Source organism: Mycolicibacter sinensis, assembly GCF_001673565.1.
Classification (GTDB): Bacteria; Actinomycetota; Actinomycetes; order Mycobacteriales; family Mycobacteriaceae; genus Mycobacterium; species Mycobacterium sinense_C.
This window is the reverse complement of the sequence record NZ_LZMF01000073.1, coordinates 57,018-110,802: the sequence shown is the minus strand read 5'-3', so window position 1 is coordinate 110,802 and position 53,785 is coordinate 57,018. Positions and strand designations below refer to the sequence as shown.

Annotated in this window: 41 protein-coding genes (1 of these 41 running past the window's edge); 14 read left to right on the top strand and 27 right to left on the bottom strand. The window is 66.3% G+C overall.

The window, feature by feature from the left end:
* On the top strand, nt 1-260 hold a 260-nt coding region (locus tag A5648_RS24225), incomplete at its 5' end, for a hypothetical protein (RefSeq protein ID WP_082966450.1).
* Between the two features lie 179 nt (nt 261-439).
* Nucleotides 440-973 carry a hypothetical protein gene (locus tag A5648_RS12080; RefSeq protein ID WP_065024774.1) on the top strand — a complete coding sequence of 178 codons (534 nt, stop codon included), beginning with the start codon at nt 440-442 and terminating at the stop codon, nt 971-973.
* A gap of 777 nt (nt 974-1,750) precedes the next feature.
* On the opposite strand, the gene A5648_RS12075 is transcribed toward A5648_RS12080, so the two are convergent.
* The 5 genes from A5648_RS12075 to A5648_RS12055 all read right to left on the bottom strand — a co-directional run bounded on the left by A5648_RS12075 (nt 1,751) and on the right by A5648_RS12055 (nt 8,971).
* Nucleotides 1,751-3,706, bottom strand: a complete 1,956-nt coding sequence (locus A5648_RS12075) for a hypothetical protein (RefSeq protein WP_131810560.1) — start codon at nt 3,704-3,706, stop codon at nt 1,751-1,753.
* A 142-nt stretch (nt 3,707-3,848) separates the two neighbouring features.
* Nucleotides 3,849-5,273, bottom strand: coding sequence for an aldehyde dehydrogenase family protein (locus tag A5648_RS12070; protein ID WP_428844331.1), 1,425 nt, complete (start codon nt 5,271-5,273; stop codon nt 3,849-3,851).
* Between the two features lie 49 nt (nt 5,274-5,322).
* A complete protein-coding gene (locus A5648_RS12065) occupies nt 5,323-6,225 on the bottom strand; it encodes a cytochrome c oxidase assembly protein (RefSeq protein ID WP_065024764.1) in 903 nt (300 codons plus the stop codon).
* Nucleotides 6,222-7,004: an SDR family NAD(P)-dependent oxidoreductase gene (locus A5648_RS12060; protein ID WP_065024763.1), complete on the bottom strand. Its 783-nt coding sequence runs from the start codon at nt 7,002-7,004 to the stop codon at nt 6,222-6,224. Before A5648_RS12060 ends, A5648_RS12065 begins: the two co-directional genes overlap by 4 nt.
* A 47-nt stretch (nt 7,005-7,051) precedes the next feature.
* The gene (locus A5648_RS12055; protein WP_131810559.1) at nt 7,052-8,971 is read right to left on the bottom strand and encodes a hypothetical protein; all 1,920 of its coding nucleotides are present in this window, start codon (nt 8,969-8,971) and stop codon (nt 7,052-7,054) included.
* Between the two features lie 341 nt (nt 8,972-9,312).
* Here A5648_RS12055 and A5648_RS23790 point away from each other — a divergent pair, with 341 nt between their 5' ends.
* On the top strand, nt 9,313-9,954 hold the full coding sequence (locus A5648_RS23790) for a TetR/AcrR family transcriptional regulator (RefSeq protein WP_065024761.1): 642 nt from the start codon (nt 9,313-9,315) through the stop codon (nt 9,952-9,954).
* Nucleotides 9,955-10,157: 203 nt separating this feature from the next.
* Here A5648_RS23790 and A5648_RS12045 read toward each other — a convergent pair whose 3' ends face one another.
* From A5648_RS12045 to hsaA, 10 genes are all read right to left on the bottom strand, one after another.
* Complete coding sequence (locus A5648_RS12045; RefSeq protein ID WP_065024760.1) at nt 10,158-10,988, bottom strand: alpha/beta hydrolase; 831 nt, start codon at nt 10,986-10,988, stop codon at nt 10,158-10,160.
* A gap of 339 nt (nt 10,989-11,327) precedes the next feature.
* A complete protein-coding gene (locus A5648_RS12040; RefSeq protein WP_065024759.1) occupies nt 11,328-13,745 on the bottom strand; it encodes a CaiB/BaiF CoA transferase family protein in 2,418 nt (805 codons plus the stop codon).
* Nucleotides 13,746-13,769: 24 nt separating this feature from the next.
* Nucleotides 13,770-15,866, bottom strand: a complete 2,097-nt coding sequence (locus A5648_RS12035) for an acyl-CoA dehydrogenase family protein (RefSeq protein WP_065024758.1) — start codon at nt 15,864-15,866, stop codon at nt 13,770-13,772.
* Nucleotides 15,863-18,244, bottom strand: coding sequence for an acetyl-CoA acetyltransferase (locus tag A5648_RS12030; RefSeq protein ID WP_065024757.1), 2,382 nt, complete (start codon nt 18,242-18,244; stop codon nt 15,863-15,865). The genes A5648_RS12035 and A5648_RS12030 overlap by 4 nt, the downstream gene beginning before the upstream one ends.
* Before the next feature lies 1 nt (nt 18,245).
* A complete protein-coding gene (locus A5648_RS12025) occupies nt 18,246-19,382 on the bottom strand; it encodes a nitronate monooxygenase (RefSeq protein ID WP_065024756.1) in 1,137 nt (378 codons plus the stop codon).
* A gap of 379 nt (nt 19,383-19,761) precedes the next feature.
* On the bottom strand, nt 19,762-19,935 hold the full coding sequence (locus tag A5648_RS24040) for a hypothetical protein (protein ID WP_165607337.1): 174 nt from the start codon (nt 19,933-19,935) through the stop codon (nt 19,762-19,764).
* Nucleotides 19,936-20,194: 259 nt separating this feature from the next.
* On the bottom strand, nt 20,195-20,977 hold the full coding sequence (locus tag A5648_RS12020; RefSeq protein WP_234787403.1) for a FadR/GntR family transcriptional regulator: 783 nt from the start codon (nt 20,975-20,977) through the stop codon (nt 20,195-20,197).
* Nucleotides 20,978-21,150: 173 nt separating this feature from the next.
* The gene (gene hsaB, locus A5648_RS12015) at nt 21,151-21,702 is read right to left on the bottom strand and encodes a 3-hydroxy-9,10-secoandrosta-1,3,5(10)-triene-9,17-dione monooxygenase reductase subunit (RefSeq protein ID WP_207511680.1); all 552 of its coding nucleotides are present in this window, start codon (nt 21,700-21,702) and stop codon (nt 21,151-21,153) included.
* A gap of 35 nt (nt 21,703-21,737) precedes the next feature.
* A complete protein-coding gene (gene hsaC, locus A5648_RS12010) occupies nt 21,738-22,640 on the bottom strand; it encodes an iron-dependent extradiol dioxygenase HsaC (RefSeq protein ID WP_065024753.1) in 903 nt (300 codons plus the stop codon).
* Between the two features lie 16 nt (nt 22,641-22,656).
* Nucleotides 22,657-23,847, bottom strand: a complete 1,191-nt coding sequence (gene hsaA / locus A5648_RS12005; RefSeq protein ID WP_065024752.1) for a 3-hydroxy-9,10-secoandrosta-1,3,5(10)-triene-9,17-dione monooxygenase oxygenase subunit — start codon at nt 23,845-23,847, stop codon at nt 22,657-22,659.
* 172 nt (nt 23,848-24,019) lie between these two features.
* Between hsaA and A5648_RS12000 the strand changes: the two genes are divergently transcribed.
* The 3 genes from A5648_RS12000 (at nt 24,020) to A5648_RS11990 (ending at nt 26,026) form a co-directional block, all read left to right on the top strand.
* Entirely contained in the window at nt 24,020-25,111 is a 1,092-nt protein-coding gene (locus A5648_RS12000) for a ferredoxin--NADP reductase (RefSeq protein WP_109470777.1), read from the top strand.
* 23 nt (nt 25,112-25,134) lie between these two features.
* Nucleotides 25,135-25,692, top strand: a complete 558-nt coding sequence (locus tag A5648_RS11995) for a hypothetical protein (RefSeq protein WP_065024750.1) — start codon at nt 25,135-25,137, stop codon at nt 25,690-25,692.
* A 118-nt stretch (nt 25,693-25,810) separates the two neighbouring features.
* Nucleotides 25,811-26,026 carry a hypothetical protein gene (locus A5648_RS11990; protein ID WP_065024749.1) on the top strand — a complete coding sequence of 72 codons (216 nt, stop codon included), beginning with the start codon at nt 25,811-25,813 and terminating at the stop codon, nt 26,024-26,026.
* 14 nt (nt 26,027-26,040) lie between these two features.
* Here A5648_RS11990 and treZ read toward each other — a convergent pair whose 3' ends face one another.
* The 3 genes from treZ to glgX are packed head-to-tail and all read right to left on the bottom strand — an operon-like array spanning nt 26,041 to nt 32,264.
* Nucleotides 26,041-27,762 carry a malto-oligosyltrehalose trehalohydrolase gene (gene treZ / locus A5648_RS11985; protein WP_065024748.1) on the bottom strand — a complete coding sequence of 574 codons (1,722 nt, stop codon included), beginning with the start codon at nt 27,760-27,762 and terminating at the stop codon, nt 26,041-26,043.
* Nucleotides 27,755-30,052 (bottom strand): malto-oligosyltrehalose synthase, encoded by a 2,298-nt coding sequence (gene treY, locus A5648_RS11980; RefSeq protein WP_065024747.1) that lies wholly within the window; start codon nt 30,050-30,052, stop codon nt 27,755-27,757. The genes treZ and treY overlap by 8 nt, the downstream gene beginning before the upstream one ends.
* A gap of 4 nt (nt 30,053-30,056) precedes the next feature.
* Entirely contained in the window at nt 30,057-32,264 is a 2,208-nt protein-coding gene (gene glgX / locus A5648_RS11975; protein ID WP_065024746.1) for a glycogen debranching protein GlgX, read from the bottom strand.
* 171 nt (nt 32,265-32,435) lie between these two features.
* On the opposite strand from glgX, the gene malQ reads away from it, so the two are divergent.
* The 3 genes from malQ to A5648_RS11960 are packed head-to-tail and all read left to right on the top strand — an operon-like array spanning nt 32,436 to nt 37,618.
* Nucleotides 32,436-34,430, top strand: a complete 1,995-nt coding sequence (gene malQ, locus A5648_RS11970) for a 4-alpha-glucanotransferase (RefSeq protein WP_065024745.1) — start codon at nt 32,436-32,438, stop codon at nt 34,428-34,430.
* A 30-nt stretch (nt 34,431-34,460) separates the two neighbouring features.
* Nucleotides 34,461-36,260, top strand: a complete 1,800-nt coding sequence (gene treS / locus A5648_RS11965) for a maltose alpha-D-glucosyltransferase (protein ID WP_065024744.1) — start codon at nt 34,461-34,463, stop codon at nt 36,258-36,260.
* A complete protein-coding gene (locus A5648_RS11960; protein ID WP_065024743.1) occupies nt 36,257-37,618 on the top strand; it encodes a maltokinase N-terminal cap-like domain-containing protein in 1,362 nt (453 codons plus the stop codon). Before treS ends, A5648_RS11960 begins: the two co-directional genes overlap by 4 nt.
* On the opposite strand, the gene glgB is transcribed toward A5648_RS11960, so the two are convergent.
* From glgB to A5648_RS11945, 3 genes are read right to left on the bottom strand one after another with little or no spacing between them, the layout of a single operon-like run.
* Nucleotides 37,605-39,836 carry a 1,4-alpha-glucan branching protein GlgB gene (glgB, locus tag A5648_RS11955; protein ID WP_065024742.1) on the bottom strand — a complete coding sequence of 744 codons (2,232 nt, stop codon included), beginning with the start codon at nt 39,834-39,836 and terminating at the stop codon, nt 37,605-37,607. The two genes, A5648_RS11960 and glgB, sit on opposite strands and share 14 nt — an antisense overlap.
* Before the next feature lie 7 nt (nt 39,837-39,843).
* Nucleotides 39,844-42,018, bottom strand: coding sequence for an alpha-1,4-glucan--maltose-1-phosphate maltosyltransferase (locus A5648_RS11950; RefSeq protein WP_065024741.1), 2,175 nt, complete (start codon nt 42,016-42,018; stop codon nt 39,844-39,846).
* 57 nt (nt 42,019-42,075) lie between these two features.
* Nucleotides 42,076-44,187 (bottom strand): acyl-CoA dehydrogenase, encoded by a 2,112-nt coding sequence (locus A5648_RS11945; RefSeq protein ID WP_065024740.1) that lies wholly within the window; start codon nt 44,185-44,187, stop codon nt 42,076-42,078.
* A 217-nt stretch (nt 44,188-44,404) separates the two neighbouring features.
* Between A5648_RS11945 and kstR the strand changes: the two genes are divergently transcribed.
* From kstR to A5648_RS11930, 3 genes are read left to right on the top strand one after another with little or no spacing between them, the layout of a single operon-like run.
* Nucleotides 44,405-45,076, top strand: a complete 672-nt coding sequence (gene kstR, locus A5648_RS11940; RefSeq protein WP_064856083.1) for a cholesterol catabolism transcriptional regulator KstR — start codon at nt 44,405-44,407, stop codon at nt 45,074-45,076.
* Between the two features lie 12 nt (nt 45,077-45,088).
* A complete protein-coding gene (locus A5648_RS11935) occupies nt 45,089-46,009 on the top strand; it encodes an MBL fold metallo-hydrolase (RefSeq protein WP_065024739.1) in 921 nt (306 codons plus the stop codon).
* Nucleotides 46,006-47,250 carry an SLC13 family permease gene (locus tag A5648_RS11930; protein ID WP_065024773.1) on the top strand — a complete coding sequence of 415 codons (1,245 nt, stop codon included), beginning with the start codon at nt 46,006-46,008 and terminating at the stop codon, nt 47,248-47,250. Before A5648_RS11935 ends, A5648_RS11930 begins: the two co-directional genes overlap by 4 nt.
* Before the next feature lie 51 nt (nt 47,251-47,301).
* Here A5648_RS11930 and A5648_RS11925 read toward each other — a convergent pair whose 3' ends face one another.
* From A5648_RS11925 to cysS, 3 genes are read right to left on the bottom strand one after another with little or no spacing between them, the layout of a single operon-like run.
* On the bottom strand, nt 47,302-48,165 hold the full coding sequence (locus tag A5648_RS11925; RefSeq protein ID WP_109470776.1) for a glycerophosphodiester phosphodiesterase family protein: 864 nt from the start codon (nt 48,163-48,165) through the stop codon (nt 47,302-47,304).
* 29 nt (nt 48,166-48,194) lie between these two features.
* Nucleotides 48,195-49,136, bottom strand: a complete 942-nt coding sequence (gene rlmB / locus A5648_RS11920) for a 23S rRNA (guanosine(2251)-2'-O)-methyltransferase RlmB (RefSeq protein WP_065024737.1) — start codon at nt 49,134-49,136, stop codon at nt 48,195-48,197.
* Complete coding sequence (gene cysS / locus A5648_RS11915; protein ID WP_065024736.1) at nt 49,137-50,546, bottom strand: cysteine--tRNA ligase; 1,410 nt, start codon at nt 50,544-50,546, stop codon at nt 49,137-49,139. It lies immediately after the preceding gene.
* Between the two features lie 148 nt (nt 50,547-50,694).
* Here cysS and A5648_RS11910 point away from each other — a divergent pair, with 148 nt between their 5' ends.
* On the top strand, nt 50,695-51,537 hold the full coding sequence (locus A5648_RS11910; RefSeq protein WP_131810558.1) for a hypothetical protein: 843 nt from the start codon (nt 50,695-50,697) through the stop codon (nt 51,535-51,537).
* A gap of 14 nt (nt 51,538-51,551) precedes the next feature.
* Here the strand turns inward: A5648_RS11910 and ispF are convergent, their stop codons facing one another.
* The 3 genes from ispF to carD are packed head-to-tail and all read right to left on the bottom strand — an operon-like array spanning nt 51,552 to nt 53,195.
* A complete protein-coding gene (gene ispF, locus A5648_RS11905) occupies nt 51,552-52,028 on the bottom strand; it encodes a 2-C-methyl-D-erythritol 2,4-cyclodiphosphate synthase (protein WP_065024734.1) in 477 nt (158 codons plus the stop codon).
* Nucleotides 52,025-52,690 carry a 2-C-methyl-D-erythritol 4-phosphate cytidylyltransferase gene (gene ispD / locus A5648_RS11900; protein WP_065024733.1) on the bottom strand — a complete coding sequence of 222 codons (666 nt, stop codon included), beginning with the start codon at nt 52,688-52,690 and terminating at the stop codon, nt 52,025-52,027. The genes ispF and ispD overlap by 4 nt, the downstream gene beginning before the upstream one ends.
* 16 nt (nt 52,691-52,706) lie before the next feature.
* Entirely contained in the window at nt 52,707-53,195 is a 489-nt protein-coding gene (carD, locus tag A5648_RS11895) for an RNA polymerase-binding transcription factor CarD (protein ID WP_013830798.1), read from the bottom strand.
* Nucleotides 53,196-53,454: 259 nt separating this feature from the next.
* Between carD and A5648_RS11890 the strand changes: the two genes are divergently transcribed.
* On the top strand, nt 53,455-53,785 hold the 5' portion of the coding sequence (locus A5648_RS11890; RefSeq protein ID WP_065024732.1) for a hypothetical protein. The gene runs 206 nt beyond the window's last position; only the first 331 of its 537 coding nucleotides appear in the window; it begins with the start codon at nt 53,455-53,457; the stop codon falls past the right edge of the window.

Genomic DNA, 53,785 nt, shown 5'->3' with positions numbered 1-53,785 from the left:
GGACGGCACCGCTACGTTCCCCCGAAGGGCGGGTCTGGAAGGTCGAGCGAGACCTGCCGGACTGGCAGAAATGCCCCGACGGCACTACCTCCCCCGGACACCAGACATTCACGTTCTATCCCTCAGATGCCAATGGCGTCACCAAGATCGGATCACCATATCTTGAGGGTAGAGACAAGACGACCGGTGTCTCGGGTGCCTGCGGAAGATTCAAGTTCCTCACGGTCGTGATGCCGCTCAGATTAGACAGAATCGGTTGACCCGGCCCTCAACACCGTCCCCGATTGAGCCGACCAGGAATACCCGGAGGTTTCGGATGTCGAATTTAGGTTCGCCAGGATCCCAACGCGACGAATCGCACCGACGAGGGCTCGGCGCATGGGCTCGTCAGTCCTCGGCTGCGCTTGCCGGTCTCGCCGTTGTTGCGTCATGTGTGCTGATGCTGGACAGTACGGCCGCCGCCCGCCCGGATGATCCGCCCGTGCCTCCAATGCCGGATATTGCTGTCACCCCCACTAACTGGGCCCCAACGGTGCGCCATCCTTACGACAAGATCGCCAACCATGTCACGGCTGCCGACGTCACCGCGATGGGTGAAATGTGCCAGTGGTTTAACGCGCAGTACCGCGATCTAGTTCGCCAGATCGACCAGTTCGGCTTCAACTTGTTAGCGACCAGCAATGACTGGACTCAGGGCCAGATCCAGGCTCAGGCCGATGCGGTCGCGCGCAACATTGATCACGCCGAGGATTTCCTCGCACCTCGAGCGCAAGCTCTGACCCAAACACAGGACTTCGCCGGCGACCAATATTTTCCCGTTTACCAGGGCGAGGCTTTCTACCGACTCTGGCAACACCTCTCCAATGTCGGCGTCGGAATCAAAGCCCGCAATACGGCCTGGGTCAACGGTCCGGCCTCCGAACGAGTGAAGCACTGGGGAAGCAAGATTCATCGCTCCCACGCCTGCGACTGATCCCGCCGCGTATGAGTCAGTCCCCGTCGACATGGCCGATCAGCGCATCGTCGTCTGCCCACGGGATCAGCACTACCCGCGGTGCAGCGGCCGAGTAACGCGTTGACTTCCGTTATGAGTTACGGAGCAGGCAAGTTCGACCGATCCGATCGCCCCCCACATCCGACTGGATAGCCGGGCGATATCCGAATCGGAAGAAAACGGCAACGCTGCGGCGGCAGCGCCACCGGAGAACACCCGTGCGTTCCTCTACCTGATCGATGGGTCAATCAGGATCTTTGCGTGCTGCTCTGGATCGCCAAGGTCTCGAACCGCCTGCTCCACCCCGTCGAGCCCAACCCTGCCGGTGATCATCGGAGCCACCTGAAGCTCTTCGGCAGCAAGGTGATTCAGTGTCCGCCCAACGGATGAGGGCGCGTAGGCCCCATGAACGGCGCGACCACCCGCCAGCCCGCGGCGGTCGATTCCTGAGGTATCCGACGCCAGCTGAATGGAGTGTCGGGAAAGCCGTGCAGGCACAGCGCGACCGGTGCAGATTCCGGGCGGTTCGCAGGTTCCCAGCACAGCGCCTCCAGTGTCACGGCTGAGGTGGTCACCCGGATGCGGCGCGGTTCGAGGTTGCCCGCTTGGCCCGTCGGCAGCGCCATCCGCAACCTTCCTCCTTGTTCGTCCGACTCAGCTACGAGCGTGAACGCTTATCACTAAAACCTGGTTGCCCATTTTGCGCGCCGGCCGGATACGGGCCGATCCGAGATCGGCAGCCCGCAGACACACCACTCATCGGCAGGGTGCGATGGTTACCGTCGTTCTAGCACCGACGTGAACCGCGATGGTCGCGCTCCCGCCCCCGTCGCTGGTGAAGGTGATGCGTTCTCCCCCCGTCGACGCGGTGTATGCCGACAGCGGACGCAGTTGCGTCAGGCCCAATGTCACCTCAGCCTGGAGCGCACCGGAATTCCCGCACAACACCAGACGCAGATCTGCGCTGTCACTGACCGCATAAGCAACCATCGCCTGCTCGAATGCGACGTGCTGCAGAATCGGGCCCGTTCGCGCCGAGTCGGACGGGGGTTCGGTGATGAGCCGCGTCCAGTCACCCCTCCGGGTAAGCAGTCCGTGGGCGACAAGCGCATTGGCGAAAGTCGAGCCGTTGGCGTACCGGCGCATCCCGTCCTGCTCGACGGGCTCATTGCAGGCGTCAAGTGCGCGCTGCGCGGCGTCGGCGATGTACTGGTCACCGAACTCGCGCGCCGCCAGCAAAATGACACCGCGGGCATACATGCCAGTACTGCGGTAGTTGCCGGAGTCGAGCATGAACGGCTTGGCGAGGTACGCCTCGAGTCCGCCGTCGTGGATCTTCAGAACTTCACGGCAGGCGATTGCCCACAGCATCCGTGCGACTTCCGGGTAGACCGGCGCAAGCCACCCCGCCGCCTGGAAATACATGACGTCGCCGCCGAACGGAATCGAGACGCCGGTGTAGTCCGATCTGAACGGCACGATCTCGCCCCCGGGCGTCATTAGTTCTTCGCGCATTCCCCGCAGGAACGGCTCGCGCAGGCTCTCGAGATGGCGAGTACCGAACGCGGCGTCATAGGAGGCGACGCTGTTAAGGCCGTAGATGTTGCAGGCCGCGTAGGTCCAGTTGGGCTCGCAGGCGAACACCGTCTGCGGCGAACGGTCGAAGTTCCACATCAACGACTCATTGAACGAGTGGGCGTTGTGACGGTAGGTCTTCCTCGCGTTGCCCAACCCGAATTCGAGCGCCCCAGGTCCCACGAATCGGTCACTGCCGGTGTTGGCGCTGTAGGTGTTAAGACAGATGCCCGACCACCCGGTCAACATGATGTTCTCGAATCCGGCGGGATCGTAATGGGTGCTCAGTCGTCCCCACAGCCGTTCCAGCCGCCAATATTTCCAAACCTTCGGGATGGTCAGCTTCTCGATCAGCCGTTCCTGGGCTTCCGACAGGTAGCCACGGAAGTTCGGTGTGTAGTGCCGTTGCACCTGCGCCAGAGCGTATTGCACATGGTTGATCTGGTAGCGCAGCGCGGACGGCTGGAACTGCTCGATGATGTCGAATCCGTCGAACTGATCGACCGGTTGCAGGCCGAGCCTCAGCAACCATTTGACATGGGCGAGCTGCGTATCGTCGAGCTCGCGCGGCGTGGTGCCCTCGGGCACGATCCGCTGCTCTAGTGCTTCGAGATCGACGGGCAGGTAACCGGCGCGTGCTGCGCGGAGGCGCGCGCTGCGGCGCACTGCCAGCACTCGTCGGATGATCGCCAGCATCGCAATGGCACCGACAATCGTCAATGCCACGCTCATTGGAACGAAACGAGGTGCCGATTGAGGGTGACCACCCGCAACCCCAGCGGCAACCAATGCCGCACCCAGCCATGCGATGACCGGAGCGACCACATTGCCGGTGCCGAACCAGAGCATGAAGGCAATCGCGAACGCGAGCACCGTCACCGTGATGCCCAGCAGCGCCCACCATCCGAAGACGAGGAACCCCCCGCCGGGGAACAACAGTCCCAGCCCCGCGGCCCGCCACGGCGTCGGCAAGCCCAGAAGCGTTGGCAATAAACCGATCACAGCCACCATCAGGTACACGATCGAGCTGCGGAGCAGTCGCCGCGATGTCACCGGTCCGTTAAATTTCGAGCGGCGAGGCAAGTCGGTGGAATCGGTGCCCGATTCACGCGTTGCGTTATCTAGAAGTGTGCTCATGTGTGCCACCTTGTGCCGAAGTGATGGGGGAACTGGCGGTTGGGAACAACGCCGTGCGGCTGGCACCGACCACCCCGTGGCGGTGCAGCCTGTCGTTGATCCAGGCGAACAGGGCTGCGATCAGCAGACAACACGCCATCGGCTACCGGCGTCCCTTCGCACGTTGTGCAACGCGGCGATTGGCACCGCGCCGCTCCCAGGCCAGGTACGCCTTCAGGCAGCGAGTCAGCGCGCGGGGATACGGCGGGGTGATCAGCCGGGCGAAGCTGAACGGTAGCTTGCTGGTGGTCACGGTGCGCTGGTGGGTGAACGTGTCGAATCCGGTCTTGCCGTGGTAAGCGCCGGATCCGCTGTGGCCGACGCCGCCGAACGGGGCGGCCATCACCGCACAGTGCAGGGCGAAATCGTTGACCGACATGCCGCCGCTGAAGGTGCGCTCTCGGAACTGGTCGAGGCCCGGGCCTTGCGGGCCGAACCAGTAAGCCGCCAAGGGCGACGGCTGCGCCGCGATGTAATCGCACACTTGCGGCAGTTCGTCGTACGGCAAGACCGAGAGCACCGGTCCGAACACTTCCTCGTGGGCTAGGCGCATCTGATCAGTCACGCCGAGCACGATCGTCGGCGGAATGCGTCGACGCCGTCGGTCCAGTGGAGTCCCGGTATCGCGAACGGTCGCCCCGAGGTGTCGTGCATCGTCGATCAGTGCGGCGACCCGGTCGAAATTCTTGTCATCGACAATGCTGACCATGCCGGTCTCAACCTCGGTCGAGGCGGCCAGGCGACCCTGTTCGATGGCGGCGTCGACGAACTTGTCGACGTGGGCACGCGGTACGAACGCGTAATCGGGACATAGGCAGATCTGCCCACCGTTGGCTAGGCGGGCGGCCATCACCCGCCGGGCCATCTCGGCGATGTCCGCATCAGCGGCGATCACGGCTGGGTTCTTACCCCCCAGCTCAAGGGTTACCGGCACCAGGTTCTTGCCCGCCGCCGCGGCCACCAGCGCACCGACACCGGGCGATCCGGTGAAAAACAGATGATCGAAAGGCAAGGCACTGAACGCCGCTCCGACATCGGCGCCGCCGGTGACTACAGTCAATTCCGTCGGATCGAAGTACTCAGTCACTTTGGCAGCGAACAGTTCGGCGGTGCGCGAGGTCACCTCGGAGAATTTGATCATCACCCGGTTGCCGGCGGCGAATGCCGATGCGGCGGGCTGTACCACCAGACCGATCGGGAAATTCCACGGGCCGATGACCCCGACCACGCCGAGGGGCTTCTTCTCGACCACGGTCGGCATACCCATCAGTGCGCCGGCACGGATTCGCTCGGGCCGCATCCACTTCTGGACGTTGCGACGAGTCGCGCTGATATCGGGCAGGATTCCGGCCATCTCGGACAGCAGGTTGACCGCGTAGGGTCGGTTACCGAAGTCGGCGTTAAGCGCTTCGGCGAACTCATCCGCGTTCTCCGTCAGCAGCAAGATCAGTCGGTCGATCCGATCGCGCCGGGTAGCGGCCGGCGGTGTGCCCGCTGCGAGGAAGTCGGACCGCTGCGCATCCAGCAGGGACCGCAGCCGAACTGCGTGGCTGTCCGGGGCCAAATCGGACTTGCGGTCAACATCGTTGGACATGGTGCTCCATTCGAATTGCTTGTGGTAGCCCCGGTTTTGCCAGCCGTCTGGTCATAGGCAACGTGACTACGGCACAGGTGATAAGCATCAGCACGCCGCCGAGCCGTTGATCGGTGGCGGCGGACAGTCCCAGCGGATCGTCGTGGGGGGTCTGAGATATGGGCATGACTACCGCCGCCAAGCCCAGAACCGCCGCGACCTCCTGGCCGATGGTCAGGGCCGCGCGACGCAGATCTGGTGCGACCCTGCCGGCGGTGAGCATGATGGCCGACCAGTAGCCGAAGCCGATCACCACCGCCGAAGCGATCAGCCACGGTGGAACATCGGCCAGCGCCGCGGACCGCCCATGGATGCCGGGCAGGTGCAGGACGATCAGGAAAATCGAATTGGCCAGGACCGCGGCGACGACACCCACCATGCATGCCGTCGATCGCCCGTTCCGCGGACTGTTCGGTGTGTGTCCCCGCAGGGCCACCACGAGCAGCAGCGGACCGGCCACCATGACCACCTCCAAGGTCGCCATCCCCACCAGGTGTGACCGCAGCGAGAGGGTCCGGACCGGTTCGGATGCGACGACGGCAATCAGTCCCCCGGCAGCGGCGAAGGCCAACACTCGGGTACGAAAGATGGTCCAGCACAGAAGTAACGCTGCGGTGAGAGCCGCGATCGTGAAGAAACCTACCGTCCAGTGGACCTGCGTCGAACTGTGGTGCGCACCGGGCATGTGCTGTTGGTGATGGACCGGCATCACGGTTGCATTGCTGCGCAGCAGCACCGCACCCACCGCCACTGCAACGGCCAGTTCGGCGGCTGCCGCTACCCACAGGCCGGGCGACAGTCGGGCGCCACCCGGCACGATGGTTGTACGCTCGGCCATCGAGGTCATGGGTTCCGCACGAGTCTGGGCAGATGCTTCTGCGACACCACCCGGGACATCACCGCCGCCAACGTCGATCCCTTACCCACCAGGGCCTGGATCTTGCCCTTGGCCAGTGCGTCGTAGCCGCTGCGGGCCACCTCGGCGGGCGAGCCCGCCTTGTTCTTCTCGAACATGTTGTGCAGCAGGGATTTTCCGTTGAAGGTGTCGATACCGCCGGCCTGGGCGAACTTGGTCTGGGTGGCTCCCGGGGTCAGACACGTTACCGTGACGCCGAACGGCTTCAGCTCCGCGGCCAGCGCATAAGTGAAGGTATTGACGTAGGACTTGCTGCCGCCGTACGACGCCATCCGCACTGACGGAACCATTCCAGCCGTCGACCCCACGTTGAGGATGGCGCCGCTGCGGCGGGCCTTCATCTCGTGCCCGAACAGCATCGAGGTCATGGTCAACGTAATGACGTTGAGTTCCAGCATGTTCGCCACCCGCGCGGGCTCCAGGTCCACCGAGTCGCCGAAACAGGCGAAGCCGGCGTTGTTGATCAAGGTGTCGGGGAGCCAGTCGTTTTCGTGACACCATCGCAGCAATGCCTCGGCGGCATCCGGCTTGGCCAGGTCCATCTGCAGTGTCTCCAGCCGATCGGCGGCGAAGGCGAAGTCCTCGGAAAGCTGGTCGAGTTCGGATTGCACCAGGCTGACCGCCAGCACTCGCGAGCCGTCCTGCAGGAACAGCTTGGTGAACTCCTTGCCGATCCCCGATCCGGCGCCGGTCACGATAACCTTCTTCATTCCTTGGGTCCGTTCTTGTCGATGATTTGATTTGAAGCCGTTGCCGTTCAGGGCGCCGGAGTAAGGGAGACCGCGGTGCGATCGACCAGATCGACCGCAATATGGGCGCGACCCTGGTTGTCGGCGGTGACTTCGTCTTCGACAGCGCCGTACAGCCGGTACCGGCCGAGGGGCCGCAAGCTCCGCACGCCGATGGCCACCCGCGCCGCACCCGTTCCCGGCCGGAGCACCAGACGTAAATCGGCGCCGTCGGTGCGGGCCGAGGCGACCAGGACTTCGGGATAGACGATGTCGTCGAGCACCGGTCCGGTCAGAGTCGCCATACCGGGTCCATCGGAGATCAGGGCGCGCTGCCCGCCAGGCGGGTTGAACCGCGCCAGGGCGAGCATCGCGTTCATGTTGGTCGACAACGCTGTGTACCACCGGGCTCCGCCCCGTTCGCTGGCCGGCGCTTGACTGTCCAGCGAGGCCGCTAACTGGTCGAACAGTTCGGTGTCCCCCATCTCGGCCGCGGCCCACATCACCGGGGCGTAGGCGCCTAGCGGGGTCTTGCGGTAGTTGCCGGTGTCAATGGCGTCCCACCCGCGCAGCACGATGACCGGTTCGGCTCCGCTGGTGTCGATGAATTCGCGGCGGGCAATAGTCCAACATCGTTGCGCCAGTTCTGGATCAAAGGCGTGCAACATCGATGCGAGACCGCAGTCTGCCATGGTGGAGGTCAGCATGGGTATGGTCACGCCCAGACGTGACGAACGGATTGCAGTGACGCGGCCATCGGGAGTGATGAATTCGTCGTGGAGCTGCCGGCGGAAGTTCGCGCCGATCGATTCGATGAATCGGGTCCCGTGCATACGATCAGACATCAAGAGAGTGCTGATCGCTGGCATGTTGCACGCGCTGTAGATCCAGTTCGGCTCACACGGGAACAGCGTCATGCTCGAGCGCTGCATGTTGGCATGTACGGCCGCGCTTACCATATCGTGGGTATAGGGCCAGGTGCGCTTGCCAAGCCGGAAGGGTAGCGCGCCGCTGCGACGGTAGCGGTTGTCACCGGTATTGGATTCGTAGATACCGAGCATCATGCCGAGGTATCCCGAGAGCATGATGTTGTCCCGCTTCATCGGGTCCCAGTCCAGGCTGAGGTTGCCCCAGGTCTGTTCGAATGCCCAATAGCGCCACACCGGGGGCAGCGTGAGCTTATCGATCAGGTTGCGTTGTGCCGCTGACAGGTACCCGTGAAACGACGGGGTGTAATGGAGCTGAGCCGTCGCGAGGGCGTACTGCATGAAATTGAGCTGGTAGCGCATAGCCGAGGTTTGGAACTGGTCGATGCGGTCAAAGCCATTGAAGCGTTCCAGCGGCTGCAGCGCTCGATCGAGCAGCGAGCGGGCGACTGCGAGGTCGGTCTCCGACAATTCCTGTGCACCGGTGTCTTTCGGCTGTGGATCTAGACGCACCGCCGTTGCCAGGTACTCGGCGCGGGCACGGCCCCGGTCCTGCGCCGCCCGGAAAGCACGCCGCCTGGCCACGACGCCAGCCAAGGCAATTGCCACGAGCGCGACAGGAATCGCCAGTCGCGCACCGTTCCACATCCGCCTGCCTCCGACAGCCTGTTTGCGGGCATTCATCGCGGCGGCCAGCCACACCAGTATCGGCACGACGATATTGCCGCTGCCAAACCAGGCAACCAGGGATGCGAAGAAGCCCACGATCGTAGCTACGAACCGCAGCGGGCTGCGGGTGTAGAGATAGCCCGCACCGGGCGCCAGTACGCCGAGCGCCACTGCGCGCACTCCTGAGCGCTTGCTCACCGCGGCTGTTGCCGTTGCCGCGGCCGCGAGCGAAGCCATGATCAACCCCGCGCGCCGTAGCAATCTTCGAACCGCTGGGCCATTTGGTTGAGTTGGCACCTCGAAGGCATAGCCGACACCGGCGGCCTGATCAGTTTCCACAGTGGAACTGCTCATCTGTCACCTCTCCGTTGGAATGCTGGGCCGAGCCGACCAGGTGGCCACCGCAACAGGTGCGGGTGATCCCGGATTGCGCCGGAGCCGACGAAGCACGGCTCCGAAGACCGCGGCGACGAGCACACAACACGCCATCGACGACACCCATCCCGGTTTTTCTTCAGTCGAATTCGTCGTCATCGCACCGCCTGCCTCGCCGGGCAAGGCGCCGCGATGTACGCCGAAGCTTAATACCGTCGCCATCCGTCGGCAATAGGCAGATTGCGCGACGGTTTGCCGCGGCTCGACTTAGACTCGGGCGTGCGAAAGGATGTCGAGTGACAAAAGGCGGAGTCGGTCCGGTGACGCAGGCACAGCGCCGACCGCGCACACGCAAGCCCGGTGCGGGCCGGCGGCGCGACCCGGCCATCGATGAGAAGATCCGCCACTCGGCCCGCGCACTCTATGCCCGCGAGGGTTGGGCCGGATTCCATTTCGAGGGCGTGGCCCGGGCCGCCGGGGTCAGTAAGGACGCGGTGTACCGGCGCTTTCCGGATGCCAAAAGTTTGTTACTCGAAGCGCTCTCGGATCAGCCCGTCCCGCTGCTGTCCACCGAGCCGCCCATCGAAGATGCGCTGATCACCTTTGCCTGCGATGCGTTCGCCTATTTCGCCAGCGGTGATGGGCTGGCGAACCTTCGGGTGCACATCGACGGCATGAAGCATCCGGACATCCTGCAGGAATACCGAAGCCGAGTGGTGCAGCCGCAGATCGAGCACGCAGTCGCCGTACTCGAAGGCGCCCGCCGCGACGGGCAGCTGCACCCCGATGTCTCCCCCGCGGCGGTGATCGAGGCACTGGGCGGGGTGGTCATGGTGCACGCCCTGGCGACAACGCCCCAACTCACCACGGCCGGAACCCCCGATGAGGCCACGGCGGCGCAGATCACCGGGTTTGTTCAGCAGATCCTGCATGGCAGGATTGCCCAACAACCATCGCGCTAAGCTCACCGCATCAAGTGTCGACGCACGGCGTCCGGCGGTTCCCAGGAGTGGGGCTTCTTGGTGCGCAACTGACGACGGCTCCTGGTTCAGCTGCCGCCCCCAAAGCCGAGGTGACCCTGCCCGAGCCCACCGGCACACGAACTGGGCACGGTCGCGCGCGAACTGGGGCCCTCAGCACCAGTGAAGGTACTCGCGCGACGGTGTCAACCGAGCGCTGCGACGAACTCGAGGACGTGTTCAGCCGGTATCTGCCACTGCGGATCGAGCATCATGTCGTGACACAGGTCGTCTAGCACCAGTGCCGAGACTCCGTAGACACAAGCGGTGGTCTGCAGACTGCGCACCCCGAACAGCGCGTCATCGCGCGAGCCGATCACCAGCATCGCTGGAAGCTCTCGTGGCACTTCGGAAAAGCGCTTAACCAGATCCCACACCGCACGCAATGATTCGGGTCCCAACCGCTCCGCGTGGGCGTGCGCGTCAGCGGCACTCAACCGGCCGCTGAAGAACGGTGTGTTGTTGACCTGATCGGCCGTTCCTCCACGCCCCGATACGACACGCAAGGCGTTGACCACGGCTGCGGGACGGTTTCCCCGGATGAGGTCAAGGAATCTGCGACCGCCCAGGCCGCCCGCGGTCGCCGAGGCGAACAGCACTGCGGCACGCACCGTGTGGGCCCGCCTCGCCAGATAGCGCTGGACGACCGCCCCACCCATGGAGTGGCCGACCAGCACCGGCCTACGGCCTAACCCGTCGATCACGTCGGCGACATCGGCCGCGTAGTCGCCCAGCCCCATCCGCTGTAGTCGGTCACGGCCCGAACTGGCCCCATGCCCTCGCAGGCTCAGCGCGATGACGTGGTGGCCGTGTTGAGCGAAGAAGGAGACGTACCGCTGCCAGCACCATGCGTCGTGGCACACCCCGTGGACCAGAAGAATCGGCACCGCAGCGTCTTTCGGCCCGCTGCGGACGATCTCTAGCTGTTTGTCCACGAAGTGCCAGATCTCGGCGTCCGGCTGTGGCTCGGTGATCATCTAAGCGATTTCCATGAGCATCGCCACACCCATACCCCCGCCGGCACACACCGACAGCACATGCCGCTGCCGCTGCCGCGGCGCCGCAGTTCGTGGATGGCTGCGGTAGTAATGCGAGCGCCGGTGGCCGTTATCGATTGTCCGAGGCTGATCCCCGAGCCCTGGCCGATTACGATGCCTCGTCGAGGCCAAGTTGCGATCGCGTGAGCCGCAGTATTTCGTTGATCTCCAACAGAGCGATGTCTTGCGATGTGCGCCCGCGAGTTCGATCGCCCGATGGTCGGCGGGCCGGTCAAACACGATTCCATGGCTGTTCGTCCTAGTTGTTCCAGTGACCGGCTAGGTGAACTCGGCAGGCGCTTCAAGCACTCCCGCACCAATGAGTTCGTCGATCTCTGTGCTAGACAATCCGAGCAGCTTGCCGGCGAGTTCGCGGGTGTCGGCCGCCATCGCCGGTGCGGGACGAAGTTCCGGCTCGGGGATGTTCCCGAACAACGCAGGCCCCAGGAACGCCTCCAACGGCCCGTCATAGCCCGGCTGCGCCAGTTCACCCATCCGGTGCCGGGCCGTCATCTGTGGATCGGTGAGGAGATCCTTTACGTGCGCGGCCGCGCCGGCAGCTACCCCCGCGGCCTGAAGACGGTCCTGCGCTTCGCGTGGCGTCAGCACTGCGGTCCATTCCTGCACTGCCACGTCGAGTGTGACTCGATTCGCAATGCGGCCCATGGCGCTCGCGTAATCAGGGTTGTCGGCCAGATCGCTGCGCCCGATAGCGTTGGCGAGGTTGGCCCAGTCCTCGTCACCATCGACGGTCACCGCGCAATAGGAGTCTTCGCCTTTGCATGCGTAAATACCTGACGGCGAGTCGAATTCGCCGCTGTTGCCTTTGGCCACCAAAGCGCCCGGCTGCAGTGATTCCCGGGCATACTCGGTGGCTAACTGGCTGAAGACGGTCTCCATCTGGGCAAGGCTGATCCGACGTCCCACACCTGTGCGTTTCCGCTCGATCAACGCCGCGACCACCGCGGCGGTCCCGACCCGGGCGGCCGCGTGATCCGGGTAGACCGTCTGATCATCACCGAAGCCGTCAACCGCATCGGGGTGACGCCACAGCGCGGTCAGACCGACGGTGGCACGCACCAGCGGGCCGTATCCCATCCGCTTCGACCACGATCCGGTATGACCCAGTGCGCTACTCTCGACCACGATGATTCCCGGGTTGATCGCCTTGAGGTCGTCGTAGCCCAGTCCCAGCGATTCCAGCGTGCCCGGTTTGAAGTTGGTCAACACCACATCGGAGTCCACAACCAACCGCCTGAACAGCCCCTTGCCCGCCTCGCTGCGCAGGTTCAGCCCGAAGCTACGTTTGCCGCGGTTACCCAGCGAGAAGGAGTAGCTGACCTTAGCGGGTGCGTCGGCCTGTCGGGCACCGTCCATGAACGCGCGGTTCTCCACCTTGATGACTTCGGCGCCCTGATCTGCCAGTGCACGACCAGTTTCCGCGCCGACCACGATGACGCCCAAATCGAGCACCCGCACGCCCGCCAGCGGCCGGGCCGGCACCTCTTCGTGCGCGGTAGGTGCTCGCTCGGACACCTCGGTCATCACCTCGGTCGTGTGCTCACCGAGCTCGGGGGCCCGATGCCGGAATCCGGCGCGCAACTCGTCGAACTCCAGATACCCGTTCGGGATCGTCGCCTGCAGCCCTGGCGCGATCTCAGCTCGCACGAATGAATTACGTTCCCGCACATGATCACTGGTTAGAATTTCCGCGGCGGTGTTCAGTGGGCCCACTGCGATGCCGAGTTCTGATCCGCGCGAGACGATCTCAGCACGGGTCTTGTCGGCAAAAAACTCCACCAGCGCCGGCTGGATCTTGGACGTCCAGTTCATGAACCGGCCGAGCAAGTTCTCCATTGCCGGATCGGACAGCTCCTCGGGCTCACCCATCCAGGTGAACAACGCCCGCCACTGCTTAGCCGAGGCAACGAACATGCGGACATGTCCGTCCGCGCACGGCAGGATCGGGTACATCATCCGGACGTCCGGGCGCCCTGGCGGCATATTGATCATCGGCTGGCCCATAGTTGCCGTACCAGCCATACCGAACCCAGGATCGAGATCCTGCACCACCAGGTCGAACAGCGAAACATCCAGGTAGTCACCACCGGCACCGCGTTGGGCACGGAAGTAAGCGAGCAGCGCTGCATAGGCGGCGTCGACCGCTGCCGTCTGAGTCGCGAGTCGCCCCGGCGGCAGAAGAGGTTCACGCCCAGGCGCGCCCGATCGGGTCAGTAACGATGACATCGCCACGAACACCGCTTCACTCGATTTGTAATCGCGATACGGTCCCGTCTGCCCGAAATCGGTCACCGATGCCACGACAAGATCCGGGTTGCGCTGGCGCATGACGTTTTGCCCTACACCAAGCTCAGTGAGCCGACCGACGCGCTGGGATTCAAGAAAGATGTCGGCGCCGTCGGTGAGGGTCAGCAGTTGGGAACGCCCCGTATCAGTGCTGACATCGATAACCACGCCCCGCTTGTTGGCGTGTGCGGTGGCAAAATACAGTCCGTGGCCGTGGTGCTGGGGCTGGACCCGCCGACTGTTGGCGCCTTCCGGTGGTTCCACCAGAACAACATCCGCGCCGAGATCGGCCAGGAAGCGGCCGGTGAAACCGGCCGGGCCGTCGGTGAAGTCGATAACCCGAATTCCACTCAGTGGGAGTGAAACCTCAGGATGTGAAATACTCGGCATAGTCGCGCATCCTCTCCCAGCCCCTCAGCGGGGCAGTCCTAAGCCGCGTGCGATGAGACCGCGCTGAACATCGTTGGTACCACCGCCAACCACATACATGATCGACTGACGCAGCCCGTATTCGAATGCTCCACCGCCGGGAATCTCGCTTGTACCCTCACCGCTCAGCGCTGCGGCCGGACCGCAGATAGCCAACGTGGCCTCGCCGAAGTCCTCCGACAGATCACCGCCCATCACGCCTGCCATCGCAGCGTCAATCATTGCTCCGATGTCCGTCGAGCTGGCCTGAACCGCCGCGTTGACCAGGGAGCGGGTGGCTTGCACGCGCACTGCCAGATCCGTGATCATCGCTCTTTTTGCCGATCCGCGCGGACCAGCTAGCAGTTCAGGCTCCTTGCCGACGAAGTCGAGTAAATCATCGAGCTGACGGTGCATTGCTGCGGCGATGTTGCCCATCGTGATTCTTTCGCCGGCGAGAGCGTCCACAATGACCGCCCATCCCCCATTGACCTCACCAACGCGTGCCGTGTCCGGGACGCGGACCTCGTCGTAGAACACCGTGCACGACACCTCACCAGACAGCGCCGTGTGCTGCTGAATGGTGATGCCCGGTGTGTGGATCGAGAACAGGAACACCGTGATGCCCGCATGCCGGGGCTCGGCATCTGGATCGGTACGCGCGGCCAGCCACACCCAGTCCGACATCTGTGCGGTGGTGGTCCACAGCTTCTGGCCGTTGATCACCCAGCCGTCGCCGTCGCGCACCGCGCTGGTACGCAACGACGCCAGATCCGAACCGGCTTCGGGCTCGGAGTAGCCCAGGCAGAAATTCATCTCGCCGGCCCGGACGATAGGGAGGAACTGCTGCTTTTGTTCCTCTGTGCCGTGCCGCAGGATCGACGAACCGAGGAGCATGACCGATCCGAGTGCCTTGGCCGCGCCGACGCGGTTGTAGGTGGTCTCCTCGTTGAGCACCACCTGTTCGGCCAATGAGGCATTACGTCCGCCGTATTGCTCGGGCCAGCCGAAGCCGAACCAGCCGTTCCCAGCGATGGCACGCGTGATGTTCTCGTCGGTGTGCGTCTGCGTCGGTGCGCCGTCTCGGGCACCCTGCTCGGAGAGGAACTGCCGATACTCCGCACGGAACGCCTCGCCGACCTCGCCGAGGTCGGCAGCCGGTAGACGCGCTCCGGTATCGACCAATGCATCGCCTACGGTGCCGTGCGTGGGCTCAATCGTGGCGAGCAAGGTGATGTCACTGTGCACGCGGCGGAACAACCAGGGCGCGGGGTGTTCGTTGAAGTAGCCAATCGCGGCGAGGGTGTGGTGAGCGCCCAATTGCACCTTCGGTGCGATCGTCGCAATGTACCCGACCGCGATCTCGGCCGTCATTAGAGCATCAGCTCGGCCGTGTTCAAGTGCCGACACAGCTTCTGCCAGTAGTAGATTCGCAGACCTAATCTCAATGGCGCACTGCGCGGTGCGCTGCTGCACCGCACCGAAGCTGCCGATAGGCCTTCCGAACTGATGCCGGGTCTTCGCATGTTCGATTGCCATCTCCTGGGCATATTCGGCCGCTGCCAGCGCCCTTGCCGCTTTTCCCATTCGAGTCAGCACCAGAACCCGGTCAGCCTGGTTGCGGTTGATCTCTCGCTCCGCCAAGGTGTTTCCCAACGTGATGCGGCTCCACGACGGAATGGCGAGGCCAGCCAGCGGTTCCGCATTCTCGATGGCCGCCACCCGCGCGACGCCGCCGTTCTTCGGAACCACCAGCACGTGGCCGGCGGCGCCACCTTCGTCGACCGGCATCGAGTAGTCGCTGGTAACGACCACACGCACGTCACCGGAAGCGATCCCGATATCTGCGAACAACTCGGCGGTAGCGTAGCCATCCATCAGCGGAAGCGGACACGCTGCGCGGCCCAGCCGCCGGGATGCGACAACAGCCAGGCCGAGCGCCCCGGCGTCTGGCAGCTCGAACCAGCCCTGCTCGGCGGCGGCCGTCCAGAGTCTCCCGACATCGCCATGCTCGGCCGCCGTTGCACCACCCCATACCTTGGCGATCAGGCCCGCGACCGAATCATCGAAAGATGCTGATTCCGTGGCAGTTCGGCTGCTCACAGGTTCTTCCACTCCGCTGGGCGCTTCATCGCAAACGCCATCATGCCTTCGATGGCGTCCGCACTGGTCATGAGTTCATCGACAACGTCGTTGGGGGCGGTCACCGCGGCCGCGGTGTCCGGAATGCCCTGCGCCTGGGCCATCACTTTGAGTGATAGCCGCACCGATGTCGGCGACCCGTCGAGAATCTCGGCGGCCAATTCACGCGCGGCCGCCAATGCCTGGCCCTCGGGAGCGATCCGGTTGACCACGCCCAGCTCCCGAGCCTCCTCGGCACCGATGCGTCGACCCGTAAGGATCAGCTCATTAGCGACCTTCTGTGGGATTGCGCGCGGCAGCCGAACCAGACCGCCCGCACCGGCGAAGAGCCCAACCTTGACCTCGCTCAGCGCGAATTTGGCTGTCTCGTCAGCCACCACCAGGTGACATGCCAGCGCAATCTCGAACCCGCCGCCCATCGCGAATCCGTTCACCGCGGCAATGACCGGCTTGTGCATATCTCGCCGGCCGGTTAGTCCACCGAAGCCGCTGAGCGGTACGTACATCGGCTTGCCGCTCGCGCTGTGGACCAGATCGTTGCCGGCGCAGAACGCCTTGCTGCCCTCACCGGTGATGATGGCCACCCACAGGTCACGATCGGCGAAAAAGGCATCGAAGATACTCTCCAACTCTTCGTGTGCGGGCGGATGCAAACAGTTGCGCACATCTGGCCGGTTGATGCTGACTTCGAGCAGATGCCCGCCGCGATGGACCTTGACGAACTCGTACTTATCGCGCAACGCCGGAGCCTGCTTCGGGAAGAGCTGTGCGGCGACCTCGTCCGAAATGGTCACCCGATTGCCATAGCCGAAGGCGCTGACATAGATGCGATTACCGACCGGGTTGTCGGCACTCTCCAGCAGGGACATCAGATCTTCGTCACCGGGAGCCACCTGAGCCAGGAAACGCCCGCCACCGTCTTTGAGCCGCCCAATGACGATGCCGGTCTTATTGCCGCCACGGCCGTAGACGATCGTGTATGTCTCGACCGTGGCCCACCCGTTGGGGTGCTCGACGTGTTCCGGGCTGTCCAGAGCGTCGATCTTCTGCTGCAGTCCCGCACTGTCGTCCCGCTTGAGTTCAGTGGGCTGGGCGCTGTAGATACCGACCGACGTTTTTGACATCACCCCACCATTGGCCGAAACCAATGCAAAGCTGCCCGGTCGGGACCGAACGCGTTCCACCGCCTCGGCGATGGCGTGCATCGAGTAGTTGTTGCCCGCTCCGCCGAAGAAAGGCAGGCCGCCAGTGAGGGTCAAACCACGACGGTCATCTGGCGAAAGACCCAATGTGTCAGTAATATTCGAGACGGCGATCGGGAAGCACGAGTAGAAGTCGAAGAATTGAATCTCATCGATATCCAGTGCGGCAATGTCCAGCGCGTGCCGGACGGCAGTGACCGCTGAGGGTGCCGAGCCGAGATCTTGACGGTCCAACAAGTTTCGCTCCCGCAAATCCGCTTGGCCATGCAGGAACACCCATTTGCGTTCATCGATACCTAGCTTCTGCGCAACGCCCACTGACGCCAACAACACCGCAGCGCCCTGGTTGACTTGATCACGTGCCACCAGGAATCGCGGGTACGGTTCAGCGATCATCCGGTTGCGTTCGGTGACCGTGACCAATTCGTCGGCGCCATGTTCCTCCGAAGATGCCGAAAACTGGTTTTTCGCAGCCATTTTGGTAAATGGAGCAAACAACGCGCCCATCGCAGCCAGGTAGTCGTCCCTGCCTTCCGCGCGGGCGGCCCGCCGCGCATTCTCCAGCAGGGAGTACTGGACAGGTGCTGTAGTCAGACCGTGGGCAGCCTGTTCCATGGTGGTGAGGCCGAACAAACCGAATCCACGATCTTCGAAAGCGCCGTTCGGATCAGCGGGATCGTCAGAGAAATCTGGTCTACTGTCCTGCTTGGAGAGGTGGCGAATGGTCGAGATTGCCTCGGCCCCGGCCAATAGCACCACATCTGCGGAACCTGACTCGATCTCACACGCGAACTCCGTGGCCAGACGCTGAGGTGACTGCCCCCCGGCCACCTCCAGGATCGCCCGTTTCGGATTGGCACCGAGACGATTCGCAACCGAAAGCGGATACTTCGTCGATTTTCCCAAGGGTGCGGGAGCGCCCGGCGTCGAGTCTTCAAACTGCCGGGTACACGCAACGACGTCGATCGCAGCGGTGAGCGCCGACCTGTCGATGCCGGTATCGACCATCGCAGCACGGGCGGCCTTGACCGCCAAGTCGATGGGCGACAAACCTTCGAAATTAGCATCGTCGATCCGTTCGGCGGCTTGTCCGACACCGATGATAATCGGGGTGCGTGGATCTACCTTCTGCGCCATATCAGTTGCTTTCCAGGGACTTTGCGATGCTTTCAGCGGCGTCGATGTAGTCCTCGATCATTTCGCGGACCACTTCACGAGCCGGCTTGACCTTGTTCATCAGCCCGACGCCCTGCCCCACCCAATAGGTCGCCAGTTCTTGTGCGCCCTTGTTGCCGTTCTCGGCGAGCACATCGATACGGCGCAGCACGTTGTCGGACAGCACTGCCTGCAGCGGCATCGGAAGCGAACCCGGCCCGTCCGCGCCAGGCTCCCAGGCGTCGGTCCATGCAGACTTGAGCTGTCGTGAGTACTTTCCGGTGCGCCCCTTGGACCGGACGGTGGCACGCGAGTCCGCGGCCAGCATCTTCTGCACGGTATAGGGCGCAGTCTCGGCCTCTTCAGTGGTCAACCACACCGACCCGGTCCATGCCCCGGCAGCGCCCAGCGCGATGGAGGCCGCGACTTGCCGGCCGGTGACGATCCCACCTGCGGCGAGGACCGGCACATCTCGGATCGGTTTGATCGCCTCTTTGACCTCAGGCACCAGGACCATGGTGGTGACCTCGCCACAGTGCCCACCTGCCTCAGTGCCCTGGACGACCAAGACATCGACCCCGGCTTGCACCTGCTTGATCGCGTGCTCCTTGGCGCCGACCAACGCGGCCACCGGCACAGCCTCGGCCTTCGCTCGTTCGATCATGAACTCCGGCGGTACACCGAGCGCATTGGCGATCAACTTGATCGGGTGACGGAATGACACCTCCAGCAACTGTTCGCCGATAGAGTCCGACAGGGTCTGCAGCATCTGGAACGGGCGCTCGCCGATCTCATCCATGCTGACGCCATGTTTGCCCAGCACTTCGACGACGTAGTCGCGGTGGGCGTCCGGGACCATCTCCAGCAGTTGATCGGAGGTCAGTTCCAGTCCTTTGCCCTCGAACTTCTCCGGGCACACGATGTCCACACCGTAAGGTCTGCCCCCTACGTGCTCGTCGATCCACGAGAGCTCGTGCTCCAGTTGGTCGGGGCTGTGGGACGACGCTCCCAGGACGCCGAATCCCCCAGCATTGGTTACCGCGGCGACGACATCCCGGCAGTGACTGAACGCCAACACCGGGAATTCGATACCGAGCATCTCGCAGATCTGGGTCTTCACTGCCGTTCCCACTTCCGAGTCTATTACCGACGACAGCCGTCCGTTATGCTGACCTTAGGGGCTGCCGATTGATTTAGGCAAGCTCGCTACTGGTTGGGTGTTAACTCTCGTTGATCATCAACGAGGCTAGGGGGCAGACCTCCGCGCCCATGCGAACCGCACGCTCACTACCGGGAGGCACAACCTTGTCCGATTCAAACTCCCTCTAGGCAAAGGACTACCGCGCCCGCACGACAGAGTGAGCATCCAGGCGTCCGGCAGCGTCCACCCGCGGGGCGCTGTCACACCGGCCGCATGCCCCATGTCGCACACTGGATTCGAACGTTACCTACATCGGAAATGTACGCACCTGAATCGCATCGTGTCGACGGGTTTGTACTTAGTATCTATACTCTTGCGGGCACCTGGTGGTCCAGCTCGTCGCGCGATGGCTCGGCTGCAGCACAGCCAGACCCAGGCGCACCAGGATCGTCAGCGCCATCGGGAGCACCCTGATGCCGCCAGCAATCCATTCACCCGCCACGCCGCATTCGCGCTTGCGCTCGACCCGCACAATCCGTCCTTCTGAAAGAAGGCGTCTGGTCGGATTATGCGCCATTGACACGGCGCTCCGCGCCTCCAACCGGATGCGGCCCGGCGGGAGGGAAGCGGCGAGAACTCCCCATCGATGGCAGCGTGGTCTCGTGTGACCCATCGTTCGGCACCATCACGCCCGCTTCGGCCGACAAGGTCATGTATGCGCTCACGCACACTCAGGTCTTTCGAGATCGTCGGCGGCATAGCCCGGCTTACGGACATCGACGCATCGTTAGCTAATACAGCAAGTCGATGACGTGATCCTGCTTTTGCGTCTTTGCCACGTAGCGGCGCACGCTGTTCAAGTGCGCAAGCCAGGCCAACTCGGCGGCCTGACTGTCACGGGCCCGGACGAGTTCGGCCACGTTCTCGTAGCCACGAAGAGCGCGTCGATTCGCTCGGCGCACTCCGACGCTATCCGGCCCGATCTCAACAAGCGACTTCGCGAGTTCGCGCTCGATTATTACCGACAGCATCCCAATGACCGCAGTCAACGTGTGGTTTCCCGAGAGTTCAACCAATCTGACGTGGAAGCGCACGCCAGCCTTGCCGAACTCCCTGGGGTCATTGATCACCGACCTGAGTATCTCCAGTTCCGCATCGAGTTCGTTGATAACGCTCTTCGTGGCGGATTCCGCGAGCCGACGTACCGCGGGAGGTTCGATGGTCAGACGAGCATCCCACACATCTCCGATGGTCGTCCCCGACAGCATGAGAATCATTCCGAACAGGTCGGCTACCGCATCTGGCCCGGGCAGCGTCACGCGCGCGCCGCCAGGCGGACCCCGGCGGATGGTCACGAGCGAGTCGCCCTCGAGCAGGCGGAACGCCTCGCGGAGCGTGGGACGCGAAACACCAAACCTCTCAACGAGTTCCGCTTCCGTCGGGAGCCAATCTCCATCGACCAGCTCGCCACGGGCAATCATGCGGCGTATCTGCGCCGCGACCTGATCGGACATCTTCATCGGTCGAACACGCGCGTGGGTACCGGTCAGGCCGCCCAAACCCCGATCAGCCACGCAATCCTTCTCCTGTGTGGGGCCGGCCAATCATCGAGTGCACATATTACTTGAAGTATCTAGCCCAGCTAGGTTGGGCGAACCCGAAACGCGCCGGCGCGATCGCGCAAGTGACAGATTATGTCGCAAGTGCGGCTCCCACGCGGCGGCAAGCTGCGCTGTAGCGACGGTGACTACAGCCAGGTGTCGTCGGTGGTGGCGGTGAGGAACGCCTCCAGGTCGTCGCGCCACTGCGCCGGCGTGGTCTTCTCCGGCTCGATACCGGTGTAGTCACCGCGGTAGAACAGCAGCGGCCGGGGCTTCACCTCGGGGACATCGGAAAGCGATTGCACCGCACCGAAAACCACGAAGTGGTCGCCGCCGTCGTGCACCGAGGCCACCGTGCAGTCGATGTGAGCCAACGACCGGGCCAGGATCGGCGAGCCCAGCGGAGAGGGTTTCCAGTCCACCCCGGCGAATTTGTCCGGTTCACGGGAGCCGAATCGGGCGCAGACGTCCTTCTGTTCCTCGGCCAGGATGTTGACGCAGAACGTTCCGCTGGCCTCGATGGCCTGCCAGGACCGCGACATCTTGGTAGGGCAGAACAGCACCAGCGGCGGGTCCAGCGACAACGCGGCGAACGACTGGCAGGCGAACCCGATCGGCGCACCGTCGTGCACGGTGGTAATGATGGTGATCCCCGTACAGAACTGACCGAGTACGTTGCGGAACGCGCGCGGGTCGATCGGAAGGTCGTCTTTCGTCGATTCAGAGCTCACTGCTACGACTCGATGCCCACCGTGAAGTCATGCCCCCACAGGCTGACCGCGGTGCTCTCCCGGGCCACCCAGTCGTCGTCGTCGACTTCCAGCCCCTCGCAACCGAACTCGATCTGAAATCCGCTGGGCGACTTCATGTAGAACGACAGCATCTTGTCGTTGACGTGCCGGCCCAGGGTGGCGGCCATCGGCACCTTGCGGCGGTAGGCCCGGTCCAGGCAGAGCCCGACGTCGTCGGCCTCCCCCACCTCGACCATCAGGTGCACGATGCCGGTCGGCGTGGGCATCGGCAGGAACGCCAGGCTGTGGTGGCGCGGGTTGCAGCCGAAGAACCGCAGCCACGCCGGGTCGCCGTCGGCCGGGCGGCCCACCATCTGCGGGGGCAGCCGCATCGAGTCGCGCAGCCGGAAGCCCAGCACGTCGCGGTAGAAGTGCAGCGCCTCGGCGTCGTCCTTGGTCGACAGCACCACATGGCCCAGGCCCTGTTCCTCGGTGACGAAGCGGTGCCCGTAGGGGCTGACCACCCGGCGGTGCTGCAGCGCCACCCCATGGAAGGCCTCAAGCGTGTTGCCAGAGGGGTCGTCGAAGGTGATCATCTCGACGACGCTGCGCTCGGCCAGTTCGGCTGCGGTGCCCTCTTTGTACGGCGTGCCCTCGGCCTCCAGGCGCTGCCGGATCTCCTGCAGCCCCGCGGCGTTGGCGCACTCCCAGCCGGACGACAGCAGCCGGTCGGTGTCGCCGGGCACGACCACCAGCCGGGCGGGGAAGTCGTCCATCCGCAGGTACAGCGCACCCTCGGTCGTGCCCTGACCCTCGACCATGCCGAGAACCTTGAGGCCGAACTCTCGCCAGGCCGCCATGTCGGTGGCCTGGATCCGCAGATATCCCAACGAACGGATACTCATCGGTGCTCCCTCCAGATCAGACCATTGTGTCGCCGGGCGGCAACCCGAACTCGTGATTGCCGAAGATCATGTATGCCCGCTCCGGGTCGTTGGCCGCGTGCACCCGGCCGGCATGCGCGTCGCGCCAGAACCGCTGCACCGGAGCGTCGTTGGACAGCGCGGTCGCGCCGGCCGCCTCGAACAGCCGGTCGATGGAGGCGATCGCCCGACCGGTGGCGCGCACCTGGTCGCGCCGCGCCCGGGCCCGCAAGTCGAACGGCACCTCCTGACCGGCCGCCAGCAGGGCGTATTCGTCGGCGACGTTGCCGATCAGCTGCCGCCAGCCGGCGTCGATATCACTGGCCGCCTCGGCGATCCGGACCTTGGCGAACGGGTCGTCCTTGGCCTTCTCCCCGGCGAACGCCGCCCGGACCCGCTTGCCCTGGTGCTCGACATGCGCGGCGTAGGCGCCGTAGGCCATGCCCATGATCGGGGCCGAGATCGTGGTCGGGTGCATGGTGCCCCACGGCATCTTGTAGACCGGCGCGGTGTTGGTGGCGTAGCCGCCGGCGGTCTGGTCGTTCATCGCCTTGTAGGACAGGAAACGGTGCCGCGGCACGAAGACGTCCTTGACCACGACGGTGTTACTGCCGGTGCCGCGCAGCCCGACCACATGCCAGACGTCGTCGATGGTGTACTCGCTGCGCGGGATCAAGAAGCTGCCGAAGTCCACCGGCTTGCCGTCCTTGATGACCGGGCCGCCCAAAAACGCCCAGGTGGCGTGGTCGCAGCCCGACGACCAGTTCCAGGACCCGTTGACGATGTAGCCGTCGGCGTTCTCGGTCACCACACCGGCGCCCATCGGGGCATACGAGGACGACACCCGCACGTGGGGGTCCTCGCCCCACACCTCTTCCTGGGCCTTCTGGTCGAACAGCGCCAGGTGCCAGTTGTGCACGCCGATGATCGAGGCCACCCAGCCGGTGGAGCCACAGGCGCTGGCGATGCGGCGGACCGCCTCGTAGAACACCGCGGGGTCGCACTGCAGGCCGCCCCACTGCTCGGGCTGCAACAGCGTGAAGAAGCCGATCTCCTCGAGCGCCTTGATGTTGGCGTCGGGAATCTTGCGCAGGTCCTCGGTTTCCTGGGCGCGTTCGCGCAACTGCGGAAGCAGGTCGTCGATGGCGGTGAGCACCGACTGCGCGTCACGCTGTTGAATGGACGTCACTAGATTGCCTCCCAGGAGTGAGCAGGTTAGCGGCCCGTTTTTTCAACCAGCCTAGACTGAGATTAGAACACGTTCCGATTTGTGTCGAGCGGGGTGTTCCTGCGGCTGGTAGCGATCCCGGACCGGTTTTCTGTAACCTGTTCTAGTTATGACCGAAGATGAAGGGCGGGCTGTGGCGGAGACCATTCCGGACGAACCACTGGGTAGTCACGTCCTGGAATTGCAGATCACCGAAGTCGTCGCCGAAACCGACGACGCGTGTTCGCTGGTGTTCGGGGTGCCCGATGGGCCCGACGATCCGGAGATCCCCGCGACGCGGCTGAAGTACTCGCCGGGGCAGTTCCTGACGCTGCGGATCCCCAGCGAGCGCACCGGCTCGGTGGCCCGGTGCTACTCGTTGTGCAGTTCCCCGTTCACCGACGACTCGCTGACCGTGACCGTCAAACGGACCGCGGACGGCTACGCGTCGAACTGGCTGTGCGACCACGCGAAGCCCGGGATGCGGGTGCACGTGCTGGCGCCGTCGGGCACCTTCGTGCCCAAGTCGCTGGACACCGACTTCCTGCTGCTGGCCGCCGGCAGCGGCATCACCCCGATGATGGCGATCTGCAAATCAGCGCTGTCGCAGGGCAGCGGCAAGGTGACGCTGATCTACGCCAACCGCGATGAACGGTCGGTGATCTTCGGCGCCGTGCTGCGCGAGTTGGCCGTCAAGTACCCCGATCGGCTGACCGTCGTGCACTGGTTGGAGTCGCTGCAGGGCTTGCCCAGTCCCGCCGCACTGACCCAGCTGGCCGCCCCCTACACCGACCGCCAGGCCTTCATCTGCGGCCCGGGCCCGTTCATGCAGGCGTCGCGGGACGCCCTGGAGGCGTTGAAAGTCCCCGCCGAGCAGGTTCATCTCGAGGTGTTCAAGTCGCTGGACAGCGACCCGTTCGCCGCGGTGACGATCACTGACGCGCCCGAAGGGGACGCAGAAGCCGCCCCGCCGGCCACCGTCACCGTCGAGCTGGACGGCGAGACCCATGAGGTGGCCTGGCCGCGCCACGTCAAGCTGCTGGACCTGCTGCTCGACAAGGGCCTCGACGCCCCGTTCTCCTGCCGGGAGGGGCACTGCGGCGCCTGCGCCTGCGTCTTGAAGAACGGCAAGGTCAGCATGGAGGTCAACGATGTGCTCGAGCCCCAAGACCTCGCCGAGGGGCTGATCCTGGCCTGCCAGGCCCATCCCGAGACGGATTCGGTGGAAGTAACCTACGACGAGTGATCTCGGGTCTAGGTTGGTGCGACATGAAGCGGTTGCTGATGATGCCGGCGGCGTTGACGCTGCTGGCCGCGCTGATCCCGCCCGCGATCTCCTCGGCGGCAAGTGACACCAAGACCAGTCTGATGCCGGTCAACGAGTTCGATCAGCTGCAGACCCACAGTTGGGTCGACTGCGCCGCCCCGCCGCTGTGTCGTTTCACCGTCGGGGTGCGGCTGCAGACCCCGGAGGGGTTGGCCGGCTTCCCGCCCGACCTGTGGGCCCGTCAGAGCACCGAGATCCGCTCCTCGAAGCGCACGGCATACCTCGACGTGCACACCGACGGCGGTGAGGGCTGGTTCAAGGACCGCGGCGGGCCGGGAACCAAGGTGTTCAAGGACGGCACCGGTGCGGTGATCCAATCGATGTACTACGGCGAAGGCCCGCCGGAGAAATACCAGACCAACGGCAGCATCGACGTCCTGGAGTACTCCACCGGCCAGCCCAAGACCGACGCCAACGTGATCGTGTGCACCCACATCCAGGTGGTCTACAGCGGAGTCAACCTGACCACGCCGGCCACCTGCGCCCAGACGGTGTTTTAGCCGGGTTTACGCGGGTTCGCCCGGGGCTACCCGCCGAATGTGTACGCAGTGCGAGATTTTCGCGAAAAATTCGCGCTGGTTGCACGCTCGCCGAGAAACCGACGACGGGAGGAGCGCGATGACGGCCGGCGATGACTTCAAAGTAGGGGACGCCGTCTACTTCAACTACCGGTCGGCAAGCGACCTCGAAGGCCGCATCGTGGGCGTGGCGAAGCAGGCGAAGACCTCGGCCGCCACCAGCTACGAAGTGATGCCGTTCAAGAAGCACATCCACCCGGGCGAGAAGGTTCCGATCCACCGCACCGGAGCCCATCTACGGCACCGCAGCACCTGAGGCTGGACGGGCAGTCACGCCGTCTGCAGCACCGCGACCGAGTGTCCCGGCAGCCGGGTGGTGTCGCTCTCGAATGTCGGTACTCCCCAGGCCAGTAGCAGCTCTCCGCGCACCGGCACGACTACCGCATCCTCGTTCAGGTTGCCGACGACCGTGATTCGCCCGCGGCGCATGGCGATCCAATGCTGATCCTCGTCATAGTCGACCTCGAGGTGGCTCAGGCAGGGATCGGCCAGCTCGGCATGCCCGCGCAGCCTGATCAGTGCTTTGTAGAAGTCGAGCAGGTGCGCATGGCCTTGCCCGTCGACCTCGTCCCAGTCCAGCTTGGAGCGCTGGAAGGTTTCGGGGTCCTGCGGGTCCGGGATCTCCTCGGCGTCCCAGCCGTGCTCGGCGAACTCGGCTTTGCGGCCTTCGGCGGTGGCTTGCGCCACCTGCGGGTCCTCATGCGAGGTGAAAAACTGGAACGGGGTCAGGGCGCCCCATTCTTCGCCCATGAAAAGCATTGCGGTGTACGGGGAAAGGAGTGCGAGTGCGGCTTTGACCGCGAGCTGTCCGGCGGACAAGTTCTGCGACGGCCGGTCGCCCAGGGCCCGGTTGCCGATCTGATCATGGGTGCAGGTGTAGGCCAGCAGCCGGGTCGCCGGAATCTGCGAGTCCGGCAGCGGCCGACCGTGCCGCCGGCGGCGAAACGACGAATAGGTGCCCGCATGGAAAAACCCGTGCCGCAACGTGGTTGCCAGCGTGGCGAGGCTGCCGAAGTCGGCGTAGTAGCCTTGGCGCTCCCCGGAGACGGCGGTATGGATGGCGTGGTGGATATCGTCGTCCCATTGCGCGGTGATCCCGTAGCCGCCGTCTTCGCGACGGGAGATGGTCCGGGGATCGTTGCGGTCGCTTTCGGCGATCAGCGCCAGCGGACGGCCCAATTGGGCCGCCAGCGCGTCGGTTTCAGCGGCCAGCTCTTCGAGGATATGGATCGCGGTGGTGTCCACCAGCGCGTGCACGGCATCCAGTCGTAGCCCGTCGACGTGGAAGACCCGCATCCAACGCAGCGCGCAGTCGATGATGTAGCGGCGTACTTCGTCGGAGTCGGCGCCGTCGATGTTGATGGCGTCGCCCCACGGGTTGCGTGCCTCCGACAGGTACGGCCCGAAGCGGGGCAGGTAATTGCCGGACGGGCCGAAGTGGTTGAAAACGGCGTCGATCAGCACGCCCAGGCCGCGGCCGTGACAGGCATCGACCAAGCGCGCCAAGCCATCCGGGCCGCCGTAGGGCTCATGCACCGCGTACCACAGCACACCGTCGTATCCCCAGCCGTGTGTTCCGGAGAAGGCGTTGACCGGCATCAGTTCGACGAAGTCGACGCCGAGATCGACCAAATGATCCAGCTTCTCGATGGCGGAGTCGAAGGTGCCGGCCGCAGTGAAGGTGCCGATGTGCAACTCGTAGATCACCGCACCTTCGACCTTTCGCCCGGCCCAGTCGTCGTCGGTCCAAGTCAGACCGGCCGCATCCCACAACGCCGAGCGGGCGTGCACGCCGTCGGGTTGGCGCGCAGACCGCGGATCCGGCAGCACCTGCGGGTCGTCGTCGATCAGATACCCGTAGCGGGCATCAGGCGGCGCCTCCACACTCGTCTGCCACCAGCCGCCGTCTGCTTTGGTCATCGGGTAGGTGACCCCGTCGATATCGAGGCCGACCACGGCGGGGTTGGGCGCCCAGACCGCGAAATCAGTCATCGACCCGCTCCAACAGCGCGACCGGGAGCTCGGAGAACACTTCGCCGGCCGGGGCCGGCCCGCGGTGCCGGGAGCCGGAGAGGGCGTCGGCCCACGTGCCGGGTGGCAGCGCAATGTCGGTGTCGCGCCATCGCTCCTCGGGCAGGCGCACCGTCCAACGGCTTACCGCCACCACCACGTCCGCGCCCCGGCGAAACGCAACGACGTGTTCGGCGGCCGGGCCCGACGCCAGCACGGGGTGATAGCCGCCGTGCAGGAAGGTGTCGGGACGCGCTCGCCGCATTCGCAGCGCCGCGGCGACCACCCGCATTTTCGGGTGGTGCAACGCCTTGAGCGCCTCGCGGCGCGCGGCGTAGTCAACTTCCCGCCGGTTGTCCGGGTCGACCAGGCTGTCGTCGTAGAGTTCGGTGCCCTGATACACATCCGGAACGCCGGGAACGGTCAACGCCAACAGCTTCTGGCCCAGGATGTCGCTGTCGATGTGCGGAGCAAGTTCGGCGACGAGTTCGGTCAGCTGCTGCGCGATGGGCCCATCGAGTACGTCATCGAGCCAGCGGTGCACCGCCGCCTCGAACTCGGTGTCGGGGTCGTGCCATGAGGTGAGCCGGGCCGCCTCGCGAACGGCCTTTTCGGCGTAGGCGTGCAGTCGCTCGCGCAGTGCGGTGCTCACCTGGCCGTCGACCGGCCATACCCCGAAAATGTTCTGCCACAGAAAGAGCCCGGTCGCCAGATCCGGCGATGGGACAACGGCCTCCCAACGGGCGACGAATTCGGCCCACAGCGACGGCACCTGCGACAGCACCCCGATGCGGGCCCGCACGTCCTCGCCGCGTTTGGTGTCGTGGGTCGACAGGGTGGTCATCGTATGCGGCCAGCGCCGCGCCCGGGTAGCGGCCCGATCATGAAACTCGGCCGCCCCCACCCCGAAACACTGCGGATCACCGCCGACTTCGTTGAGCGAGACCAACCGCGCGTCGCGGTAGAACAGGCAGTCTTCGATCGCCTTGGCCGTCACCGCCCCGCACAATTGTTGCAACCGGACCGCGCATTCCCCGCCGCCGGCGATCGCGGCCGCGACCAGTTGAAGCGGTTCACCGAGTTCCGGTCGCTGCGACTGAGTTTCGGCCAGCGCCACCGACAGTCTCGCCGCCAGGCCCGGGTAGTCGCTGCGATAAACACCGACCTGACCGAGCAGCGCCACGAGGGCGTCGGCCAGCAGCGGATGGTCGACGCCGGTGATGCTCACCACACAGCGGCGCAACCGCGCCAGCTCGCTACCCAACGTCGCCGACGCCGCGAACTCCTTCTGTTCGACCACCAATGTCGGCATCGCGCGGTAATCGACACCGGCGGTTTCGAACAGCTCGGTCAAGGCCGGCTCACCGTTGGGGTCGATGAACAGCCCGCCGATTTCCCGCAGCACGTCGTAGCCGGTGGAGCCCGCTACCGGCAGGGTCGGTTCCAGCGACTCATCCACGGCAAGAATCTTTTCCACCACGATCCAGGCGTCCGGTCCCACCAGCGCACGCAGCCATTGCAGGTACCCACCGGGATCCGACAGCCCGTCCGGGTGATCGACCCGCACGCCGTCGACGAGCCCGGTGTCGAGCCAGCGAGACAGCTCGGCGTGCCAGGCATCGAACACTGTCCGATCCTCTTGCCGCAGGCCCGCCAGCGACGTGATCGAAAAGAAGCGCCGGTATCCACAAGTGCCGGTACGCCACCCGACCAGTCGATAGTGCTGGCGGTCGTGGACCTGCGCCCCGCTGCCGACGCCGGTTCCGCCGGCGATCGGAAAAACCAGATCGCCCAATCGCAGCACCTCGCCGTCAACGGCCAGGTCGGCGACGTCGGCGTCGGACCCCAGTACCGGCAGGATGATTCGGCCGTCACCGAGCTCCCAGTCGATGTCGAAGAACGCCGCATACGGCGAGGATCTCCCCTGCCTCAGCACGTCCCACCACCACGGGTTCTGCTCCGGTTTTGCCACGCCGACGTGATTGGGCACGATGTCGACGATCAGACCCATTCCGCGAGCCTGCGCTGCCGCTGACAGCCGGGCCAGACCCTGCGGCCCGCCCAATTCAGCAGACACCGTGGTCGGATCCACGACGTCGTAACCGTGCGCCGATCCGCTGACCGGGGTCATGATCGGTGAGAGATACAGGTGCGAGACACCGAGTTCGTCGAAATAGTCCAGTAGCTGCTCGGCGTCGGCGAAGGTGAACGCGAAACCGCTTTCACCGCCATGCAGCTGCAAGCGGTAGGTGGACAGCACCGGACGCGCCATCGCCTCAGCGCACTTTCCGCATGACCAGCAGCGAACGCCCCGCAACGGGTATCTCGTTCCCGGCCTGCACCGCTCGATCGGCCGGAAACTCCGGCTCCGGCGAGTCCGCAGTGTCCAGCTCGACGGTCCACTCTTGGGCGTAATCAGCGCCGGGAACGGCGAATTCGACCGCAGCGTCGTGCGCATTGAAGCACAGCAGGAACGAGTCATCGACCACCCGCTCGCCACGGGCGTCCGGCTCGCGGATCGCCTCACCGTTGAGGAAGACCATGATGCATTTGTCGAAGCCGTTGTCCCAATCGTCTTGGCTCATCGCCTGACCGGCGGGGGTGAACCAGGCGATGTCACCGATCTCGTCGCCGTGGCGCACCGGACGGCCCTCGAAGAACCGGCGGCGACGAAACACCGGGTGGTCCTTGCGAAGCTGCGTCACGCGGCGGGTGAAGGCCAGCAGGTCGGCATTCTTCTCGGTCAGCGACCAATCCATCCAGGCCAGTTCGGAGTCCTGACAGTAGGCGTTGTTGTTGCCGTGCTGCGTGCGGCCCATTTCATCACCGTGCGCGATCATCGGCGTGCCTTGGGACAGCACCAGGGTGGCCATGATGTTGCGCATCTGCCGAGCCCGTAGTGCCAGAACGGCCGGATCGTCGGTGGGGCCTTCGACGCCGCAGTTCCACGAGCGGTTGTGACTCTCGCCGTCGGTGTTGTCGTCGTGGTTGGCCTCGTTGTGTTTTTCGTTGTAGGACACCAGATCGTGCAGGGTGAACCCGTCGTGGGCGACGACGAAGTTGATGCTGGCGCCGGGCCGGCGTCCGGTGGCTTCGTAGAGGTCCGACGAACCGGTGAGGCGGGAGGCGAACTCCCCCAGCGTCTCCGGTTCGCCGCGCCAGTAATCACGCACGGTATCTCGGTACTTTCCGTTCCATTCGGTCCACAGGCCGGGAAAGTTGCCGACCTGGTATCCGCCTTCACCGACGTCCCACGGCTCGGCGATCAGCTTGACCTGGCTGACCACCGGATCCTGCTGGATCAGGTCGAAGAATGCCGAAAGGCGGTCGACGTCATAGAACTCGCGAGCCAACGTCGATGCCAGGTCGAAGCGGAACCCGTCGACGTGCATCTCGGTCACCCAGTACCGCAGTGAATCCATGATCAGCTGCAGCGCATGCGGGTGGCGCGCGTTGAGGCTGTTTCCCGTTCCGGTGTAATCCATATACATGCTGCGGTCGTCATCGACGAGCCGGTAGTAGGCGGCGTTGTCGATTCCGCGGAAGTTGATGGTCGGGCCCAGGTGGTTACCTTCGGCGGTGTGGTTGTAGACCACATCGAGGATCACCTCGATGCCGGCCTCGTGGAAGGTGCGCACCATCGTCTTGAATTCCGCGACCGCCGCGCCGGGCTGCCGGTTCGCCGCGTACTGGCTGTGCGGGGCGAAGAACCCGAACGTGTTGTAGCCCCAGTAGTTTCGCAGGCCCAGCTGCAGCAGGCGGTCGTCGTGCATGAACTGGTGCACCGGCATCAGCTCGATCGCCGTGACGTTGAGTGCCTGCAGGTGGTCGACGACGGCCGGGTGAGCCAATCCCGCGTAGGTGCCGCGCAACTCCTCCGGGACGCCCGGATGGGTCTGCGTCATGCCCTTCACATGGGTCTCGTAGATGATCGTTTCGTGGTAGGGGGTGTTAGGCGGCCGATCGGACGCCCAATCGAAGTACGGGTTGATCACCACGCTGGTCATGGTGTGCCCCAGCGAGTCGATCATCGGCAGGGTCTCGGCTTGCGGCGCGTCGCCACCGGCGGTCATGTCGTAGGAGAACAGCGGCTGACCGAAGTCGAAGTCGCCGGCGAACGCCCGGCCGTAGGGGTCGAGCAGCAGCTTGCTGGAGTCGCAGCGGTGTCCGGCCGGCGGGTCGAAGGGCCCGTGCACCCGGAAGCCGTAATGCTGTCCCGGCGCCACCGTCGGCAGGTAGGCGTGCCAGACGTAGCCGTCCACCTCGTCGAGTGGGATGCAGGTCTGCTCACCGTGCTCGTCGATCAGGCACAGATCGACCCGCTCGGCGATCTCGGAGAACAGGGCGAAGTTGGTTCCCCCGCCGTCGTAGGCGGCTCCCAGCGGGGCGCTGCTGCCGGGCCAGCTGCTCCGCAACACCGGCGGGTTCGCATGCGAGTCTCTGGCAGCAGTGACCTCGTTCGCCGGATTTCGGGTAACGGCCATATTCACCCAATCTCGTCAGGACTTTCGGTACTTCGATGCTGCGGCACTCCCGCCGAGTGTGGCCTACCCGCCTGCCGAGCGGTCAAACTATGCCCGTCTACGACAGTACGGTCAGATGCACCGCCCGGCAGCCGCTGTTGAAAGTCCCCCGACCCGGGTATAAGCGTTGTCGTGGTCTCTGATGACCTGTGTCGGCTGGCAGCGGCCCACGGCGTAGCCACCGCCTATCGCAACGAGCGGCGCGAGCTGGTGCAGGTTGATGCCGACGTCGTCATCCGGGTGCTCCGGCTACTCGATGTCGAAGCCGGCAGCGAAACCGACTGCCGTCATGAGTTGGCCAGGCTGGACGAACGCGACCGCGCGGGGCTGTCGCCACCCACGGTGGCGGTGCGGGTGACCGGGCGTCCCCAACCGTTGCTCGGCGCCGTTGCGCTGGTCGATGAGGACGGCGCCCGCAGCGCGGTGCACGATGAACTGCCCGCCGATCTGGCGCCGGGCTGGTATGACCTTGCGCTGCGCAACGGCCAACAGGTCACGCTGGTGGCGGCTCCGGCCCGGGTGCCGCAGGCCCCGGCGACCTGGGGATGGATGCTGCAGTTGTACGCACTGCGGTCCGCCCGCTCGTGGGGCATCGGCGATCTGTCCGATCTGCGGGATTGGGTGAGGTGGACCGCCGCCGAACACGGCGCTGGAGCGGTGCTGCTCAACCCGCTGCACGCGCCGGGGCCGACGCATCCGGTGCAGCCGTCCCCGTATACGCCGTCGAGCCGGCGATTCGCCAACCCGCTGGCACTGTGCATCGGTGACCTCGACGGCTATCGGCGCGCCGACCCGTCCACCCGGGCGGAAATCGATGCGCTGCGGGTCGCCGCGGACACCGCGCGCATCGACTACGACCTGGTGTGGTCGGCCAAACGCGCAGCCCTGGAGTTGCTCTGGCGTGCCGAGGGCCGCCCCTCCGGGCTGGACGAGGCGCCGGACAGCCGTGCGTTGCGGGACTGGGCGACCTACTGCGCGCTGGCCGAGCGCCATGGCGCTCGGTGGACGACCTGGCCGGCGCCGCTGCACGACGCGGCCGGGAGCGCCGTCGCGGCGGCCCGAACCGAACTCGCGCCGCGGGTGGCGTTTCATGCCTGGGTACAGCAACGCTGCGCCGAACAGCTGCAGGTCGTGCAGCAGGCCGCACACGACTCGGGCATGGCGGCGGGGGTGCTGCATGATTTGGCCGTCGGCGTCGATCCCGACGGCGCCGATGCGTGGGCCCTGGCCGACGTACTGGCCGTTGAGGCCAGTGTCGGCGCGCCCCCGGATACGTTCAGCCCTCGTGGGCAGGACTGGTCTCTACCGCCCTGGCGGCCGGACCGCTTGGCGGACACCGGCTACACCGCGATGCGCGACATGCTGCGAGCCGTCCTGGCCCACGCCGACGGGGTGCGCATCGACCACGTCGCCGGCTTGTGGCGACTGTGGTGGATCCCGCCAGGCGAGAGCCCTGATCGCGGCACCTACGTGCATTACGACGCCGAGGTCATGCTCGCGGTGCTGGCGCTGGAGGCGCATCGCGGCAACGCCGTCGTCATCGGCGAGGACCTGGGCACCGTCGAACCGGAAGTCACCCGCGCCCTGGCCGACAACGGAATGCTGGGCTGCGCGGTGGCCTGGTTCACCCGCGACGAAGCGGCGCCCGGCCAGCCGTTGCTGCCGCCGGCGAAGTGGCCCCCGCGCGCGGCGGCCAGCATCTCCACCCACGACCTGCCCACCGCAGCCGGGTTCTGGCGCGCCGAGCACGTGCGCGCCCGCGCCCAGCGGGGCCTGCTCGACGACGTAGCCGCCGCGCAAACCGCCGCCGAGAAAGAGCGAGCCGAATGGCTGGCACTGCTGCGCGGCGAAGGGCTGCTCGAGCATGACGACCCGGGTGAGCCGGAGATCATCGACGCCCTGCACCGCTTCTTGGCGGCCACCCCGAGCCGGCTGAAACTGGTCTCCCCGTACGACGTGCTCGCCGAGCCCTGTCAGCCCAATCTGCCGGGCACCGTCGACGAATATCCGAACTGGCGGCTGCCGCTGCCCGAGCCTCTTGAGCAGCTGCGCACCGACCCGAGAATCGCCCGCACCGCGACGATCTTCTCGGCCGGCGAAGGCCGCAATGACGCATCCGGCAGGTAATCGCGTGGCGAATCGGGTACATGTCGAAGCATGACCGCCGACGTTGACGACGAGTTTGGTCAAGACCTCCCCGACCCCACCGCAGGTAGCCACGTCGAAGACGGCGTTGTCGAACACCCCACCGCCGACGACTTCGGCGATGCCGCGGCCCCGCCTGCGGATCCGGTCTGGTTCAAGCGTGCGGTGTTCTACGAGGTGCTGGTCCGGGCGTTCTACGACTCCAACGGGGACGGCGTCGGTGACCTGCGCGGCCTGACCGAGCAGCTGGACTACCTGCAGTGGCTCGGAGTCGATTGCCTGTGGCTGCCGCCGTTCTACGATTCGCCGCTGCGCGACGGCGGCTATGACATCCGGGACTTCTACAAGGTGTTGCCCGAGTTCGGCACGGTCGATGATTTCGTCGAACTGATCGACGCCGCGCACCGGCGCGGCATCCGGGTCATCACCGATCTGGTGATGAACCACACCTCCGACAGCCATCCGTGGTTTCAGCAGTCCCGTCACGACCCGGATGGCCCGTACGGCGATTACTACGTGTGGAGCGACACCAGTGAGCGCTACACGGGAGCCCGAATCATCTTCGTCGACACCGAGGAGTCCAACTGGACGTTCGACGCGGTGCGCAAGCAGTTTTACTGGCACCGGTTCTTCTCCCACCAACCCGATTTGAACTATGACAATCCGGCGGTCCAGGAGGCGATGCTCGACGTGCTTCGGTTCTGGCTGAACCTCGGCATCGACGGTTTTCGGCTGGATGCGGTGCCGTATCTGTTCGAGCGGGAAGGAACCAACTGCGAAAACCTGCCCGAGACACACGATTTCCTCAAACGCTGCCGCAAGGTGGTCGACGACGAGTTCCCGGGCAGGGTGCTGCTGGCCGAGGCCAACCAGTGGCCGTCGGACGTAGTCGAATATTTCGGCGATCCGGCGACCGGCGGCGACGAGTGCCACATGGCATTCCATTTCCCCTTGATGCCACGCATTTTCATGGCGGTACGCCGCGAGTCACGCTTCCCCATTTCGGAGATCCTGGCGCAGACGCCGCCGATCCCCCACCTGGCGCAGTGGGGCATTTTTTTGCGCAACCACGACGAGCTGACCCTGGAGATGGTCACCGACGACGAGCGCGACTACATGTACGCCGAGTACGCGAAAGATCCGCGAATGAAGGCGAATGTGGGGATCCGGCGCCGGCTGGCCCCACTGCTGGACAAGGACCGCAACCAGATCGAGTTGTTCACCGCACTGCTGCTGTCGCTGCCCGGTTCGCCTATCCTCTACTACGGTGACGAGATCGGCATGGGCGACATCATCTGGCTGGGTGACCGCGACGCGGTGCGCACCCCGATGCAGTGGACACCCGACCGCAACGCCGGTTTCTCCACCGCCAACCCCGGCCGCCTCTACCTGCCTCCCATTCAAGACGCGGTCTATGGCCATCAGTCGGTCAACGTGGAATCACAACGCGACACGTCGACGTCCTTGCTCAACTGGACCCGCACCATGCTGGCCGTTCGGCGTCGGTACGACGCATTCGCGCTCGGCGAGTTCCGCGAATTGGGCGGATCCAACCCGTCAGTGCTGGCGTACGTGCGGGAACTCGCCAACGATGACGGGGCTACGGTCTTGTGCGTCAACAACCTGTCGCGGTTTCCCCAGCCCATCGAGCTGAATCTGCAGCACTGGGACGGCCACACGCCGGTGGAACTGACCGGGTCCGTGGAGTTTCCCCGAATCGGAAAACTCCCGTATCTACTCACCCTGCCCGGATACGGCTTCTACTGGTTTCAACTGTGTGAGCCATGCGAGCCGAAGGAGGACATGTCATGACTGGTGGCAGCAGCGAACCAGCGGACCTGCCGTGGGCGGAGTGGATGGCGACCCGGCGCTGGTACGCGGGGCGCAATCGGGAGTTGGCCGGCGCAGACCCCGTCCTGACGGTGCCGCTGGAAGACGGACTGGATCTGGTGCTGATCGACGTCGCCTACACCGAAGGCGCCTCCGAGCGTTACCAGGTGCTCGTCAGCTGGGATGTGGAGCTGCCACCGGAGTACGCACAGGTCGCGATGATCGGAACCCATCGTGGTCGCACCGCCTATGACGCGCTGTATGACGCTGCGGCCACTCGGATTTTGTTGTCGCTGATCGATTCGTCGGCTCAGCGTGGCGACGTCACGTTCACACCGGAGGCCGGGGCGGCGCTGCCGGCCGGGGCGGGCGCTCGGGTCTCGGAAGCCGAGCAGAGCAACACCAGCGTGATCGTCGAGGAAGAGGCGGTCCTCAAGGTGTTCCGCCGGCTGAAGGAAGGCATCAATCCCGACATCGAGTTGAACGCGGCGCTCGGTCAGGCAGCCAACCCCCACGTGCCCCGGTTGCTGGGCTCTTACCGGATCGAGTTGCCCGGCGAGTCTGAGCCCTACGCGTTGGGCATGGTCAGCGAATACGCCGTGAACTCGGCCGAGGGCTGGGCGATGGCGACCGCCAGTGTGCGCGATCTGTTCGCCGAAGCCGATCTCTACGCCTACGAAGTAGGTGGCGACTTCGCCGGCGAGTCCTACCGGCTCGGTGAGGCGGTCGCGTCGGTGCACCGCACGCTTGCCGAGAGCTTGGGAACCGCGGAAGCGGACTTTCCGGCGCAGGCTCTGCTGTCACGCTTGTCGGCGACGGCGGCGACCGTGCCGGAGATCCGCCCGCACGTCGCCGCCATCGAACAGCGCTTCGGCGAGCTGGCCGGGGAGAAGATCACCGTGCAGCGAGTACACGGCGACCTGCATCTCGGACAGGTGCTGCGCACCCCGAACACTTGGCTGCTCATCGATTTTGAAGGCGAACCGGGCGCACCGCTGGCCGAGCGCCGCCGGCCCGATTCGCCGCTGCGGGATGTCGCCGGTGTGCTGCGGTCCTATGAGTACGCCGCATACGGCAAGCTGGCCGACCTGTCCCGTGACGGGCAGGACCGGCAATTGGCCACCCGCGCCCGGGAATGGCTGGACCGCTGTCAGAGCGCCTTCTGCGACGGCTACGCCGCCGAATCCGGCGCCGACCCGCGTGACTCGGTGGCGCTGCTGTCCGCCTACGAAATCGACAAGGCGGTCTATGAGGCCGGCTATGAAGCCCGGCACCGGCCCTCCTGGTTGCCGATTCCGCTGCGGGCGCTGACCAGGTTCACCGCCGTCAACCCGGCGTGATCGCGAGCGCTTCGGGCTCCAGCCACAGCGCCGACAGCGGGGGCAGCACCAGCACCGCGGAGGCCGGCCGGCCGTGGCGGGGCTCCTCGACGGCGTCCACGCCACCGAGGTTTCCGGCACCGCCGCCGCAGTAGTCGACCGCATCGGTGTTGAGCAGCTCGCGCCACCGGCCGGCGAACGGCAGCCCGAGGCGGTAGCCGGTGTGGGCCACCCCGGAGAAGTTGAACACCGCGGCCAGCGCCGAGCCGTCCGTCCCGTAGCGCAGGAAGCTCAGCACGTTGTTGGCCGAGTCGTTGGCGTCGATCCAGGAATAGCCGGCCGGGCTGATGTCTTGGCTCCACAGTGCCGGACGCTCGCGGTAGATGCTGTTGAGATCGCGTGTCAAGCGCAGGATTCCGGCCGAGAATCCCGCTGCCTGCTGCTCTGGATCGAGTTGGAACCAATCCAATCCGCGCTCCTCGGACCACTCGGCGCGCTGGCCGAACTCCTGGCCCATGAACAGCAGCTGCTTGCCGGGGTGGGCCCACTGATAGGCCAGCAGACCGCGGACCCCGGCGGCCTTGGCGTGATCGTCGCCGGGCATCCGGCTCCACAGCGTGCCCTTGCCGTGTACCACTTCGTCGTGGCTGATCGGCAGCACGAAGTTCTCGCTGTAGGCGTAAAGCATCGAGAAGGTCATCTCGTGGTGGTGGTAGGAGCGGTGCACCGGGTCGTGACCGAGGAAGGCGAGGGTGTCGTGCATCCAGCCCATGTTCCATTTCATCGAAAAGCCCAGCCCGCCCAGGCTGGTCGGTCTCGACACTCCCGGCCACGACGTCGATTCCTCGGCGATGGTTGCGATGCCGGGCGCCGACTTGTGCGCGGTCGCGTTCATCTCCTGCAGGAACTGCACCGCTTCCAGATTCTCCCGGCCGCCGTGGACGTTGGGGGTCCAGCCGCCCTCGGGCCGCGAGTAGTCCAGGTAGAGCATCGACGCCACCGCATCGACGCGTAGCCCGTCGATGTGGAACTCGCTGAGCCAGTAAAGCGCGTTGGCGACCAGGAAGTTGCGGACCTCCGGGCGGCCGAAGTCGAACACGTAGGTGCCCCAGTCGAGTTGCTCACCACGACGCGGATCGGCGTGCTCGTACAGCGGGGTGCCGTCGAACCGGCCCAGCGCCCAGGCGTCTTTCGGGAAGTGCGCCGGAACCCAGTCCACGATGACGCCGATGCCGGCGCGGTGCAGCGCGTCGACCAGCGCGCGGAATTCGTCCGGCGTGCCGAACCGGGCGGTCGGGGCGTAGTAGGAGGTGACCTGGTAGCCCCATGATCCACCGAACGGATGCTCGGCGACCGGCAGAAGTTCGATGTGGGTGAAGCCTTGTTCCACAACGTAATCGGTCAGCTCGGTGGCGAGCTGTCGATAGCTCAGTCCGGGACGCCAGGACCCCAGGTGTACTTCGTAGACGCTCATCGGTTCGAATGCCGGATTCCCGGTGGCGCGCCGGCTCATCCACTCGTCGTCGCTCCAGGTATAACGGCTGGTGGAGACCCGGGATGCGGTCTGCGGCGGCGTTTCGGCGGCGAACGCCATCGGGTCGGCCCGCTCGGTGACGACGTCGTCGGCGCCGTGAACCCGGAACTTGTACAGGCCGCCGACCGGGAAGCCGGGCCAGAAAAGTTCCCACACACCGGAAGAGCCCAGCACCCGCATCGGCGCACCGATACCGTCCCAGCCGGTGACGTCACTGATCAGAGCGACTCCCTTGGCGTTGGGCGCCCACACCGCGAACGACACCCCGGTGACCGTCCCGTCCGGCGTGGTGAACGTGCGGGGGTGGGCGCCGAGCACCTCCCACAGCCGTTCGTGCCGGCCTTCGGCGAACAGGTGCAGGTCGATCTCGCCCAGCGTGGGCAGGAAACGATAGCCGTCGGCGACGATCTCGGGCTCTGCGACGTCCGGGTAGTCGAGCTGCAGCCGATAGTCGATCAGCTCCGCGAACGGCAATGTCGCGGCGAACAGCCCGTTGCCCAGGTGTTGCATCGGCACCCGGTCGCCGCCCACCAGCACCGTGGCTGCGGCCGCGCCCGGCCGCAGCGTCCGGATCACGGTGCGTTCGCCGTCGTCGTGGGCGCCGAGGATCGCGTGCGGATCATGGTGCGCGCCGGACACCAACCGGTCGACCTCCCCGGGCGCCACGTCGAGTCCGTGCTTCGGCGTGGGTTTGCTTCGGGTCATCGGGTTTTCACCTCCGATGCAGCAGTTCGGCCCGCGTGCCGGCGTTGATCACGGGCATATTGACGATATGGGCGACCGCTCGACTCGGCTCGAGTCGGACGTAATTGTCCTGCCCCCACTGGTATTCCTCCCCGCTGATCTCGTCCCGCACCCAGAACCGTTCGTAGGGCTCCATCCCCAGCGCCGCCATGTCCAGCGACAACGTCGCCTCCTCGGCCGCGAACGCGTTCAACGTCACCACCACCAGCACCGCGTCTCCGCTGACCGGGTCGAACTTGCTGTAGGCCAGCAGTGCGTCGTTGTCGACGTGATGAAAATGCAGGGTGCGCAGTTGCGCCAGAGCGGGGTGGCGCCGGCGAATGTCGTTGAGGCGTGCGATGAACGGCTCCAACGACCTGCCCTCGTGCACTGCGGCGGCGAAGTCGCGCGGACGCAGTTCGTACTTCTCCGAGTGCAGGTATTCTTCGCTGCCTTCGTGCAGCGCCTGGTGTTCGAACAACTCGTAGCCGGAATACACCCCCCAGGAGGGGCCCATCGTGGCCGCCAGCACCGCCCGGATCGCGAACATGCCGGGGCCGTGATGCTGCAGGCTGGCATGCAGGATGTCCGGTGTGTTGACGAACAGATTCGGGCGGCGGAAGTCGGCGATCTCGGCGATCTCGTCGCCGAACTCGACGAGCTCGGACTTCGAGGTGCGCCAGGTGAAGTAGGTGTAGGACTGGGTGAAGCCGAGCTTGGCCAGGCCGAACTGGCGCACCGGCGGAGTGAACGCCTCGGACAAGAACAGCACATCGGGGTCCGCTGATTTGATTCGCGCGATCAGCCAGGACCAGAAGCCCGGCGGTTTGGTGTGCGGATTGTCGACCCGAAACACCTTGACCCCGTGGTTGATCCAATGCTGGACCACCCGAAAGACCTCGGCATACAACCCGGCGGGGTCGTTGTCGAAGTTCAACGGGTAGATGTCCTGGTATTTCTTCGGCGGGTTCTCCGCGTAGGCGATCGTGCCGTCCGGTAGCTCGGTGAACCACTGCCGGTGCTCACGCGCCCAGGGGTGATCGGGCGCGCACTGCAACGCCAGATCCAAGGCGACCTCCAAACCGAGCTCGCCGGCGCGGGCGACGAAACGGTCGAAATCCTCCAGCGTGCCCAAGTCCGGATGCACCGCGTCGTGGCCGCCCTCGTCGCTGCCGATCGCCCACGGCGACCCGACGTCACCCGGTTCGGCGACAGCGCTGTTATTCGGGCCCTTGCGGTGCACCTTTCCGATCGGGTGGATCGGCGGCAGATACACCACGTCGAATCCCATCTCGGCGATGCGCGGTAGCTCCGACGCGGCGGTGGCCAGCGTGCCGTGCACCGGCTCGCCCGCCGAATCCCATCCGCCGGTGGAGCGCGGAAACATCTCGTACCAGGCGCTGAACCGGGCCAACGGCCGGTCCACCCACACTTGATATTGCCGTCCGCGGGTGCAGTGGTCCCGCAGTGCGTAGCAGTTGAGCAGTTCGGACACCGGATCCGACAACGCCGGCGCCGAGCGGGTCACCGGGTCTCCCGGCTCGCGCAATGCGGCAGCAGCGGCCAGCAGCGGCTCACGCTTGCTGCGCGGCACCCCGGCGGCGGCGCGGTCGAACAACTCGGCGCCGATCAGCAGATCGTTGGACAGCTCGGCCTCGCCCTGACCGACGTCCAGTTTCGCGACCACCGCATCTCGCCAGGTGCCGATGGAATCGGTCCAGCCGTCGACCCGGAATGTCCACAACCCGACCTGATCCGGGACGAACTGGCCATGAAAGACGTACGGCTGCGCACCGACGCTCATCGGCAGCAGCAACGGCTTCCCCCGACAAGACGCGGCAACGGCCTCCTGCCCGTCGGCCTGCATGCCCGGCGGTTCAGCAAGCCTCGACGGAGGAGAGGCGAGGCTGGGACCGCCGGATGAACCTGTCGGTTCAGCGAGCCTCGACGGAGGAGCGGCGAAACTGGGACCGCTGGATGAACCCGACGGTCGCGGGTAATCGGGCCCGAGGTAGCGCACCACCAGCGTCGCCGCGACCACCTCGTGTCCCTCGCGCCAGACGCTGGCGGTGACCGGCACCACCTCTCCGACCACCGCCTTGGCGGGCTGCCTGCCACAGGACACACTCGGCGTAACGCCATCGACCTCGATTCGGCCCGGCACCCACTACTCCGTTCGTCGGCTGCGATTCCGACAGTGGGTACCCGCGGCGGGCGGAAGCTATCCCCGCGGCAGCCCCAGCAGCCGTTCGGCGGCCAGAGTCAGCAGGATCTGCTCGGTGCCACCGGCGATAGACAGGCAGCGGGTGTTGAGGAAGTCATGCACCTCACGTCCGGCCACGGCGCCGGCCCCCTCGGTCAGATCCATCCGGTACTCGGCCAGCTCTTGGCGATAGCGCACCCCGATCAGCTTGCGCACCGAGGACTCCGAGCCGGGGTCCTGGCCCCCGACGGCGAGCTGGGCGATGCGTTGATCCAGCAGCGCGCCCGCCTGGGCGGCGATGATCAGCCGGGCCAGCCGGTCGTCGGTGGCAGTGTCGGGCTCCCGATCCGCCAAGGCCTTGAGCAACTCTTCCATCGGGTTGCCCAGTGCGGTGCCGCCGGCGATCGCGACCCGCTCGTTGGCCAGCGTGGTGCGGGCCAACCGCCAGCCGTCATTGACGTTGCCGACCACCATCTCGTCAGGGACGAAGACGTCGTCGAGGAACACCTCGTTGAACAGCGCATCACCGGTGATCTCGCGCAGCGGCCGGATGTCGATGCCCTCGGCGGTCATATCGAGCAGGAAATAGGTGATGCCTTTGTGTTTCGGCGCGTCGGCGTCGGTGCGGGCCAGGCAGATGCCCCACTGCGAGTCGTCCGCCCGCGAGGTCCACACCTTCTGCCCGGTCAGTCGCCAGCCGCCGTCGACCTTGACCGCCTTGGTGCGCAGCGCCGCCAGGTCCGAGCCGGCGCCCGGCTCGGAGAACAGCTGGCACCAGAAGATCTCGCCGGTCAGCGTGGGAGGGATGAACCGCTCGATCTGCTCGGCGGTGCCGTGCTCGAGGATGGTGGGCGCCGCCCACCAGCCGATCACCAGGTCGGGGCGAGCGACACCGGCCGCGGCGAGCTCCTGGTCGATCACCAACTGTTCGGCCGGGCCGGCGGCGCGCCCATAGGGCGCCGGCCAGTGTGGTGCCAGGAGGCCCGAGGTGGCCAGCGCCGCCTGGCGCTGCTCGTCGGGCAGCGCGGCGATCCGGGCCGCCTCCGCGGCGATCTCGGGCCGGACGTCGGCGGTCTCACCGAGGTCGACCTCCAGCCGGCGCCGCACCCCGGCCCGGGTCAGCGCGGCGACCCGGCGCAGCCAGTACTGCGCGCCACCCAGGGCCTGGCCGATGCCGTAGGCCCGGCGCAGGTACAGGTGCGCCTCGTGTTCCCAGGTGATGCCGATGCCGCCGAGGACCTGGATGCAGTCCTTGGCATTGGCTTTGGCGGCGTCGATGCAGATGGCTGCGGCCACCGCAGCCGCGATCGAGAACTGCTGGTCATCGGGATCGGATGCCGCAGACGCCGCGTCGGCCGCAGCGACCGCGGCCTGATCGGCGCGGCACAGCATCTCCGCGCACAGGTGCTTGATGGCCTGGAAGCTGCCGATCGGCTTGCCGAACTGCTCGCGCACCTTCGCGTACTCGACGGCGGTGTCCAGTGCCCAGCGGGCGACGCCGGCCGCTTCGGCGGACAGCACCGTAACCACCAGGTTCTGCACCCGGCTACCGGCCTCGAGCACGACCGCGGGCGCGGCGGTCAACGTCACCTTCGCCAGCGGCCGAGAGAAATCGGTGGCGGTCAGCGGCTCGACCTGCACCCCGTCGGCACGGGCGTCCACCAGCACCCAGTTCTCCCCGGCCGGCAGCACCAGCAGTCCGTCGGCGGTTGCGCCCAGCACCCGCTCGGCGGTGCCGGACACCTGCGACGTCGCGGCGTCGAGCTGTAAGTCGGCGTCGATAGCGACCCCGGCGACACGTTCACCGTTCGCGAGGGCCTCGGCCAGCTGCGGCTCGGTGACCACCAAAGTGGCCAGCGCGGTGGTCGCGACCGGACCGGGAACCAGTGCCTTGGCGGCCTCGTCGACCATCGCGCACAGGTCTTCGAGCCGCCCGCCGGCGCCGCCGCACTCCTCAGAGACGGCCACCCCGAACAGGCCCAGGTCGGCCAGGCGAGCGAAAACCGGCTGCCAGGCATCGGTTTGGCCCAGCTCGACGGCACGGATCGCCTCGGCGGTGCCAGCTGCGGCGGCCCAGTCGCGGACCAGCTCACGAGCGGCGAGCTGTTCGTCGTTGATGGTCACGGACACGCTGGGCTCCTCCGGGTGATCTCGGTGTTGTACTTCGGCGAGTGAGGAAGTCCACCCCGCTCACTAGAACGTGTTCTAATAGTGCCAGCGTCCGAGCGTCAAGTCGAACCGTTGTGGCAGGACACATCGCGTCCCGTCGATGTTGGGAGCGCGAGATCCAGCTACGTGATGCGTATCGTTACTGGCGAGTAGGCCGACTGAAGGAGCTGCCCCCCACATGTCGTCACCAGCCGACAGCAACCCAGCTCGCGGATCGCGGACCCAGCCGCGCGAGGTCACCAGCGTAGCTGTGCTGACCGAGTCCGACCTCGGCTCCGAGGCGCAGCGGGAACGCCGCAAGCGCATCCTGGATGCGACGCTGGCGATCGCCTCCAAAGGCGGCTACGACGCGGTCCAGATGCGTGCGGTGGCCGACCGGGCCGATGTGGCCGTGGGCACCTTGTACCGGTACTTCCCGTCGAAGGTCCACCTGCTGGTCTCGGCGATGGGCCGCGAGATCGCCCGCGTCGAGACCAAGACCGATCCGGCCACCTACGCCGAGATGACCCGGCACCAGCGGCTCAACCTGGTGGTCAACAAGCTCAACCGCGCCATGCAGCGCAACCCGCTGCTCACCGAGGCCATGACCCGGGCCTACGTCTTCGCCGACGCGTCGGCGGCCGGTGAGGTCGACCACGTCCAGAAGCTGATCGACTCGATGTTCGCCGGGGCGATGAGCGATGGCGAGCCGACCGAGGAGCAGTACCACATCTCCCGGGTGATCTCGGATGTGTGGTTGTCCAACCTGCTCGCCTGGCTGACCCGGCGAGCATCGGCCACCGACTTCAGCACGCGGCTGGACCTGGCGGTCCGGCTGCTGATCGGCGACGACGACCGCCCCAAGGTCTGACCCGACGCCCCGATGCGCCTCAAGCCCGGCCGCCCCGACCTCGGCGGGTATGCGCACCGGTTCACCGCCCGGGTGGCCGAACCGGGTGCGCCGTTGTCGGTGACGTGGCTCGGCGTGACCAGCATGCTGATCGACGACGGATCGTCGGCGCTGATGACCGATGGCTACTTCTCGCGCCCAAGTCTGACGCGGGTGGCGCTGCGCAAGGTGTCGCCGTCGGCCGCTCGCATCGACGGCTGTCTGTCCCGGGCCGGAGTGCGCGAGCTGGCCGCGGTGATCCCGCTGCACACCCATATCGATCACGCGCTGGATTCCGCGGTGGTGGCCGAACGCACCGGTGCGGCACTGGTGGGCGGTGAATCGGCGGCCAATATCGGTCGTGGTCAAGGCCTTTCGGGCGACCGCTTGATCGTCGCCGTACCCGGGACACCGATCACGCTGGGCGCCTACGACGTGACCCTTCTCGAGTCGCGGCACTGCCCGCCGGACCGTTTCCCCGGTGTCATCACCACCGCGGTGGTTCCGCCGGTCAGGGCGTCGGCCTACAAGTGTGGTGAGGCATGGTCGGCGCTGGTGACCCACCGGCCCTCGGGGCGGGGGCTGCTGATCGTCGGTAGCGCCGGTTTCGTTCCGGGCATGCTGGATGGGCATCGCGCCGACGTCGCCTATCTGGGTGTGGGCCAGCTCGGTGTGCAGCCGCGGCAATACCTGACCGACTACTGGTCGGAGACGGTGCGCGCCGTCGGCGCGAAGACCGTCGTGTTGACCCATTGGGACGATTTCTTCCGCCCGTTGTCGAAACCATTGCGTGCCTTGCCTTATGCCGTCGACGACCTGGATGTAACTATGCGGATCTTCAGCGAGTTCGCCGACGCCGACGGAGTGGGCCTGCACCTGCCCACGGTGTGGCGGCGCGAAGACCCGTGGACCTGAAGCCGGCTCTTGCGCTGTTGCTGCTCGCCGTGGTGCTGGGCTTCGCGGTCGCCCGGCCGCGGGGCTGGCCGGAGGTGTTCGCGGCGGTACCGGCCGCTGCCGTCCTGGTCGCCACCGGAGCGATCTCGGTGCACGACGCTGCCGCCGAGGCCGCCACCCTGCTGCGTGTCGTCGCGTTCCTGGGTGCGGTGCTGGTGCTGGCACAGCTATGCGACGACGAAGGCCTGTTCGAGGCCGCCGGCGCGGCGATGGCTCGGGCCGACGTCGGGCCGCCGCAGCATCTGCTGCGTCGGGTCTTCGTCATCGCAGCCTGCCTGACCGCGGTCTTGAGCCTGGATGCGACGGTGGTGCTGCTGACCCCGGTGGTGCTGATGATGGCCCGCCGCCGTCGGGCACCGCTGCGCCCGCACGCCTACGCGACCGCACACCTGGCCAACACCGCGTCGCTGCTGTTGCCGGTGTCCAACCTGACCAACCTGCTGGCGTTCCAGGCGGCCGGCCTGTCCTTCGCGAGGTTCACCGCCCTGACGGCGGCGCCGTGGCTGGCCGCGACGGCAGTGGTGTACTTGGTCTTTCGATGGTTCTTTCGCGTCGATCTGCGCGCGACCCCGGAGCACCTGCAGGCCGGCCCTCCTCCGCCGGTGCCGGTGTTCGCGCTGGCGGTGGTGGCCCTGACGCTGGCCGGCTTCGTGCTCGCAGAGACGTTCGGTGTCGCTCCGGCGTGGGCGGCGGTCGCTGGCGCCACCGTGCTGGCCGTACGCGGTCTGGCGCTGCGGCGCAGCACTCCGGCCGGCATCCTGCGGGCCGCCAACGTCGGTTTTCTGGTGTTCGTGCTGGCGCTGGGGGTGGTGGTGCGCGCGGTCGTCGATAATGGGTTGGGCGACCGGATGAGCGCCGTGCTGCCGACGGGCGCGGGGCTGATGGCGCTGCTGGGTATCGCGGCGGTGGCCGCGGTGCTGGCCAACGTGGTCAACAATCTGCCGGCGACGCTGGTGCTGGCGCCGCTGGTGGCGCCGGCCGGCCCGGTGGCGGTGCTGGCGGTGCTGATCGGGGTCAACATCGGACCCAATCTGACTTACGCCGGCTCGCTGTCGAACCTGCTGTGGCGCCGGGTGCTGCGCCGCTATGGCGTTCCGGCCGGTGTCGGCGAGTACACCCGGCTGGGATTGTGCACGGTGCCGCCGACCCTGCTGGCGGCGGTGCTGGCGCTGTGGGCCGGCGCCCGGCTGCTGGGCGTTTAGTGGTGATGGCAAGCGCGGCGGAGCCGGGCGCCGTGGGTCACCGCGACCGGATCAGCGGTGATACGCCGGCGGCAGCGGCATCCCCAGCTCGGCCATCACGGTGCGGGCGCGCTGCGGATAGTCGGTGATGAGTCCGTCGACGCCGGCGGCGATCTGCTCGCGCATCGCAGTGGCGTCGTTGACCGTCCACGGGATGACCTTGAGCCCGGCGCGGTGCGCTCGCTCGACGAACGCCCGATCGACCACCGAGTAGTGCGGGGAGACGGTGTCGGCGCCGGCCGCGGCCGCACCGGCGATCGGGTCCGGCCCGCTTTCCCACAGCGCGACAAGGGGAATGGCCGGCTCGACGGCGCGCACCAGCGGCAGGGTGCGCCAGTCGAAGCTCTGCATCTCCACAGCGTCCAGCTTGTCGGCGGCCCGCACCGCCGCCAGGGTCACCTCGACGATCTGTTGCGGATCTTCTGCGTCGACCTTGGTCTCGATGTTGTAGCGCACATCTGCGTGATACGAGTCGGCCAGGGCGAACACCTCTGGCAACGTGGCGATCACGTTGCCGGGCGGCACTTCCGCCTCGGGGAACTCCGGCAGCGGCTGACCGCAGTCCAGCGTGTGGATCTGCGCGACGGTGAGGTCGGCCACCCGCTTGCCTACATACGGGTACTGCGGGTCGCCGGCAACGGCCGGGCCGGTATCGGCGCACTTGGACGACTCGATCACCGGATCGTGCCAGACCAGCGGTTGCGCATCCCGGGTCAAGACGATATCCAATTCCAATGTGCTGACGCCTGTTTCGATCGCCTTGGCGAAGCCGCGCAGCGATCCCTCGGTGGTCTCGCCTCGCCCACCACGATGCGCCTGCAGATCGAATGTCCCCGGCTGCGCCTGCGCGCACACGCCGGAAGCCCCGGCGAGCATCAGCGTCACCGCGACGACGGCGCGGCGGATCACCGCCGCTGGCGGGCGATTTCGGCCAGCACCACCCCGGCGGCCACCGACGCGTTCAGCGACTCGGTGGGCCCGGCCATCGGAATCGACACGATGGCATCGCAATTCTGCCGGACCAGCCGGGACAGGCCCTTGCCCTCGGAGCCGACGACCAGCACCATCGGGCCGGCACCATCCAAGTCGTCGACCGCGGTGTCGCCGCCGGCATCCAGTCCGACCACCTGCAGACCGCGATCGGCCCACGCCTTCAAGGTCTGGTTCAGGTTGGACGCGCGCGCGACCGGGATCCGCGCTGCGGCACCGGCACTGGTGCGCCAGGCCACCGCGGTGACCGACGCCGAGCGACGCTGCGGGATGACCACGCCGTGCCCGCCGAATGCCGCCACCGAGCGCACGATGGCGCCGAGGTTGCGCGGATCGGAGATGTTGTCCAAGGCGACCAGCAGCGCAGGCGCGACGTCTTGGCGCGCGGCGGCGAGCAGGTCGTCGGGATGGGCGTACTTGTACGGCGGAACCTGCAGGGCGATGCCTTGGTGCAGGCCGTTGGTGGTCATCTTGTCCAGGTCCGAGCGGGGGACCTCCAGAATCGGCAACCCGGAATCGGCTGCCCGGGTGACTGATTCGGTCAACCGCTCGTCGGCTTCGGCGCCGAGCGCCACATACAGCGCGGTGGCCGGGATCCCGGCCCGCAGGCATTCCAGCACCGGGTTGCGGCCCAGCACGGTTTCGCTCTCGTCGGTGCGCTTGGTGGTCCGGTAGGCCCGCTGCTTGGCGGCGCGCTTGGCGGCTTTTGCGGCCGGATGGTATTCCCGCTGGTGTGCGGGCGGGGTGGCGCCGCGGCCCTCGAGCCCGCGGCGGCGCTGACCGCCGGAGCCGACGGTCGGGCCCTTCTTGGTCCCGGGTTTGCGCACCGCGCCCTTGCGCTTGGAGTTGCCCGCCATCTAGCCCGCCCCGTCCAGCAACAGCGACCACTGCGGGCCGTCGCCGGTATCGGTGACGTCGATGCCGGCATCCTTGAGCCTGCCGCGAATCTCGTCGGCCAGCTGCCAATCCCGTTCGGCGCGAGCGGTTTCCCGGCGTTGCAGCTCGGCGCGCACCAGCACGTCGACCGCCGCCAGCGCCGCCGAGGTCTCGTCGCGCGACTCCCAGCGTTCGTCGAGCGGGTCACAGCCCAGCACGCCCATCATCGCCCGGATCGCGCCGGCGGCCGCCAGCGCACCCTGATGGTCGCCGCCGTCCAGCGCGCGGTTGCCCTCCGCGCGGGTGCGGTGCACTTCGGCCAGCGCGATCGGCACCGACAGGTCGTCGTCGAGCGCGGCGGCGAACCGGTCCGTCCAGCTGCCGGGAAGCACTGCGCCCACCCGACTGCGTACCCGGTGCAGGAAGTCCTCGATGCCGACGTAGGCGTTGACGGCGTCGCGCAGGGCCGCCTCGGAAAACTCCAGCATGGAACGGTAATGGGCACTGCCCAGGTAGTAGCGCAGTTCGGCCGGCCGGACCCGTTGCAGCACCGCCGACATCGACAGCACGTTGCCCAGCGACTTGCTCATCTTCTCGCCACCGAGGGTGACCCAGCCGTTGTGCAGCCAGTAGTTGGCGAAGCCGTCACCGGCCGCCCGGCTCTGGGCGATCTCGTTCTCGTGGTGGGGGAAAATCAGATCCATTCCGCCGCAGTGAATGTCGAACTCAGGGCCGAGATAGGACCGGGCCATCGCCGAACACTCCAGATGCCAGCCCGGGCGGCCGGGTCCCCACGGCGTCGGCCAGCTGGGTTCACCGGGCTTGGCGCCCTTCCAGAGCGTGAAGTCCCGCGGGTCGCGCTTCCCGGTGGCCAGCCCCTCGCCCTGGTGCACGTCGTCGATCTTGTGGCCGGACAACTGGCCGTATTCGGGGTAGCTGAGTACGTCGAAGTAGACGTCTCCGCCGCCGGCATAGGCGTGATCGGAGGCGATCAGCCGCTCGATCAACTCGACCATCTGGGTGATGTGACCGGTGGCGCGCGGCTCGGCCGAGGGCGGCAGCACGCCCAGCGCCTCATAGGCGGCGGTGAACTCGCGCTCGTAGGTGGCGGCCCACTCCCACCAGGGCCGGCCCGCCGCGGCGGCCTTGTTGAGGATCTTGTCGTCGATGTCGGTCACGTTGCGCACGAAGGCGACGTCATAGCCGCGCGCGGTCAGCCACCGGCGCAGCACATCGAACGCCACACCACTGCGGACGTGGCCGATGTGCGGCGGCGCCTGCACGGTTGCACCGCATAGATAGATCGACGCGTGACCGGGCCGCAGCGGAACGAAGTCACGAACGGCGCCGGTTGCCGTGTCGTGCAGCCGTAGGCTGGGGCGATCGGTCACGACGGGCCAGCTTACCGGGCCGGAAGGACGTCGCCGCCGTGGCCGCTGCCCGCGATCGTCGAACCCCTTCCTATCAGGCAATTACCAGGTACGGACACCACTTGCCACATGTGTGGACAGGCGGTCACCGGTCGCATATATTGCCAAAGTGACCAGACGTCTGGCGGTAGCCTCGGGAACCTTCCTGGCTGTGGCCGCAATAGCTTCAGCAGCAACGGTGTACGCCGACGAGCCGAATGATCAGAACGGGCAGGTCTCGACGCAGTCGGCGCCCGGCGCAAACCTGGCCGGTGCGGTACAGCCGGCCGACCATGGCGCGGCAGGCCCCGCCGATGCCGGGAGGCTAGGTCCGATCGGCGACAACGCGGCACACTCGCCCGCGGCAAACCCGGCCGGCGACGCTGCGGGGAACCCGGCCCACGACGGCACGCCGCGGCCCGAAGATGAGGCCACGCACCCGGCCGACGACGGTATGGCAGCCGCTCCTGCTGCGGGCGGAATGAACAACATGGGTGCCTCCATCGGCAGCTCGATGGCGATGATGGCCCCGATGATGGCGATGTACGTGCCGATGTTGGGCGCACCGCTGCTGATGTCGGGCCTGGGCAGCCTCGGTGCCGCTCCGTCTACCGGTGCGGACGCCGCCACGGCCGCTTCGGCTGCGGCTACCGACGCGCTGGGCCTGCCCTCGTCGGTCTCCGCCGACCTGTCCAATCTTGATCTGACCCCGGCAATCGACCCCAACCTCGTTTCGGACGCGCTCGCCGGTGTCGGTGGCGACACGGCGGCCGGTGTTGCCGACGCTGCCGGCGCATCTGCTGCCGACGCCGCTGGCCAGGCGGCTGCTGCCGCCGCAGATGCCGCTGGGAGTATCGCGGGCGACGTGCCGGGTATCGCGGCCGACACCACCGGAGACCTCGCCGGTACCGGCGTGGGCGTCGGTACCGAGGTCGCCTGTGGCGTCGTCGGGCTCATCTTCGGCGCCTGCTAACCCCGGCGAGCGAATTACCCCGGCACCACCAGCGCGGTAGCGACTGCGGCCAGGCCCTCGCCCCGGCCGGTCAGTCCCAGCCCGTCGGTGGTCGTCGCTGACACCGACACCGGTGCACCCAGCAGATCGGACAGCAGCTGCTGCGCCTCGACACGCCGCGGTCCGACCTTCGGCCGATTCCCGATGACCTGCACCGCGGCATTGCCGACCGTGAAGCCGGCCTCGCCGAGCAGGCCGCGGACATGGCCGATCATCACAGCACCGGTTACTTGTGCCCAGCGTGGATCGTCGACGCCGAAAACCGCGCCGAGGTCCCCCAACCCTGCCGCCGACAGCAGCGCGTCACACAGCGCGTGTACGGCGACATCGCCATCGGAGTGGCCGGCGCAGCCGTCGGCGCCGGGGAACAGCAACCCCAGCAGCCAGCAGGGCCGCCCCGGCTCGATCGGATGCACATCGGTGCCCAATCCGACGCGGGGCAGCACGCTCACCGGCGCACCACCGCCTCGGCGAGCAGCGCGTCCAATTTGGTGGTGATCTTGAAGGCCAGCGGGTCGCCGTCCACGGTCTGGACCTGGCCGCCGATGTGCTCGACCATCGACGCGTCGTCGGTGAACTGTGTTCCGGCCCCGGCCTGATGATAGGCGCGCAACAGCAGTTCGGCGGCGAACCCCTGCGGTGTCTGGACCGCCCGCAGACCGTCCCGCTCCGGCGTACCCAGCACCACCCCGTTGGCGTCGACCGCCTTGATGGTGTCCGAGACCGGCAGGACGGGCACCACCGCGCGGTGCCCGTCGCGCAACGCCGCGACCACCCGGACCACCAGGTCCGGTGGGGTCAACGGACGTGCGGCGTCGTGGACCAGAACGAAATCGGGGTTTCCGGCGCTCTCCAGGGCAAGCCGGACCGAGTCGACGCGGCTCGCCCCGCCGACGACCACGCTGGCCGTCCCGCCGAGGATCAGTTTGGCCTCATCGGTGCGATCCGGCGGGACCGCGACCACCACCTCGTCGATGACGCCGGATTCCCGCAGACCCGCCACCGCACGCTCGACCAGCGTCTGCCCGCCGAGCAGAAAGAACGCTTTGGGGACGCCAGCCCCTAGCCGCACACCCGAACCCGCGGCCGGAACCACGGCTACTGCGCTTGCCACCGAAAACCCCGGCGGCTCAGGACGCCGCGGCGAGCACCTCGTCGAGGATGGTCTCCGCCTTGGCGTCGTCGGTGTTCTCGGCCAATGCCAGCTCACCGACCAGAATCTGACGTGCCTTGGCCAGCATCCGCTTCTCGCCGGCGGACAGGCCGCGCTCCTGGTCGCGGCGCCAGAGGTCACGAACGACTTCAGCTACCTTGTGCACGTCACCGGAGGCAAGCTTTTCCAGGTTGGCCTTGTATCGGCGAGACCAGTTGGTCGGTTCCTCGGTGTGTGGGGCACGCAGCACCTGGAAGACCTTGTCCAGGCCTTCCTGACCCACTACGTCACGCACGCCGACATATTCGGCATTTTCTGCGGGAACTCGAACGGTGAGGTCGCCCTGCGCCACCTTGAGGACCAGATAGTCCTTCTGCTCGCCTTTGATGGTCCGGGTTTCAATCGCCTCGATTAACGCTGCACCGTGGTGTGGATATACGACGGTGTCTCCGACCTTAAAGATCATCTGATTTGAGCCCCTTTCGCTACCCCATGCTAACACGTCGCTCAGACGCCGGACGATCAACGGTGCAGGTCAGGGGCATCGCAGGCCCGGGCAAGGGCTTGACAGCAAGCATAAACCGTGCATGACGTGGGCCACCATGGGCCGCTTCGGGGCGGTCGATCACCCTTTAAAGGCGAGCCCGAACCCTGAACTACCGCCGCTATGAGCGTGCTACTACAGTGCATAGTCACAAACCGCAGCGCCGAGCAGGAGGCCTCAAGTGAACCGGTTCAACAGGGTCGTCACCGCGTTGGCCGTCGCCGCGGCACTCGCCGGGTGCGGTACCGGCCAGATTTCCCAAAGCGCCGACCAGGCGTCCGCGGTCAATGGCGCCTCGGCCACCGTGGGCGAGCTGGCGCTGCGGGACGTGCGGATCCAGGCGGTGCAGGCCGGCGATGCGCTGGAAGCCGGGCAGACCGTGGACCTGGTGTTCGTCGCCAGCAACCAGTCGACCGACACCGGCGATGAGCTCACCGGGATCAGCAGCTCGGTCGGCAAGGTGTCGGTGATCGGCGCCAAGTCGGTTCCCGCCGGCGGTGTCCTGATCGTCA

Excerpts from the sequence above, each read along its gene's own strand:
- A5648_RS12080 (WP_065024774.1), top strand. The coding sequence starts at position 440 with ATGCTGGACAGTACGGCCGCCGCCCGCCCGGATGATCCGCCCGTGCCT.
- A5648_RS12075 (WP_131810560.1), bottom strand. The coding sequence starts at position 3,706 with ATGAGCACACTTCTAGATAACGCAACGCGTGAATCGGGCACCGATTCC.
- A5648_RS12065 (WP_065024764.1), bottom strand. The coding sequence starts at position 6,225 with ATGACCTCGATGGCCGAGCGTACAACCATCGTGCCGGGTGGCGCCCGA.
- A5648_RS12060 (WP_065024763.1), bottom strand. The coding sequence starts at position 7,004 with ATGAAGAAGGTTATCGTGACCGGCGCCGGATCGGGGATCGGCAAGGAG.
- A5648_RS12055 (WP_131810559.1), bottom strand. The coding sequence starts at position 8,971 with ATGAGCAGTTCCACTGTGGAAACTGATCAGGCCGCCGGTGTCGGCTAT.
- A5648_RS12045 (WP_065024760.1), bottom strand. The coding sequence starts at position 10,988 with ATGATCACCGAGCCACAGCCGGACGCCGAGATCTGGCACTTCGTGGAC.
- A5648_RS12040 (WP_065024759.1), bottom strand. The coding sequence starts at position 13,745 with ATGCCGAGTATTTCACATCCTGAGGTTTCACTCCCACTGAGTGGAATT.
- A5648_RS12030 (WP_065024757.1), bottom strand. The coding sequence starts at position 18,244 with ATGGCGCAGAAGGTAGATCCACGCACCCCGATTATCATCGGTGTCGGA.
- hsaC (WP_065024753.1), bottom strand. The coding sequence starts at position 22,640 with ATGAGTATCCGTTCGTTGGGATATCTGCGGATCCAGGCCACCGACATG.
- A5648_RS11995 (WP_065024750.1), top strand. The coding sequence starts at position 25,135 with ATGAAGCGGTTGCTGATGATGCCGGCGGCGTTGACGCTGCTGGCCGCG.
- A5648_RS11990 (WP_065024749.1), top strand. The coding sequence starts at position 25,811 with ATGACGGCCGGCGATGACTTCAAAGTAGGGGACGCCGTCTACTTCAAC.
- treZ (WP_065024748.1), bottom strand. The coding sequence starts at position 27,762 with ATGACTGATTTCGCGGTCTGGGCGCCCAACCCCGCCGTGGTCGGCCTC.
- treY (WP_065024747.1), bottom strand. The coding sequence starts at position 30,052 with ATGGCGCGTCCGGTGCTGTCCACCTACCGCTTGCAGCTGCATGGCGGT.
- glgX (WP_065024746.1), bottom strand. The coding sequence starts at position 32,264 with ATGGCCGTTACCCGAAATCCGGCGAACGAGGTCACTGCTGCCAGAGAC.
- treS (WP_065024744.1), top strand. The coding sequence starts at position 34,461 with ATGACCGCCGACGTTGACGACGAGTTTGGTCAAGACCTCCCCGACCCC.
- A5648_RS11960 (WP_065024743.1), top strand. The coding sequence starts at position 36,257 with ATGACTGGTGGCAGCAGCGAACCAGCGGACCTGCCGTGGGCGGAGTGG.
- glgB (WP_065024742.1), bottom strand. The coding sequence starts at position 39,836 with ATGACCCGAAGCAAACCCACGCCGAAGCACGGACTCGACGTGGCGCCC.
- kstR (WP_064856083.1), top strand. The coding sequence starts at position 44,405 with ATGTCGTCACCAGCCGACAGCAACCCAGCTCGCGGATCGCGGACCCAG.
- A5648_RS11935 (WP_065024739.1), top strand. The coding sequence starts at position 45,089 with ATGCGCCTCAAGCCCGGCCGCCCCGACCTCGGCGGGTATGCGCACCGG.
- A5648_RS11925 (WP_109470776.1), bottom strand. The coding sequence starts at position 48,165 with ATGCTCGCCGGGGCTTCCGGCGTGTGCGCGCAGGCGCAGCCGGGGACA.
- rlmB (WP_065024737.1), bottom strand. The coding sequence starts at position 49,136 with ATGGCGGGCAACTCCAAGCGCAAGGGCGCGGTGCGCAAACCCGGGACC.
- carD (WP_013830798.1), bottom strand. The coding sequence starts at position 53,195 with ATGATCTTTAAGGTCGGAGACACCGTCGTATATCCACACCACGGTGCA.